Raw genomic sequence first — 51,774 nt, 5'->3', positions numbered from 1 at the left:
GCCGGCTCTGCCCGGTGGTGTCGTGTGAGGGAGTATCACCGTGACGCCCGGTCCCCCGCGGGGGACCGGGCCACTGCTCTTTGTGCGGCTCCCGAATGGTCTCGAGGGTGGTCAGCTTCCACCGGTGACGTACTGCTGCATGCCGGGCACCGTCAGCGTCCCGCCGAACTGCCCGGCCTGGGTGACCTTCACGTTCGTGAAGTAGATGAAGGGGATGTTCAGCGGCGGCGGGCTGTCCGGGCTGAAGGTGATCGGGATCAGACCGAGCAGATTGCCCGAAATGCTCTCGGTGTACATCACCGTCTTGCCGTCACGGATGGTGGACGTCGTGCCCTTGCCTGCCTGGACGTGGTACGTCTTGCCGTTGTCGCCGTCGACGAGCTGGTGCAGATCGCCGATGTCGGTGCCATCGGAGATCACGTACTTCAGGACCTTCTTCACGGTGCCGTTGGCGGTGCGCACCTTGACGACGCCCTGGTAGTCCGCGCCCCTGAGCGTGAGCGAGCTGGCCTGAAGGTGCCAGGGGGCGTCGGGCAGAGCCACGATCTTCTCCACGCCGCCCGCGTCGTCGGTGGCTGCGACGCAGTCGTCCGGCACGCTCGGGCTCGCGGAGACGCTCGGGACGGCGGACTCGACCGACTTCACGGCGTCACCGGCCGCCTTGGTGGCCTCGGAGACCGTCTTCGTCGCCGTGTCGGTGGTGTCCTTCACGGTCTTGTTGACCGTGTCGGTGAGCTGCTTGGTCGTGTCCTTGACGGTGGTGGACGCCGTGTCCTTCGCCGTCTCCTTCGTCGAGGACGCGGAGGGCGTGGGGGTGGCGCTCGTGGACGTACTCGAACCGCCCGTGAGGACACCTCCGATCGCGTCTCCGAGGGTCCCCAGCAGGCCGCCACCCTGGGACGCCGAGGGAGTCGGCGTCGGCGTGCCGCCGCCCGACGGTTTGCCGGACGTGCCCGTCGAGGAGGCGGACGGCTTCGGCGTGCCCTTGTCGTCGGAACCTGAATCCGACGAAGAGGTCTTGCCCGGCGAGCTGTCCGTCTTGCCCGGCGAGGCCGAGGGCGTCGGCTGAGCCGTGCCGGCCGACTCGGACGCACTCGCGGAGGCCGACGGCGACGGCGAGGAGTCCTTGGAGCCGTCCACCGCCTCCACGCACTTCTGGTACTCGTCGACCGACATGCTCTTGGCCGGGTGGTCGTCGGCACGGGCGAACGTGGCGTTGAGCCCGACTCCCATGAAGACGGCGGTCGGCATCGCGGCCATGGCTATCGCCTTGCCCGCCGGCATGTGGAACCTGGTGAACAGCGGCTTCTTGGGTGCCGCGTGGCGCGGCCCGGTTCTCACACGGGACGCGTCCACGTCCGTCCCGTGGGTCACCTCGTCAGCCGGCACTGTGCCTCCCGTTCGTCCCGTTGAGCGGGGTCGTTCCTGACAGGTCGTCCTGCGCGCTCACCCCGTCCGCAGCCTCGAACGGGCTGTCCTCCTCAGCCTTTCCGGCCTCCTGCACCTGCGGCTTCGGTACGCCCGGGGCCCACGACACGGCCATGGCACCGCCGATCAAGGCGAAGAGGAAGCCGACCAAAAAGCCACCGAAGTTGGAGACAGGGAGGGACACCAGGGCCAGCAGGATCGCCGCGACACCCGCGAAGACCCGTACGTGCTGCTGGAACCACAGGGTCAGGCCCAGGACGATGAGGAGCACGCCGATGATCAGGGACCCGGCTCCGGCAGTGGTCGCCATCGCCACCGTGAGCTGACCGATCTTGAGGTGCGCATACGGGAAGTACATGATCGGAAAGCCGCTGAGCAGGACGAAGAGTCCGGCCCAGAATGGGCGGTTGCCCCGCCAGTCGCGGAAGCGCCGCCGGTAGACGCGGAGATAGTGCTCGTTCTGCGCGGGCGACTCGGCGTTCATCGAATAGCTCCCTGGAGCGGTATTGCTGAGGTGAGGGGGTTGTGCGGCAGTGATGTGCAAGTAGTGAAGGTGGGGGTGGAGAGGGAACGGGCGGGGAAGGCCAGTGGCTCCCCCGCCCGTCAGCGAGTGCTTAGTAGCACTCGACGCCCTGGCCGCTGCCCCACTGCAGACCCATGTGCAGGTTCGCGAGCTTGAAGGTGCCGGCGGTGGTCGCCCACGCCGTCTGCTTCACGCCGGTCAGCGTGGCCGAGTCAGCCTGCTGAGCGAACCCGAAGGGGTTGGTCTTCTTCTGCTGGATCTCGTCGGCCTTGGGCTTCGGGCCCTTGGTGACGCTACCGGCCGCGACGCCGATGTCGATCCCCTTGAAGACCGCCTGGTCTGAGTCGAGGTTCGCGACGTCGATGAAGAGCTGGTCCGCCTCGACGTCCGTGCCCTTGTCACCCGCAGTCAGCTTGAGAGTGACCGACTTGCCCAGGAACGGGATCGGGGTGACCACGGACTGGCACATGTTGGTGATGCTGGCGTGGTCGAACGCCGAGACCGCCACCGGGTGCGCCTGGTCCGTGCTGCCGTCGAGGCTCTTGCCCGAGTCGACCGCGCCGTACTGCGTGAAGCCGGTGCCGACCAGCTGGCCGGCACTCACCTTGAACTCCTGCCCCGAAACGCTGAACGAGGCGGCGAGTGCGCCCTGCGCGAGGGCCACGCCTATCGCTGCTGTCGCGGCGACGCTGGGCACCATGACCACAGCGAACCGCTTCCATCTGGTCCCGCCACGCACTTGGGACTCCATGTTTCCTCCTTCTCGGACGTACATCTCCTGACCCCAGCTCGCTACCGGTCGGCGGCTCAGCCGGGCAGGGATGGGAGAAGTGCTACGTCCTCGGGAAGGAGAGCGCCCGCACTCGGAGGCGCGAACTGCGCCCGAATCACCGGCGATCACCCCCGAGCGACAACCACTGGTCGCGCCTGACACGCATCACGCACAACCTGCCGGACAGGCTCCGCAACAGCGGAGACCCCCCTGTCCAGGACCCGACGCCACTGCCGCCGGCCCCTGCCCGGTGGGGACCCACCGAAAACCCGTTGACCCGGCTGGCAGGCGGGTACGGCGATGGACCGAGCGTCGCCGATCGTGGTGCATTCTCGCCGCCCCCGCAAGGGGGTTCGTTACTGGCTAGTAACGGCCGGATAACCGCGCCGCGACGCGGTGGCATCAAACCGCAACTCTTCGTGGCCCAAAGGGAGATGACGAAACGGTTGAAGAAGGGACAGAAGCCGACAGAACCAGGGCCTCGACTTACTCCAAGTAACAGCGGCCGCGATTACCAAGATTTGGTAAAGCACGGCCGCTGTGTGCCTCCGTCGGCGAATCTTTCACTCGGGCATCACATGCCCGTCCGTTTAGCGACTGGTCAGAACAGCGCCCGCGCGAGCGCCCTGCGCGCCGCGGTCACACGCGGGTCCTCGGCGCCGACCACCTCGAAGAGTTCCAGCAGCCGCAGCCGTGCGGTGTCCCGGTCCTCCCCGGCCGTGCGCTGCACCGTCTCGACGAGCCGCCCGAACGCGTCCTCCACATGACCGCCCACCAGATCCAGGTCCGACGCGGCGATCTGTGCCGCCACGTCACCCGGCTTCTCCGCGGCGTTCTTGCGCACCTGCTGCGGGTCGAGGTCCTGCACCCGCTGCAGCAACTCGGCCTGCGCGAGGCCCAGCTTGGCCTCGGTGTTGCCCGGGTCGTCGCTCAGCACGTTCCTGTAGGCCTGGACCGCCCCGCCCAAGTCGCCCGCGTCCAAGGCCTGTACGGCCGCCTCGAGCAACGCGTCGTAGGGCCCTGCGGGGGCTTGAGCGGGCGCCTCGGCGCCGCCCGGCTCGGCATCGGGGTCGACCGTCAGGCCGGTCAGTCCGAAGCGCTCCTCGGCGACCTGGACGAGCTGGTCCAGGGTCGCGCGGATCTGCTGCTCGGGGGCGGCACCCTGGAAGAGGGGCAGCGCCTGCCCGGCGACTACGGCGAAGACGGCCGGGATCCCCTGGATGCCGAACTGCTGCATCAGCATCTGGTTGGCGTCGACATCGATCTTGGCGAGCACGAACCGGCCGCTGTACTCATGGGCCAGCCGCTCCAGGACCGGGCTCAGCTGCTTGCAGGGCTGACACCACTCGGCCCAGAAGTCGATGACGACCGGGACCTCGGTGGACCGTTGCAGGACGTCGCGCTCGAACCCCGCCTCATCGACGTCGATGACGAGGTCGGCCGGGGAGACCGCCCCTCCCCCGCCCTGCCGGGCCGCTTCGGCGCGCGCCTGCTCCGCCTTCGCCTTGGCATCCTGGGCTGCTTTCACCGCGGCGAGGTCGACGACTCCGCTCATGGACATGTTCCGTGGCTGCATGAGTACATCCTCCCCCCTTCGAAACGCCGCTGTGAAAAGCCCTGTGAAAAGCTGTGCCCGGCGGTGCCGGTCCGGTGTTGACGTCGGTCCTGTGATGCTCTGCGCCGGGTCCCCACTCGGCGCCGGTGGTCGTCGCTCGCGCGCACGCGTCACATCGGGACGCACACGCTTTCGCTACGAGCCGTAGCGTAACTGCCCCCGGGGGTTCCCGGGGTCACTCCACCGGTGATCTCCCTCACCACTTCACATGACGTCCGGAAATGGCGGTGGACCCGGCCGGATATGGTCACAGGCATGCAAAGCAGCACCTCCGCCGCCCGCACCGGACGCCCGCGCAACGCCGCCGCGGACGCCGCGATCCTCCGGGCGACCCGACAGGCGCTGGTCGAACTGGGCTGGTCGAAGCTGACTCTGGGGGACGTGGCGACCCGGGCGGGGGTCGCGAAGACGACCCTGTACCGCCGCTGGGCGGGCAAGAAGGAACTCGTGGTGGACGCGGTGGCGGAGCTCTTCGACGAGCTGGAACTCCCCGACCGCGGCAGTCTGCAGGCGGACGTGGAGGGGGTCGTCCTCCAGTTCGCCGCCCTCCTCGAGCAGCCGGCGACCAAGACCGCGCTGATGGCGGTCGTCGCCGAGGCCACCCACGACGAGGCGCTGCGGCAGCGGATCCGGGAGGCGATCGTCGACCGGCAGAAGCGGCTGGTGATCGAGGGCCGCCGACGGGCCCAGAGCCGTGGTGAGATCCCCGCCGACGACGGCGATCCCGCCCCGCAGGTCGACCTGATCTTCGACATGATCGCGGGCGCTGTCGTGCACCGCACGCTCGTCTCCTGCGAACCCATCGACGCCGACTGGGCGTCGCGCTTCACCTCGGTGCTGCTCGGCGGGCTGGCGACGGACGCCGATTGACGGCACGCCGCAGGATTACCGGCGGTAAGGCCTACGCCGAGGGAATTCTTCCGGCCTGCAACCCCGGATGTTCACCATCTTGCGGCGCCCACCTCTTGCCTGGCTGTCATGTCATCGTCATGCTTGTCCGCGGCGAATCTACCCGCATAGATCCGCTGTCACGGCTCCAACTGAACAGTGAGACACGGCTCCATCCGTCAGTGAGACATCGACCACTCTCCCCAGGAGGATCGATCCACGTGAGACCCAGTCTCCCCCGCCGACACGGCCTCGCTGCCATCGCTGCGTCCCTGGTCGCGCTCTGCGCCGGCCAGACCCTGAGCGCCCTGCCCGCGACGGCCGCCCCGAAGGCCCCCGCCCCCGCCTCCGTCGTCGTCGCGGCCGAGGACCACGCCGCACAGGCGATAGCCGGCTCGCTCACCGACTCCGCCTGGCGCGCCCGCGTCCGGAGCGCGGCGCTCACGTCCGACGAGGTGGCCGTCACCCCCCTCGCCGGCAAGGCAGCCGGCAGCCTCAGGTCCACCCTCGCCGCGGCCGACCGCCGCATCGCCGCCGCCAAGGGCCTGCACTCCGGAGTCGGTTCGCTGCTCCGGCTACGGCTCGGGGACAGCTCCATGCGCGCGGCGCTGGCCGCCGGGGTCACGCCCTGGGTGGCCGCCGCCACCGCGGACGACGACGCCGCCACCGTCACCGCCTACGACAGCCGGGGCCGGGCCCACACGATCGACGCCCGCAAGGCGCCCTCGCACCCGGTGTACGTCGTGGACATCGACGGCGCCAAGGCGCTGTCCGCCGGTCTGGGCGTCCTGAACGAGGAACTCGCCCGCTATGGCGTGGCCTCCGCCGCGTCCGCCCCGCAGCAGGCCCGCACGGCCGGTCCGCGGGCCCAGACGGCCACCGGGGGCTTCTGGACCACCCGCATCACCTCGGTCCGGCTCGCGGACGACGAGGAGCCCTGGTTCAAGGGCGACGCCGAGATCTACACCCTCGTCACCGGCTTCGGCCAGGACGGCACGGCCCGGGTCGACCCCGTCGACATGCCGTACCTGGACAACGACAACACCACGTACTACCCCAACCAGATCCTGGTGAACTGGTCGAACTACAAGTACAACCTCGCCGACGCCGTGATGATGGAGGACGACGGCAGCACCAACTACCGCGACCTCGCCAAGGCGATCGCCACGGCGCTACTCACCATCACCGATCAGGGCACCTACATCCCGCTGGTGAACGCGGTCCTGGACGCCATGCCGAACGACTGGTGGACGGACGACCCGGACTACGTCGACTCCTGGTACACCCTGGCCCAGAGCGACAACGGCACCCGCTACGGCGCCCGCGGCAACGGCTGGATGACGGTACAGCCGTACTTCGTGCAGGAGTTCTAAGAACGTCGGCGGTCGGCCACACAAACGGGCCGGCGGGAACCTGGTTCCCGCCGGCCCTTTCGCATCCGGCCCTCAGAACTGCACGGGCTCGGTGTACGTGCCCCACTCGTCCCGTAGCGCCCCGCAGATCTCCCCGAGCGTGGCCTCAGCCCGGATGGCGTCCAGCATCGGCTCGATCATGTTGGCCCCGGACCGCGCGGCGGCCAGCATGCCGTCGAGCGCGGTACGCACCGCGGTCTCGTCCCGCCCGGCCTTGCGCTCGCGCAGGACCCGGACCTGCTCGCGCTCCACCTCGTGGCTGACCCGCAGGATCTCCAGATCGCCGGTGACCGAGCCGGTGTGGACGTTCACGCCCACCACCCTCTTCTCGCCCTTCTCCAGCGACTGCTGGTAGCGGAACGCGGACTCCGCGATCTCGCCCGTGAACCAGCCGTCCTCGATGCCCCGCAGTATCCCGGAGGTCACCGGCCCGATGGGGTGCCGACCGTCGGGATGCGCCCGCAGACCCCGCTCCCTGATCTGGTCGAAGATCTTCTCTGCGTCCGCCTCGATCCGGTCCGTCAGCTGCTCGACGTACCAGGAACCGCCCAGCGGATCGGCGACGTTGGCGACGCCGGTCTCCTCCATCAGCACCTGCTGCGTGCGCAGCGCGATCTCCGCGGCCTGCTGGCTGGGCAGCGCCAGGGTCTCGTCCAGGGCGTTGGTGTGCAGCGAGTTCGTCCCGCCCAGCACGGCCGCGAGCGCCTCCACCGCCGTCCGCACCACGTTGTTGTACGGCTGCTGCGCGGTCAGCGAGACACCGGCGGTCTGCGTGTGGAAGCGCAGCCACTGGGCCTTCTCACTGGTCGCCCCGTACACGTCGCGCATCCACCGCGCCCAGATCCGGCGCGCCGCCCGGAACTTGGCGATCTCCTCGAAGAAGTCGACGTGCGCGTCGAAGAAGAAGGACAGGCCGGGGGCGAACACGTTCACGTCCAGGCCGCGGCTGAGTCCCAGTTCCACGTACCCAAAACCGTCCGCCAGCGTGTACGCGAGCTCCTGCGCGGCCGTCGCTCCGGCCTCCCGGATGTGGTACCCGGAGACGGACAGCGGCTTGTAGGCGGGGATGCCGGCGGCGCAGTGCTCCATCAGGTCGCCGATGAGGCGCAGATGCGGCTCGGGCTGGAAGAGCCACTCCTTCTGGGCGATGTACTCCTTGAAGATGTCGGTCTGCAGCGTGCCGTTGAGCACGGCGGGATCCACGCCCTGCCGCTCGGCGGCGACCAGGTACATGCAGAAGACCGGGACGGCCGGACCGCTGATCGTCATCGAGGTCGTGACGTCGCCGAGCGGAATGTCCTTGAACAGGACCTCCATGTCCGCCGCCGAGTCGATCGCCACCCCGCAGTGCCCGACCTCGCCCATGGAACGGGGGTCGTCGGAGTCGCGGCCCATGAGGGTCGGCATGTCGAAGGCCACGCTCAGGCCCCCGCCGCCGGCCTCAAGGATCATCTTGTAGCGCTCGTTCGTCTGCTCGGCGTTGCCGAAGCCGGCGAACTGCCGGATCGTCCACGTCCGTCCCCGGTAGCCGGTCGGGTACAGGCCGCGGGTGAACGGATACTCACCGGGCCAGCCGATCCGCTCGAAACCCTCGTACGTGTCCTGGGGCCGCGGACCGTACACCGGCTCGACGGGATCGCCGGAGAGCGTGGTGAAGTCCGCCTCGCGCTTGCGTGCGGCGTCGTAGCGGGCCTGCCAGCGTCGGCGGCCCTCGTCGATGGCGTCTGCGTCCATACCGTCGAATTTACTAGGACGTCCAAGTAAATGTCGACCGCTCAAGCGGGCGTGCTGATGAGAAGCCGATGAACGCGGACCGAAAACCGCCGCACGGAGCCGTCGTACGGCGGTGGCGGCGGCCGGGCCTCAGGCCTTGGCGACCGCCGGCGTCCCGTCCGCGAGCTTCGCCTCGAGCTCGTGGCTGACCTTGCGCTCGACGAAGAACGCGGCCGTCGGGATGGTTCCCGCCAGCAGGACCCACAGCTGCTTGCCGACCGGCCACTTCGCCTTGGAGCCCAGGTCGAAGGCGAAGACCAGGTACACCACGTACAGCCAGCCGTGCGCGATGCCGACGACGCGGGTGAAGTCCGCGGCGCCGTTCACGTCCAGCACGTACTTGGCGATCACACCGAGGGTCAGCAGGACCAGCAGCACGCCGGTGACGTAGGCCATCACGCGGTAGCGAGTCAGCACGCTCTTTTTCATGGGGACGAGGGTAACCGCCGGTTTGGGGCGATCTTCGGGCACCCCCGGGCCGGTACCCGAGCCTGTCAGTCGGCTTTGAAGTCGCCCGCGGCGACGCGCAGGGGGCGCAGCATCGCGAAGATCTCGCCGCACTCCTCCGCGTCGTACGCGCCGAGCCCGAAGTCCATCGCCATCAGGTCGCGGGTGGCCGCGTCGCACACCTCACGGCCCTTGTCGGTGATGGAGGCGAGGGTGCCGCGGCCGTCGTTGGGATTGGGCCGCTTGGCGACGAGACCGGACTTCACCAGGCGGTCGACGGTGTTGGTGACCGAGGTCGGGTGCACCATCAGGCGCTCGCCGATCTTCGACATGGGCAGTTCGCCCGCCTTGGAGAAGGTGAGCAGCACCAGCGCCTCGTACCGCGCGAAGGTCAGTCCGTACGGTTTGACGACCGCGTCGACCTCGGCCAGCAGGATCTGCTGCGCCCGCATGATCGAGGTGATCGCGGTCATGGACGGCACGTTCCCCCACCGCTGCTGCCAGTGCTCGTCGGCGCGGGCGATGGGATCGAAGGAGAGGCTGAGGGGCTTCGGCACGGCATCGACCTTACCCGCCGGTCATATGCTGGTCAGCCCTGTCTCGCTTTTCGGTCGGCCGGCCGCCCGGGCGCACACTGGAAGCGGAAGGCCAAGCGCCACGAGCGGGAACCTGGAGGTAGGCCATGAGCACCCTCGAAGAACACGTCGACGTCGGAGTCCCGATCGACAAGGCCTGGAACACCATCCACCGGGTGGAGAACTATCCGCGCTTCGTGGGCGGAGTGCGCGACGCCCGGTCGGAGGCGGGTGGCCGGGCGCATCTGGACGTCGAGGCGGGCGGCCGGTCCCGGGAGTTCGAGGCCGAGGTCTCCGACCGCGGCGGGGAACGCGTGATGGAGTGGCACACCACGGACGGTCCCGAACTGGCAGGCTCCTTCTCGTTGCAGCCGATCGAAGGGGACCGCACCCGGGTCCAGATACGGATCGAATACGACCCCGCCACCGTCCATGAGACGTTCGGCGGGCCCAAGGGCTTCGCCCAGGCCACTGCGATCGAGCGGCTCGTCCGCAGTGACCTGGAGCACTTCAAGGAGTACGTCGAAGCGGAGAAGTGAGCGGCAGGAGACCGCTTGGCACCATGGCCGCCGGTCCCCGGGCGCCCGCCGGGCCGGGCAGGATCCCGGTGGCGTCCGGCCGGCTCCGTCGCGCGCCGGGAGTGACCCGCGGAGCACCGCCGTTAGGGACGCGACGCCCGGCGCAATGCGTGCCGCACCGCTCGCTGCGCCACCGGGCCCAGGTCGTCGAGTGCCGCCACCAGGGACGCCAGCTGGTCCAGGGCGGCCAGTGCCGCGCCCGCCCCCGGGGCGTCCACTCCCTCGTAGAGTTCGATCCCGACGAAGGAAGCCGACACCGCGCGCGCGAGTCCGCCGGCGTCGGCGAACTCCCCGAGCGGCGTCGTGGCCAGCACCCGGGCCAGCACCCGTTCGATCTCGGTGATCCACAGTTCGAGCCCCGCCGCCGTGGCCGGGGCGAGCCGGGGGTGGGTCTGCGCGCCGGCCAGCAGCTGGCCGAGCACCGCGACATGCCCCGCCGCCTTCTCCTCCTCGTGCATCTCGCGCCCGAACGCGAGCAGTTCCCCGAGGGTGCCGATCGCGTCCAACCGGTCCCGGTAGCGGGCCACCCGCTGCTCCGTCCCGTACCGGCAGGCCGCCGCGAGCAACTCGTCCACCGAACCGAAGTGGTAGAAGACGAGTGCCTGATTGACCCCGGCGGTCGCCGCGATCGTCCGGGCCGACGTCTTGGCAATCCCCTGCTCGGTGAGGGTTCGCAGCGCCCCCTCCAGCAGCTTCACCCTGGTCGCCTCGCTCACGCCCGCACCTCCTCGCGCACCGGCCGCAGCCCGGGGCGCACCCCGTGCTCCCGCGCGTCCGCGTAGGTCGTGGTGAAGGACCCCTCGTAGCCGAACAGCGGCCCGAAGTACCGGTTCACCACGCGCACCCTGATCCGGAAGCGTCCCGCCGACTCGTCGAACGACTCCCGCACCTCCGCCTCGGCGCCGATGAGCTCCGGCACCCGCACATCCACCGGCCCCTCCCGGAAACGGTGTTCGCCGGAGCGGATGAGCAGCGACCCGTCCGGCTCCGCGCGGAAGTACAGATCGCTCGCCAGATGCTGGTGCGTGCCCAGGTAGTCCAGGACCCGGTCGCCCCGGGGGCTCAGGACCATCTGCGCGTCGAAGCGGCGAGCGCGCCCGGGAAGCCGGAAGGTGCGCACGAACGTCACCGTCTCGCGGCCGAAGGTGTCGGTGTAGGGCACGTTCTCGATGGTGAAGGGGACGTTCCGTCCCTGACGCGGGACGAGGATGTGACGGGTCGCGCCGAGAGCGAGGAACGGCTTGACGAACCCCCTGCCGTGCCAGACGCGGTCCATCACCCCGTGTCCGGTGCAGGCCTCGCCACTCGCGAGCCCCACGGAGAAGCGGCGCCGCAGCTCCGGGTGCAGCTGCTCGAAGTCCGCGCCCATCACCGTACGGAAGATCGAGGTCATGACGGGTGCTCCAGGGTGGCGAGCAGCCGCGGCGCGGTCACCCGCGTGGGCGGGGTGCGCAGACACCGGCGGGCGGCCGGGGTGCGGGACAGGGGCGACTTGAACAGGGCGACGCAGATGGCGCCGGCCAGCAGCAGCGGGTACAGATACGCCATCGTCGCGGCGAACGGGCCGAACAGGCGCAGGAACGGGTCCAGGCCGAGGCCGGTACAGGAGACGGTGAGGACCAGGGCGCGGACGGCCAGTTCCAGCAGCCAGTTCGCCAGGGCGCGCTCCGGGGTGATCCCCCGCTCCAGCCACAGGCGGAGGCGGTCGAAGGACCAGGCGGTCGCCCAGCCCATGAGCGGCCGCAGGACCAGCCGGTCGGCGAGGGAGCCGAAGGCGCCCCAGCGCGGCCGGTAGTCGTACCCGGTCAGGAAGCGCACGCCGTCGCCGTCGGGCACGTAGCGCCAGTAGCCGCTGCCCTCGGCGATCAGCGACAGCGGATGCGGTGAGGAGAACCGCAGCGCGGAGCTGCGTGTGCCGTCCGGTCGCGTCCTCTCCCCCGCCGACACGCCGGTCCCGGAGATCTTCAGGAAGGGCAGCACACGCATCGCGTACCGGAAGCGCTGCGGCTCGCCCTCCGCGCGCGGCAGACAGTCGATCTCGGTGAACCGCAGGTCCCACCGCTGGTGCAGGGCGGGGTCCTGCGTGCGGTCCCACAGCTCGTCGAGGCCGGCGCGTATGTGCGCCTCTGCGTAGAGCCCCATCCCGAATCCCCCAGGTCGATGCCCCCGTTTGAGCGACCGCTCAAACAACTGGCCTGACACTACAGCAGGTTTGAGCGAACGCTCAAACCCCGGGTACGGAAAAACCCCGGCCCTCGGGACCGGGGTTTTCCGTTCGCGGGCGGGGCGTTACTTGCCGGACAGATGCCGCTCCACCGTCTCCACCTTCGAGGTGAGGCCGTCGGTCACGCCCGGGCGGATGTCCGCCTTCAGCACCACGGAGACCCGTGGCGCCCGCTCCTTGACCGCGGCGACGGCGCGCTTCACCACGTCCATCACCTCGTCCCACTCGCCCTCGATCGACGTGAACATGGCGTCGGTACGGTTCGGCAGACCCGATTCCCGAACCACCCGGACGGCGTCGGCGACGTACTCCCCCACGTCCTCGCCGACGCCCAGGGGCGTCACGGAGAAGGCGACGATCACGCGTTCACGATCCCTTCCTTGCGTGCGCGGGCGGCGATGACGGCGTTCTCGGCCTCGCGGCGCAACTTGCGCTCGGCGAAGAAGCCGCCGGTCGGCAGCACGGAAAGGACGAAGTAGACGGCGGCGGTCCCGGCGGACCACCGGGCACGGTTCCAGGCGTCCGCCCAGAAGATCACGTACAGGATGAACAGGATCCCGTGGATCGCGCCCATGACGGGCACCGCATTGAAGTCGGTGGTGCGCTTCAGCACCGAGCAGACGAGCAGCAGCAGGAAGGAGACGGCCTCGGGGGCCGAGACCAGGCGGAGCCGGCGGAGTGCGGTGGCGGTCTTTATGTCCACGGGTCACCTTCGGTGGGAGATTCGCTGACGACGCAGTCGCTTTGTGAACGTGTGCACAAGCCCGCCCATTGTGACATCCGGGAACCGGTGGATCCGGAACCGGGGGTGCGGGGTGTCGGCGCCCGGCTGCCGCGGAGTGCCGTCGCCGGGCCCGACCTCTCAGGGACGCGTCAGGGTTCGGATCCACCGCGCGACTCTGTCCGCTCCACCCGCCCGACCGCTACCTTCGCCACGTGGCGATGTTCCGACTTCAAGGCAGCAAGGTGCTGGCCGTCGACATGACCGGGGACGCCGTGAAGGCCAAGAACGGCTCCATGGTGGCGTACGACGGGCAGATGGCCTTCAAGAAGCTCACCGGCGGCGGTGAGGGGCTCCGGGGAATGGTGACCCGCAGACTCACCGGCGAGCAGATGACCGTGATGGAGGTGAAGGGGCATGGGACGTGCTGGTTCGCGGACCAGGCCACCGAGATCAACCTCGTGACCCTCCAGGGGGACAAGCTGTACGTCGAGTCGAGCAACCTGCTCGCGACGGACGCCGGTCTGCGCACCGGCACGACGTTCACCGGCCTGCGCGGCGCCTCCCAGGGCAACGGCCTGTTCACCACGACCGTCGAGGGCCACGGCCAGGCGGCGATCATGTCGGACGGTCCGGCGGTGGTGCTGCGGGTGAGCGCCCAGTACCCGCTGACCGTCGACCCCGGCGCCTATGTGGCGCACCAGGGGAACCTGCGCCAGTCGTTCCAGTCGGGCGTGACGTTCCGCACATTCTTCGGCGAGGGCGGCGGCGAGGCCTTCCAGATCCGCTTCGAGGGGGACGGACTGGTGTACGTCCAGCCCAGCGAGCGCAAAACGATCGCGGGGGACGTCTGACATGGCCTTCCACGAACTGAACTCGAAGGTCGTCGAGGCGACGGTCGCGCCGGGGCAGCGGCTCTTCAGCCAGCGCGGCGCGATGCTCGCCTACAAGGGCGACGTCTCCTTCACCCCGAACATCCAGGGCGGCCAGGGCGGGGTCATGTCGATGATCGGCCGCCGCATCGCGAACGAGGCGACGCCGCTGATGACGGTCGAGGGCAGCGGCACGGTGCTGTTCGGGCACGGCGGCCACCACATCCAGGTGATCCAGCTCACGGGCGACACCCTGTATGTCGAGGCGGACCGCCTGCTCGCCTTCGAGGGCACCCTCCAGCAGGGCACGATGTTCATGGGCTCCCAGGGCGGCGTCATGGGCCTGGTGCGCGGCCAGGTCACGGGCCAGGGCCTGTTCACCACCACGCTCAAGGGGCACGGCGCGGTCGCCGTGATGGCGCACGGCGGCGTCTTCGAGGTGCCGATCACCCCGCAGCGCCCGGTCCACGTCGACCCCCAGGCGTACGTGGCCCACCACGGCGACGTACGCAACAAGCTCTCCACCGCGCTCGGCTGGCGCGACATGGTGGGGCGCGGCTCCGGCGAGGCGTTCCAGCTGGAGCTGAGCGGCAGCGGTGTGGTCTACGTCCAGGCGTCGGAGGAGAAGCTGTGACCACCTACCCGGGCGCCGGCCCCGTCGTCCACGACCCGATGACCCTGCCGGCCGACGACAACGTCAACAAGTACACCTTCTGCGTGGAACTCAAGGGGAGCCAGTGGTTCCTGCAGAAGGGCAAGATGATCGCCTACTACGGCTCCATCGAGTTCAACGGGATCGGGCACGGACGACTCGACCGTATTGTCCGTACGTCCTTTCATTCGCCACTGCACGCGAGCGACTGGGTGGTGGCGGAGGGCTCGGGCAAGATGCTCCTCGCTGACCGGGCCTTCGACGTGAATTCGTATGACTTGGACGACGGCAATCTGACCATTCGCTCGGGCAACCTGCTCGCTTTTCAGCCAACTCTGTCCCTCAAGCAGTCGATCATCCCGGGCTTCCTGACGCTGATCGGAACCGGAAAGTTCGTGGCCGCGTCCAACGGTCCGGTGGTGTTCATGGAACCCCCGATCCGGGTGGACCCGCAGGCCCTGGTCGGCTGGGCCGACTGCCCGTCGCCGTGCCATCACTACGACCACGGGTATCTGACGGGCGTATGGGGCGGTCTACGTGCGATGACAGGGCTGGGCGGGGCCTCCGGAGAGGAGCACCAGTTCGAGTTCGTCGGGGCGGGCACAGTCCTGCTCCAGTCCTCGGAGACACTGATGGCCGAGCAGGCGACAGGAGCGGTCCCGCACGAGCCCGGGGTGCCGGGTGGCGGCGGGGTACCCGGTCACCAGGGGGCACCGGGGGCACCGCGCCTTCCCGGACAGCTGGGGGACGTCCAGCGTCGCTTCGGGCTGTGAGCGGTAGTCTGCGGAGTGTGACGTCGAACGCGTGCGCACAGTCACACCACCCTCACTAGTTCGCCTTTCAACCTTTTAGGTAGACTTCACTCATGGAGACCGAGACGGCCACGCGCTGGCTGACCGATGCGGAGCAGTGCGCTTGGCGCACCCACCTGGAGGTCAACAGGCTGTTGACGTACCAGCTCGAAAGGGACCTCCAGCCGTTCGGCCTGACGATGAACGACTACGAGATTCTGGTGAATCTCTCGGAGTCGGAGGACATGCGGATGCGAATGAGCGACCTCGCCGCCGCCACCCTCCAGTCCAAGAGCCGCCTCTCGCACCAGATCACTCGTATGGAGAACGCGGACCTGGTACGCCGCGAGAACTGTGAGTCCGACCGCAGGGGGCTGTTCGCCGTCCTCACGGACCACGGCCTGGAGACGATGAAGAAGGTCGCGCCCCACCACGTGGCGTCGGTGCGGCGGCACTTCATGGATCTGCTGCCCCCCGACGACCTGGAACACCTGCACAAGTCCCTGGGCCCGATCGCCGAGCATCTGCGGGGCCAGCGGGGCAAGCCGTAGCGCCACGGCGGGGCGGGGTGCCACCGGGCGCCCCGCCCCGCCCGGGCGAGAGTCCCTCGCCCCGGGCACGCCCGCGGAGACCCACGACGGTCGCCGCGAACCGTGCCCGCCGTGCCACCGGGCGCCCCGGAGACCCCGGAGCGCGCCCTGAGGGGCAGATGCCTGGCCGGCGGCCCACCGGCGTGGACCGGCCGAACCATCGGCGCCGACCTCCGTGTCGACCGGGGCGCCGGCCCTGGAGGCGCAGGCCCGGCGGGGTCGACCGGTCCTGCGATCAGAGATGGGGCGAGCCGAGGGCCAGAGCGATGAACAGGCCCGCCAGGGCCTCGCGGGCCTGTCAGGACCGCGAGGCCAAGGACGGGCCGCCAAGAGCCGCGGCCGGGCACTATCCGTCAACTGGCCGTCAGGCCCCGCGCAGGCCGCACGGCCCACGTCAGGACGGCGGGGCCAGGGCGGGCTGCACACGGCCCGTGTCACGGCAACGACCGACACCGGACACGATCCGTCAACCAGCGGTCAGAGCCCCCGCCACCGGCTCCCAGGCACGGCGCGGCGGCTGGTTGCCAGCCCGACCACCAGCGCCCCGGCACAACTCGACAGCCGGCCGGTCAACCCACGACCGGGCATCCCGACGCGCCCGTCAGCCGTTCGTCAGGCCCGCTACCAGTTCGTCGGCTGCCCGGTAGGGGTCGAGGTCGCCGGCCACGATCCGCTCCGCCAGGGCGCCCAGGCGGCGGTCGCCGTGCAGGTCGCCGATGCGCTCCCGCAGGGCCGTCACCGCGATCGTCTCGACCTCGCGGGAGGCGCGGGCCAGCCGGCGTTCCGTCAGCACCCCGTGCTCCTCCATCCACGCCCGGTGCTTCTCCAGCGCCTCCACGACCTCGTCTACGCCCTCGCTGCGGGCGGCGACGGTCTTCACGATCGGCGGGCGCCAGTCGCCAGGGGCTCTCGACTCGCCGAGCCCGAGCATGTGGTTCAGCTCGCGGGCGGTGGCGTCCGCGCCGTCGCGGTCCGCCTTGTTGACGACGTACACGTCGCCGATCTCCAGGATTCCCGCCTTCGCGGCCTGGATGCCGTCACCCATCCCGGGTGCCAGCAGCACGACCGAGGTGTCGGCCTGGGAGGCGATCTCGACCTCCGACTGACCGACCCCGACGGTCTCCACCAGGATCACCTCGCAGCCCGCCGCGTCCAGCACCCGGATGGCCTGCGGGGCGGCCCAGGCGAGGCCGCCCAGATGGCCGCGGGTGGCCATCGAGCGGATGTACACACCGGGGTCCGACGCGTGCTCCGACATCCGCACGCGGTCGCCCAGCAGCGCGCCGCCGGAGAAGGGCGAGGAGGGGTCGACGGCCAGGACGCCGACCCGCTTGCCCTGCTTGCGGTACGCCGTCACCAGCGCCGAGGTGGTCGTCGACTTGCCGACCCCCGGCGAACCGGTCAGGCCCACCACGTACGCCCCGCCGGTCAGCGGGGCCAGGGCGGCCATGACCTCCCTGAGCTGCGGGGACGCCCCCTCGACCAGGGAGATCAGCCGGGCCACGGCCCGCGGCCTGCCTTCCCTGGCCTGGGCGACCAGCGAGGGGACGTCCTGCATCACAGCTCCGTTCAGGTTCAAGATGACGTACGGCGTACGGGGTGCTCAGGCCTTGGGTACCCGCACGATGAGCGCGTCACCCTGGCCGCCGCCACCGCACAGCGCAGCCGCGCCGACACCGCCGCCGCGCCGCTTCAGCTCCAGGGCCAGGTGGAGTACGAGCCGGGCACCGGACATGCCGATCGGGTGCCCCAGGGCAATGGCGCCACCATTGACGTTCACCTTTTCAGTGGAAACCCCAAGGTCCTTCATTGACTGCACCGCGACGGCGGCGAACGCCTCGTTGATCTCGATCAGGTCCAGGTCCGAGACCTCCAGACCCTCCTTCTTCAAGGCGTGCATGATCGCGTTCGAGGGCTGCGACTGGAGGGAGTTGTCCGGACCGGCCACGTTCCCGTGCGCACCGATCTCCGCGATCCACTCCAGGCCCAGCTCCTGAGCCTTGGCCTTGCTCATGACGACCACGGCCGCCGCACCGTCCGAGATCTGCGAGGAGGAGCCGGCCGTGATGGTGCCGTCCTTGCTGAACGCCGGGCGCAGCTTCGCGAGCGACTCCACCGTCGTCTCGCCGCGGATCCCTTCGTCCTTGCTGAAGACCACCGGCTCGCCCTTGCGCTGCGGCACCTCGACCGGGGTGATCTCCGCCTCGTAGACGCCGTTCTTCTGGGCGGCGGCGGCGCGCTGGTGGGACAGGGCCGCGATCGCGTCCTGCTCCTCGCGGCCGATGCCGAGGCGCGTGTTGTGCTTCTCGGTGGACTCGCCCATGGCGACGCCCTCGAAGGAGTCGGTCAGGCCGTCGTAGGCCATCGCGTCGAGCATCTGGACGGAGCCGTACTTGAAGCCCTCGCGGGACTTCGGCAGCAGGTGGGGAGCGTTGGTCATGGACTCCTGGCCGCCCGCGACGATCACGTCGAATTCACCCGCACGGATCAGCTGGTCGGCGAGCGCGATCGCGTCGAGGCCCGACAGGCACACCTTGTTGATCGTCAAGGCCGGGACGCTCATCGGGATGCCGGCCTTGACCGCGGCCTGACGTGCCGGGATCTGCCCGGCCCCGGCCTGCAGCACCTGGCCCATGATCACGTATTGCACCTGGTCGCCACCGATCCCCGCACGGTCGAGGGCGGCCTTGATCGCGAAGCCACCGAGGTCGGCTCCGGAGAAGGACTTCAGCGAGCCGAGCAGCCGTCCCATCGGGGTGCGGGCACCCGCGACGATGACGGAGGTCGTGCTGTTCGTTCCAGACATGAGCTGCGATCCCCTTCCGGCCGGAGCCGAGGAGTGAACGAGGGTTTACTTCGAATGTACTGAGCGGTAGTCCGCCCCGTCATCAAGCCGTCAGTGTGATCGCGCGCACGTTGCGTAACCACTCCGGGAGCGCTGCACTAACAACATGCTGACGCGAATCGACCACATCGGGATCGCCTGTTTCGACCTCGAGAAGACCGTCGAGTTCTACACCTCGACCTACGGCTTCTCCGTGTTCCACACCGAGGTCAACGAGGAACAGGGTGTACGTGAGGCCATGTTGAAGATCAACAACACCGACGACGGCGGCGCCTCCTACCTCCAGCTGCTCGAACCCATCCGCGAGGACTCCACCGTCGCGAAGTGGCTGGCGAAGAACGGCGAGGGCGTACATCACATTGCCTTCGGAACGGCGGATGTCGACGCGGACGCCGCCGACATCAAGGACAAGGGCGTACGCGTGCTGTATGAGCAGCCACGGCGCGGTTCCATGGGGTCGCGGATCACCTTCCTGCACCCCAAGGATTGCCACGGTGTACTGACAGAACTGGTCACTTCCGCGGCTGTTGAGTCGGCTGAGCACTGACTCCCGTACATATGGGCCGGTAGGGTTGGGGCGGTCGCCGCTCCACCAGGGCGACCGGGTCCCGCCTGAGCGGCGGGACACGAGTCCGGGGTCCGGGTTTCGGGGGACGAGCGACGGGGCAGCAGCCCATGCTCCGCCGTTGATCTGACACCATTCCCCGGGGGCCCCGTTCGGCGGATGGACGGAGCTCGATCGGAGAAGCTTGCGACCAGGGGACGGATGGGACCGCGCAGTGCGGGGCTACGAACGCCAGGAGCGAGAGCCGGCGGCTGACGTCGACCACCTCTCTCGGTTCGAGGCCGAGATGGAGCGGCTGAAGACCGAGCGGGAAAAGGCGATCCAGCACGCCGAGGACCTCGGCTACCAGGTCGAGGTGCTGCGCGCCAAGCTGCACGAGGCGCGCCGCACCCTCATGACCCGTCCCGCCTATGACGGGGCCGACATCGGCTACCAGGCCGAGCAGATGCTCCGCACTGCCCAGATGCAGGCGGACCAGCTGCGGGCGGACGCCGAGCGCGAGCTGAGCCAGGCCCGCGCGCAGACGCAGCGCATCCTCCAGGAGCACGCCGAGCAGGCCGCCCGCCTCCAGGCCGAGCTGCACGCCGAGGCCGTCGCCCGCCGCCAGCAGCTCGACCAGGAGCTGGCCGAGCGCCGGCAGAACGTCGAGTCGCACGTCAACGAGAACGTGGCGTGGGCCGAGCAGCTGCGCGCCCGCTCCGAGTCCCAGGCCCGCCGGCTGGTCGAGGAGTCGCGCGCCGAGGCCGAGCAGGCGCTCGCTGCCGCCCGCGCCGAGGCCGAGCGGGTCACCGCGGAGGCCCGGCACCGGCTGCAGAGCGACGCGGAGGCCGCCCGCGCCGAGGCCGACCAGATCCTGCGCCGGGCCCGGACGGACGCCGAGCGGCTGCTGAACGCCGCGTCCACCCAGGCCCAGGAGGCCACCGACCACGCCGAGCAGCTGCGTACCTCCTCCGCGAACGAGTCGGACACGGCCCGCCGGCATTCCGCCGAGCTGAGCCGCGCCGCCGAGCAGCGGATGGCGGAGGCGGAGGCGGCGCTGCGCGAGGCGCGCGCCGAGGCCGACAAGGTCGTCGCCGAGGCGAAGGACGCCGCCGCCAAGGCCCTCGCCAGCGCCGAGTCGACCAACGAGCAGCGCACCCGCACGGCCAAGGAGCAGGTCGCCCGGCTGGTCAGCGAGGCCACCACGGACGCGGAGGCCACCAAGGCCGAGGCCGAGCAGGTGGTCGCGGACGCCAAGGCCGAGGCCGAGAAGATCCTCGCGGAGGCCTCGGACAAGGCCCGCAGTGTCACGGCCGAGGAGACCGCCTCCCAGCTCGCCAAGACGGCCCGTACGGCCGAGGACGTCCTCAACAAGGCGGCGGACGACGCCAAGGCGACCACCAAGGCCGCCGCCGAGGAGGCCGAGCGGATCCGCCGGGAGGCCGAGGCCGAGGCGGACCGGCTGCGCGCCGAGGCGCACGACATCTCCGAGCAGCTCAAGGGCGCGGCGAAGGACGACACCAAGGAGTACCGCGCCAAGACGGTCGAGCTGCAGGAGGAGGCGCGCCGGCTGCGCGGCGAGGCCGAGCAGCTGCGCGCCGAGGCGATCGCCGAGGGCGAGAAGATCCGCTCCGAGGCCCGCCGCGAGGCCGTCCAGCAGATCGAGGAGGCGGCCAAGACCGCCGAGGAACTGCTCGCCAAGGCGAAGGCCGACGCGGACGACCTGCGCCAGAGCGCCGCCACCGACAGCGAGAAGGTGCGCACCGAGGCCATCGAGCGAGCCTCGATGCTGCGCCGCCAGGCCGAGGAAACCCTTGAGCGCACCCGCAACGAGGCCGAGACGCAGCGCGCCGAGGCCGTCGAGCTCGCGGACGCGATCAAGGAAGAGGCCGAGCGGGCCGCGCGCGACCTGCGCGAGGAGACCGAGCGGGCGGTCGAGGCACGCCGAGCGGACGCCGCCGAGGACCTGACCCGCCTCCAGACCGAGACCGAGCAGCGGCTGGTCTCCGCCGAGCAGGCGCTCACCGACGCCCGAGCGGAGGCCGAGCGGATCCGCCGCGAGGCCGCCGAGGAGACCGAGCGGCTGCGTTCCGAGGCCGCCGAGCGCATCCGTACGCTCCAGGCGCAGGCCGACGCCGAGGCGGACCGGCTGCGCACCGAGGCCGCTGCCGACGCCTCCGCCTCCCGGGCGGAGGGCGAGGCCGTCGCCGTACGTCTGCGCACGGAGGCGGCGACGGAGGCCGAGCGGCTCAGGACCGAGGCTCAGGACACCGCCGACCGGGTGCGGTCCGAGGCGCAGGCCGCCGCCGAGCGACTGGGCACCGAGGCCACCGAGACGCTCGCCGCTGCGCAGGAGGAGGCATCGCGGCGCCGTCGTGAGGCCGAGGAGTTCCTCGGCGCCGCGCGTCAGGACGCCGACCAGGAGCGCGAGCGGGCCCGCGAGCAGAGCGAGGAGCTGCTCGCCGTGGCGCGGGCCCGGGTCGAGGAGGCCCAGACCGAGGCCGTACGGCTGGTGGAGGAGGCCGACCGGCGGGCCACCGAGATGGTCTCGGCCGCCGAGCAGCACGCCCAGCAGGTACGGGACTCCGTCATCGGACTGCACGAGCAGGCGCAGGAGGAGATCACCGGCCTGCGCTCGGCCGCCGAGCACGCGGCGGAGCGCACCCGCACCGAGGCGGAGGAGGAGGCGGACCGGGTCCGCGCCGACGCCTACGCGGAGCGCGAGCGCGCCGGCGACGACGCGGGGCGCATCCGGCGAGAGGCCGCCGAGGAGTCGGAGGCCGCCAAGGCCCTCGCCGAGCGGACGGTTTCGGAAGCGATCGCCGAGGCCGAGCAGCTCCGTTCGGACGCCGCCGCGCACGCCCAGCGCGTGCGGACCGAGGCTTCGGACTCCCTCGCCACCGCCGAGCAGGACGCGGCGCGCACCCGCGCGGAGGCCCGCGAGGATGCCAACCGGATCCGGTCGGACGCGGCCGCGCAGGTGGACACCCTCATCACCGAGGCGGGGTCGGAAGCGGAGCGGCTGCGCGCCGAGGCCGCCGAGACGATCGGGACCGCGCGGCAGCACGCCGAGCGGATGCGCGCCGAGGCGGAGCGGATCAGGGCCGAGGCGCGGGCGGAGGCCGAGCGGGTGACCGCGGCCGCCCGCAAGGAGGCCGAGCACACCCTGGACGAGGCCCGCAAGGACGCCAACAAGCGGCGCTCCGAAGCGGCCGAGCAGGTCGACACGCTCATCACCGAGACCGCCGCCGAGGCCGACAAGCTCCTCGCGGAAGCTCAGCAGAGCGCGCACAAGACGACCGCGGACGCCGAGTCGCAGGCCGACACCATGGTGGGCGCCGCCCGCGCGGAGGCCGAACGCCTGGTCTCGGAAGCGACGGTGGAGGGCAACTCGCTGGTGGAGCGGTCCCGGGCGGACGCGGACGAGCTGCTCGTCGGCGCGCGTCAGGACGCGACCGCGATCCGGGAGCGGGCGGAGGAGCTGCGCGAGCGCATCACGGCGGAGGTCGAGGAGCTGCACGAGCGGGCGCGGCGCGAGTCGGCCGAGGCGATGAAGTCGGCGGGCGAGCGGTGCGACGCGCTCATCAAGGCTGCCGAGGAGCAGCTGGCGAAGGCCAAGACGCAGGCGAAGGACACCGTCTCGGAGGCCAACTCCGAGGCGGGCAAGGTCCGTATCGCCGCGGTCAAGAAGGCCGAGGGGCTGCTCAAGGAGGCCGAGCTGAAGAAGGCCACGCTGGTCGCCGAGGCGGAGAAGATCAAGGCCGAGGCGATCCGCGAGGCCCGGGAGGCCGTCGAGGAAGGCAAGCGCGAGCTGGAGATCCTGGTGCGCCGCCGCGAGGACATCAACGCGGAGATCTCCCGTGTCCAGGACGTCCTGGAGGCGTTGGAGTCCTTCGAGACCCCGTCGGGAGGCAAGGACGGCGGCGTCAAGGCGGGCGCCACCGTGGGTGCTCCACGTTCGGGTGGCAAGGCGTCGGAGGGGTAGCCGAACGGCCGATTCTGTGCTTGCGCCACGGGCGTTCCAGACAGGTCCTGGCAAGCCCCCAGGCGGTCAGCCACCCAAAAGGAGTGTCATTCTCCAGACCAAACACCCATCCGCTCGATGACACGCCGCTTCGAGCCCTAGGATTCCCTCTATCACCTCACCGGTCTCATTCGACAGGAACCCCATGAGCGACACTTCCCCCTACGGCTTCGAGCTTGTGCGGCGTGGGTACGACCGCGCTCAGGTGGACGAACGAATCTCCAAGCTCGTCTCCGACCGTGACAGCGCTCTCACCCGCATCACCGCCCTGGAAAAGCGCATCGAGGAGCTCCACCTCGAGACGCAGAACGCCCAGGCACAGGTAAACGACGCGGAGCCGTCGTACGCGGGTCTCGGCGCGCGCGTCGAGAAGATCCTCCGCCTCGCCGAGGAAGAGGCCAAGGACCTGCGCGAGGAGGCCCGCCGCGCCGCCGAGCAGCACCGCGAGCTCGCCGAGTCGGCCGCCCAGCAGGTGCGCAACGACGCCGAGTCGTTCGCTTCCGAGCGCAAGGCCAAGGCCGAGGACGAGGGCGTCCGGATCGTCGAGAAGGCCAAGAGCGACGCCTCCCAGCTGCGTGCCGACGCGCAGAAGGACGCGCAGTCCAAGCGGGAGGAGGCGGACGCCCTCTTCGAGGAGACCCGCGCCAAGGCCGCGCAGGCCGCCGCCGACTTCGAGACGAACCTCGCCAAGCGGCGCGAGCAGTCCGAGCGCGACCTGGCCTCGCGTCAGGCGAAGGCCGAGAAGCGCCTCGCCGAGATCGAGCACCGCGCCGAGCAGCTCCGCCTCGAGGCCGAGAAGCTGCGCACGGACGCCGAGCGCCGCGCCCGCCAGACGGTGGAGACGGCCCAGCGCCAGGCCGAGGACATCGTGGCCGACGCGAACGCCAAGGCCGACCGCATCCGCTCGGAATCCGAGCGCGAGCTGGCCGCGCTGACGAACCGTCGCGACTCCATCAACGCCCAGCTCACGAACGTCCGCGAGATGCTCGCGACGCTCACCGGCGCCGCTGTCGCCGCCGCGGGCTCGCCGGCCGAGGACGAGCCGATCTCCCGCGGGGTCCCCGCGCAGCAGTCCCGATAACACGGGGCGTACGGCATCCGAACATCCGCGAAGCCCTCTGTCACTGCGGTGGCGGAGGGCTTCGCGCGCATCTAACGTGGCCGCATGATCGAGCTGGAGGGGCTGACCAAGCGGTACGACGAGAAGCTGGCGGTCAACGACCTCACCTTCACCGTGAGACCGGGTGTCGTCACGGGCTTCCTCGGTCCGAACGGCGCCGGGAAGTCCACCACGATGCGCATGGTCCTCGGGCTCGACCACCCCACCGCGGGCAGCGTCCGTATCGACGGCAAGCGCTACGACCAGCTCAAGGACCCGCTGAAGCACATCGGCGCCCTGCTCGACGCCAAGTCCGTGCACGGCGGCCGCAGCGCCTTCAACCACCTGCTGTGCCTCGCGCAGAGCAACGGCATCCCGGCCTCCCGCGTCCACGAGGTCCTCGACACGGTCGGTCTGACCCCCGTCGCGCGGAAGAAGGCCAAGGGCTTCTCGCTCGGTATGGGCCAGCGTCTCGGTATCGCGGGCGCGCTCCTCGGCGATCCGCGGATCCTGATGTTCGACGAACCGGTCAACGGGCTGGACCCCGAGGGCATCCACTGGATCCGCACGCTGATGAAATCCCTCGCGGCGCAGGGCCGTACCGTGTTCGTCTCCAGCCATCTGATGAGCGAGATGGCGCTCACCGCCGAGCATCTCGTGGTCATCGGCCAGGGCCGGCTGCTGGCCGACACCTCGATGGCCGACTTCATCGCGCGCAACTCCCGGTCGTACGTGCGCATCCGCTCCCCACAGCGCGAGCGGCTGCTCGACGTGCTGCACGAGGCGGGCATCACGGTCGTCGAGTCCGGCAGCGGGGCACTGGAGGTGGACGGGGGCAAGGCCGAACTGATCGGTGAACTGGCCGCCCGGCACCAGATCGTGCTGCACGAGCTCAGTACGCAACAGGCCTCGCTCGAGGAGGCGTTCATGCGGCTGACCGCACAGTCGGTGGAGTACCACGCGCACACCGACGTCCCCGGCGACGCCTGGGCCCGTCCCGCCCGGCGCCTCGAGTGGGGTGCCGACTGGAAGAAGGGAGCCTGAGCCATGGCGGCGACCCAGGTCATCAGGTCGGAGTGGACCAAGATCCGGTCGGTGGCGTCCACGGTCTGGACGCTCTCCGTCGCGCTCGTGGTCACCGTCGCGCTCGGCATGCTGATCTCCGCCTTGACCAGGCGGGAGTTCGACGGCATGAGCACGCGGGAGCGGGTCACGCTCGACCCGACCTTCATCAGCTTCGCCGGGATGAGCCTCGGGCAGCTGGCGATGATCGTGTTCGGGGTGCTCGTCGTGTCGAACGAGTACAGCACCGGCATGATCCGCACCTCGCTCGCCGCGGTCCCCCGGCGCGGGTCCCTCCTGTTCGGGAAGATCACGGTCGCCACCGCGCTCGCCCTCGCGGTGGGCATGGTCACCAGCTTCGTCGCCTTCTTCCTCGGCCAGGCGATGCTGGGCCCGCACCGGGCGTCCCTCGGCGACCCCGGTGTGCTGCGCGCGGTCGTCGGCGGCGGGCTCTACATGACGCTCATCGCGGTGTTCTCCATGGGGGTCGCCGCGATGCTGCGCTCGCCGATGCTGTCCCTCGGCGTCCTGATGCCGTTCTTCTTCCTGATCTCCAACATCCTGGGGAACGTCTCCGCCACCAAGAAGATCGGCCGCTTCCTCCCCGACCAGGCCGGGAGCAGGATCATGCAGGTCGTGGCACCGGCCGGGGACGACACCCCGTACGGTCCGTGGGGCGGCCTGGGCATCATGGTGCTGTGGGTGATCGCGGCCCTGATCGGCGGATACGTCCTGGTGAAGCGGCGGGACGCCTGAACCCCGCTGGTCAGGCGGCCCCTACGGCCCGCCCGGGTGATCACTGTCACGCCGGTGACCTGCGGGCCTTTGCTTTCTCCTGAGTGGAACCGTCAGCGGCCGGATATCCTCCTAACCCTCACGGGGGCAGTGTCGGCCCCGACGTCCTGAACCTTTCGATGGGTGCGGAGCATGATCGAGGCAGTCGGCCTGACGAAGCGCTACGGCGACAAGACGGCCGTGTACAACCTTTCCTTCCAGGTGAGGCCGGGTACCGTCACCGGCTTTCTCGGGCCCAACGGCTCGGGCAAGTCGACGACCATGCGGATGATCCTCGGCCTTGACAACCCCACCTCGGGGCAGGTGACGATCGGCGGCTACCCGTACCGCAAGCTGCCCAACGCCCCCCGCCAGGTCGGTGCCCTGCTCGACGCCAAGGCCGTGCACGGCGGCCGGTCCGCCCGCAGCCACCTGCTGTGCCTCGCCCAGCTCTCCGGCATCCCGGCCCGCCGCGTCGACGAGGTGCTCGGTGTGGTGGGCCTCCAGGAGGTGGCGAAGAAGCGGTCCAAGGGGTTCTCGCTCGGTATGGGCCAGCGGCTCGGCATCGCCGCGGCCCTCCTCGGCGACCCCCAGGTGCTGCTGTTCGACGAACCGGTCAACGGTCTCGACCCCGAGGGCATCCTCTGGGTGCGCAATCTGATGAAGTCCCTCGCGGCGGAGGGCCGCACGGTCTTCGTCTCCTCCCACCTCATGAGCGAGATGGCGCTCACCGCCGATCACTTGATCGTGATCGGACGCGGTCAGCTGCTGGCCGACATGAGCGTGAAGGACTTCATCTCCGCCAACTCGGCGGACTTCGCGCGCGTCCGCACCCCCGACCCCGAGACCCAGCAGCGGGAGAAGCTCGTCTCCGCGCTCACCGAGGCGGGCGGCCATGTGCTGCCCGAGCAGGACGGCGCGCTGCGCATCACCGGACTGCCGCTGCCCCGCATCAGCGACATCGCCCACGACGCCGATGTGCGCCTCTGGGAGCTGTCGCCGCACCAGGCCTCGCTCGAGGAGGCGTACATGCGGATGACGCAGGGCGCGGTCGACTACCGCTCCACCATCGACCAGAAGGCGGGGCTGATGCAACCGCTGCCGCCGGGCATGCAGCCGCCGGTCGCGATCCCGGTGCCGGGTCAAGGCCAGCCGGGCTGGTACGCCCCGCCGCCGCCCCAGCACGGTGGGCAGCCCTTCGCGCTGCCGGGACAGCCGCCCGCAGGCCCGTACGGCGCTCCTGCCGCGCCTACCGTCCCCGGCACGGGCCCGAACCCGTACGCGCAGCCGGCGGCCCAGCAGCCGCCCGCTCAGCCCGTCCCCTCCCCCGCACCCGACCTGACCAAGTCCGAGGACGCCCGATGAGCACGCCCCAGCACCCGATGCCGCAGGCCGCGCCCGCCTGGCAGGCGGCGCCCGGTTCCGCGTACCCCACGTACACCTCGCCGATCCCGGTGGTACGGACCCACCTCGGGCATGCCATCGCCTCCGAGTGGACGAAGATCAGGTCGGTGCGTTCCACGATGTGGACGCTCGGGGTGTTCGTCCTGCTGGTGATCGGCATCGGCGTGGCCGCCGGTGCGGTGGTCGCCAACTCGTCCTCGGAGCTCGGGGGCGAGAACCCGCTCGGCCTCGGCTTCTTCGGGCTGCTCCTCGGCAGCATGTGCATCATCACGCTCGGAGTCCTGACCACCGCGTCGGAGTACGGCACCGGCATGATCCGCACCACGATGACCGCCTGCCCCAGCCGCAGCCGGGTGCTGGCCGCGAAGGCTATCGTCTTCTTCCTCGTCGCCTTCGCGGTGTCGCTGGTCGCCTCGTCCTTCGTCGCCTTCGCGCAGGTGGCCATGCTGGACGGCCACGGTGCGAGGACCCCGTCCGGCGGCGAGTGGTTCAAGGCGACGGTCGGCATCTCGCTCTACCTCGCGTTGCTCGGGCTGCTCGCACTCATCGTCGGCTCGATCGTGCGGCACTCGGCGGGCGCCATCACCATCATGATCGGGGCGTTGCTCGCCCCGCTGGTCATCGCGCTGTTCATGTTCGCGGAGTCCCTCGCCAAGGTGCGCACGGGGCTGCTGGAGTACTCGATCCCGAACCAGCTCAGCGTCTTCTACTCCAACTCCCTGACCACTTCAGGCCCCTCGGGGTGGGACCCGCTGTGGATCATCCTGGGTGTGACCGCCGCCGCGTTCGCCGGCGCCTGGCTGCTGCTGGAGAAGCGGGACGTGTAGCCCGGTTCAGTACTTCGGCGCGTTACGGGACCGCTGCACCCGCGTGGTGCGGCGGTCCTTCGCGTTCCAGCAGGCCTTGTGCCAGTGCCGGCGGTCGTCCACGCCCGCGTGCTCGGGCCAGGCCACCAGGTGCGGGACACCGGAGGGGATCGCCTGGTCGCACCCGGGGCAGCGGTAGGTCTTGCCCTCCGCGCCGGCGCCCGCGACATGGCGCACGCTCCACTCCTCGCCCTGCCAGCTCTCGGTGGACTGCCAGCCGCCGTAGCGCGACCTGTCGTCGTCCGCGCTCGGGCCGGACCAGCCGGAGCCCTTCGGTCGGTTGCGACGCGGGGACACAGAACACCTCACGGGGCTATACAGGGAGCACGGGCCTTTTCCAGCCTACGCGGCGCACGCAGGGGTACACGGTCGTCACCAACTTCGGCAGAAACCCTTACTTCCGGCCCTGTTCTGCAGACAATCCGCAAATCTCTCCGTCAAGCCGTGACTTCGGCACATGTCAGGGAGTTATGCCGGGTGGGGGAGCTCCGCGTCGGAGCCAGGAAAGCAGGAAGAGCGATGCGCGTAGGAAGTTTTGTACTGGCGGCCCAGTTTCCGGGACAGGGCCAGGGCGAGGCCCTGCACCGCGCGGTGCGGTCGGCCGAGGCCGCCGAAGAGGCGGGTCTGGACACGGTGTGGCTGGCAGAGCACCACTTCGTGCCGTACGGGACGTGCCCGTCGGCGATCACGCTGGCCTCCCATCTGCTGGGCCGCATCCGCCGGATCCGGGTCGGCACGGCGGTGAGCGTCCTGCCCACCGTCCACCCGGTGGCACTCGGCGAGCAGGCCGCCCTGCTGCACCTGATCTCGGGCGGGCGCTTCTCGCTCGGGGTGGGGCGCGGCGGGCCCTGGGTGGATCTGGAGGTCTTCGGCGCGGGCCTGGAGGCCTACGAGACCGGGTTCCCCGATTCACTCGATCTGCTGATGCGCTGGCTGCGCGAACCGTCCGTCGCAGCCACGGGGGAACGATTCAGCTTCCGTGAAGTCCCGGTCGTGCCACGGCCCTCCGAGTCGCTCACCGACGTCGAGGGGCCCGAGGTCGTCGTCGCCTGCACCTCGTCCGCGAGCGTGCGGCTGGCGGCAGAGCGCGGACTCCCCATGCTTCTCGGCATGCACGTGGGGGACGAGGAGAAGGCGGAGATGATCGCGCTGTGGCGCCAGTACGCACGCGCGGCCGGGGTCGACGGCGATGTGATCGCCGGCGCCCGTCATGTCTCGGCCGGCGTCTGCCAGATCGCCGACCGGCGCACCGACGCAGTGGAGACACTCACGAAGGCGATGCCGGGCTGGCTGAAACAAGGCCTCGACGCGCATGTCACGGTCGACGGCCGAGCCCGCGCGATGCGGGACCCGCTGGCGTACACCGAGCTGCTCTGCGCGCTGCATCCGGTGGGCACACCGCGGTTGTGCGTCGACCGGCTCGCGGCGACGGCGGAGCGGACCGGCGTCAGCCGCTTCGCCCTGCTCGTCGAAGGCTCCGGCGACCTCGCGGCGACGGAGGAGAACGTACGGAGGCTGGGTGCCGAGGTACTCCCCCACCTCCGCTGACTCCGCCGGTGCCGTCCACCGGCGGGAGCTTGCCGCTCCGGTACTGATGCACCTCCCGCGTACGGAGCGGCAAGCCATGGTCGTCGCGTGGCTCAGCAGTCGCGCAGTTCCGGCGACTGGTTGAGCAGTTGACTGCGGACCGAGGTGAAGCGCGCCAGTGTGTCGTCCACCGAGGAGTCCAGCGGGAACACCGCCACCCGGTGGCAGTTCTGGAAGGCCAGGCGCACTCCGAAGTGCCGCTGCAGGGCTCCGCGTATCGCGTCACTCGCGAGCGCACGCAGCAGCTGTCCACGTGCCTGCTCGTCCGGCGGGGGCGTCTGGTTGTCGGCGAAGTCTCCGCCGTCCACCTTCAACTGGGCCACCAGGGAGCTGATCATCTCCCACGCATAGGGCAGGGAGGTCCGGACGCAGTCGACGAAATCCGCTTCGTCGACCTCGCCTCGCTCGGCCTGTTCGAGTAGGGCCGGTGAGACGTCGAGCGACATGGGTACTCCTCTCGCACCCCAAGACAACAGGGGTTGACGGACAGGGAAGGGAGTTCGCACTGTCGAACACTCTCAGTACACACTGCGCGACCTCCCGTTTACTACGTTAAGCAACGGCGGGGGGCCGCACCAGGAGAATGCGCACACAGCGACGCCCCATTAGGCACACAACAAGCCATTGACGAACGGGGGCATCCCGGGTGAAAGCGCGGATCACGGATTCCGCCGGAAAGGGCCCCGGGAGGCACGGCGTGAGTGCCCGGCCGAGTCCGTGCGGGAGGAGCCGCAGAGGCTTGGGGAAGCGCTGGAAGCGCGGGCGGCCGGTCTGCGCTCGGGGACGCGAAGAACGGCCGCCGTGGGCGCACGGACGCCCGAGGAACGGCGGTCGGCGAGGGCGCGCGGGAACGGCCGATTGATCACGGGGAAAACCGGTGGCACGACCGGGGCAGCCGGCTCGGCTGACGAGGGCGAATCGCGCCCGGGCCGCGGGGTCGAGTAGCGTTGCCGACCATGCGTCTCGTCATCGCCCGGTGCTCCGTCGACTACGCGGGCCGTCTCACCGCTCATCTCCCCTCCGCGCCCCGTCTGATCCTGGTGAAGGCGGACGGCAGCGTCTCGATCCACGCGGACGACCGGGCCTACAAGCCCCTCAACTGGATGTCGCCGCCCTGCACGCTGAAGGAGGGCGCGGGCGACGAGGCCGGCGTATGGACGGTCGTCAACAAAACGGGCGAGAAGCTGATCATCACGATGGAGGAGGTCCTCCACGACTCCACGCACGAACTCGGCGTGGACCCGGGCCTGATCAAGGACGGCGTGGAGGCGCACCTTCAAGAATTGCTCGCGGACCGCATCGAGACGCTCGGCGAGGGCTACACGCTCATCCGGCGTGAGTACATGACGGCGATCGGCCCGGTGGACATCCTGTGCCGGGACGCCGAGGGCGGGACCGTGGCCGTGGAGATCAAGCGGCGGGGCGAGATCGACGGTGTGGAACAGCTCACGCGCTACCTGGAACTCCTGAACCGCGACCCGCTCCTCGCCCCGGTCCGCGGCGTCTTCGCGGCACAGGAGATCAAGCCGCAGGCCCGCGTTCTAGCCACGGACCGCGGCATCGGCTGCACGGTCCTGGACTACGACGCGCTGCGCGGCATCGAGGACGACAAACTGCGGCTGTTCTGACGGGCGTCACCACGACGGCGAGGGCCGGGTCCGGAGAGCGGACCCGGCCTTCTGTGTTGCCGGGCAGCGACGGGGACTTCAGATCACCGGGCCCGAACCGCTCGGCATTCCCGAGCCGGTGCTGCCCGACGGTGCGCCTGCCGAGCTGATCGAGGTGGCCGGGGCGCTGGAGGACGCCGGGCCGCCGGCCGAGTCGGTGGTGCCCGGACTCGTGGATTCCGTCGGCGAGGGGGACTGCGTCTGCGGGGGCGACGAGGTGGCCGACTGCGACGCAGGCGGCGGGGTCACCGGCGTCGACGGCTTCGACGTGGGCAACTTGGTCGGGGACTTCGACGGGGACTTCGACGGAGTCGGGCCCTTCGTACCCGTCGGGGCGTCCGACGGGTACCCGCCGGTGCTCCGCGGCGTGGGGTCGTCGGACGTGCCGTAGGTGCCGTCGGGTCCCGGGTCCGTCGACGTCGGCGACGGGCTGTGGGAAGCGCCCTTAGCACCTCCGCTGCCGTCGCTGTTCGGCTGGTCCGCACCGACGCCGCCGTCGTCCGCGCCCTGGCTCGCCGGGGGATCCACGCGGACGTTCCCGGACGGGGTGTTGGTGTCGTTGTTCGAGGCCATGCCGAGCCCCACGACCGTGCCGAGCACGGCGACCAGCACCGCACCGGCGCCCGCGGCCACCAGATTGCGCCGGGTGCCCTTCACCGCGCCGCGCACGCCCCCGCGCGCGGGCGGGGGCGTGGCCGCGGCCCGGTGTGTGATCAGGGTGGCCGTGTCTGCGGCCGGGGCGGACAGGGTGAAGCGGGCGGGTACGCCGCCGGGCGGCGTCGCCGGCTCCTGGTGCCGCACCTCCGGCATCTCCTCGTCCGCCGTGGGCCCGCCGGGCGACGTCGTGCCGGAGCGGTCGGCGACCAGGGCGAGGGCGCGCCGCCCGGAGACCGTGCCGCGCTTGTCGGCGAGGGCGCCGCGCAGCCCGTTGGAGGCCTCCAGTTCGGCGCGGGCCCGGTCGAGCTGTCCGCCGCAGAGCGCGAGGATGCCCAACTCGTGGTGGAAGTAGGCCTGTTCGCCGACCTCGCCGGAGAGCCGGGACGCCTCGGCGCCGGACCGCAGGGTCCGCTCCCAGGCGCCCCAGTGCAGCCCCCCGGCGAACGCGGGCGCGGCCTGCCGGGCCAGTCGTATGGCGAGGTTCTCCTGATCCTCGGACGCCGGGGACTCCGTCTGCCCGGGGGAGTCGCCCTCGTCGGGGCCGACCGGGAGCCCGGCTGAGCTGAGGGGCACCAGAACGGCCAGCGCGGCCAGTACGGCGTCGGCCTCCGCCGAGACACGTTCCGCCGTGACCGAGGGGTGCCCGGCCCACCAGGCGTAGTGCTGGGCGGCCTTCAGCGCGTACTCCTCCGCGCCGGTCCCGTACCCGGCCGCCTCCAGCTGGGCGAGCACCCCGGCCGCCAGCCGGTAGTGGGCGCCGACCGGGGAGACCAGCGCGCAGCCGAGGAGTTCGGCGAGCGCCGCGTCCGCGTGGGTGTCGTCGACCAGGGCCGGCAGATGCGTCTGGTGGGGCACCTCGCCGCCGAGCGCGACCGCGAACTTGAGGGTCTCGCGCGCCGACACGCTCAGCCGGGAGGCGAGCAGCGGGGCGGGCGCGGCGGCCTCCGCGAGCGAGGGCAGCGGGACCTCATGGCCGTCCCCGGCGTCGACGGACGCCTCCACAGGGGCGTTCTCGAAGACGCCGAACTCGTCGACGGCGCTCTCGTCGGCCGCCCGCCGGTCGCGCTGCCGCAGCAGCGCACCCGCCTGGACGAAGCGCAGGGGCAGACCCTCGGACTCGAACCACAGGTCGCCGGCCCAGGTGACCTCGTCCTCGGTGAGGTCGCGGTCGACGGCGCTCTCCAGCAGCTCCAGGCCGCCCGCGCGGTCGAGCCCGCGGAGGAGGACCTCTTCGACCTGCGCGTCGGCGGAGGGCGCGGGTACGTCGGGCGTGGCGGAGAGCAGGAAGGCGCACTCGGGTGTGGCGTCGAGCAGCTCGTCGAGCGCGCTGCCGCCGATCTCCAGGTCGTCGAGGACGACGACGGCACCGATCTCGCGGACGTGCCGGAGGAGCTCCTCGTGCTCCGGGCGGTACAGCGGAGCTTTGTAAACGGTGGCGAAGAGGACGTACAGGAGGTCGCTCGCGGTGCGGCGGTAGCCGGAGAGGCGGACGACGCCGTCGGGCGCGAGGTCGGAGCAGTCCTCGGCGACGACGTCCAGGAGCGCGCTGCGACCCGAGCCGGCCGGGCCGGTGAGCCGGACGGTGCGGCCACGGGCGAGGAGCCGCACCAGCTGCTCGCGCTCCTCCTGGCGCTCCAGCAGCGGCATCCGCGGCGGTGTGGGACCAGCCGGGACGGGCGGCCGAGCGGTGGGGGCGCGCTCGGCCCGCTCGTCGGCGGTGTACTTCACCGGCGGGGCGGGACGTTCGCCGGGCGGGCAGAGCTCGATCTCGCTGCCGTCGACGGGGTTCACGGTGAGCAGGTAGTCACCGGACACGATCTCGACGGTGCGGACGGGCGACGACGCCGGCTGTACGAAGTCCTGGGCGATGGGGTCCCGCGGCGCGCGCTGACGCGGCAGGTCGCCGGGGCCGTCGTGGCCGTACTCCTCGGGTCCCGTGTTGTTCGGGTCCATAGGTCCCAGCCCCCCAAAAAAGCGTCGCGTGCCTGAGCCCCTCCCGGCCTTGCTGCACACTGCCGCGTCGCTTCTGGTCCGGTGCCCGCTTCTAGGGTCATAGGGCGGCGGGCAGCCGAACCCTAAACCTTCGCATACTGTCCTTGGCAAGCCGGGGTACCGCGCCGCCCGAGACGTCACGGTCTCGTGAGGATTGCGCCTGACGTGCCTTTGGCGGTCGTTCACTCCCGCGACGCGCCCCACACCCCCCGATCACACCCGGGGCAGCGACTCCACTCCGATGCCGCCCTCGATGGCCAGGATCCGGTGCAGCCGGGTGGCCACCAGCAGGCGCTGCATCTGCGTCGGCACACCACGCAGCACCAGCCGCCGGCCGCACCGCCCCGCCCGGCGGTGGGCTCCCATGATCACCCCGAGTCCGGTGGCGTCCCAGGAGTCCAGCTCGGACAGGTCGAGTACGAGGTCGCCGACGCCGTCGTCGACGGCCGCATGCAGGACCGTACGGGCGTCCGCCGCGCTGCGCACGTCGAGACGGCCCCCGACGACCAGCCCGGCGTGGTCGCCCCTGATGTGCATATCCGCTCCCCGAGAGTGCGTCGTCGTACTCCGCGATGTGGTTGTGCAACCTGTGACTGACCTGGCGACAGTCTGGTTGCCGTCTGTAAGCGAACCGATACCGAATTCACCCAATGGGGTGATCCCCCATGGGTACGTGCGGTTTCAGTACGTGTAGAAGCCCTGCCCGCTCTTGCGGCCGAAGTCACCGGCGTCAACCATCCGGCGCATCAGCTCCGGCGGAGCGAACTTCTCGTCCTGCGACTCGGTGTAGATGTTGCTGGTGGCGTGCAGCAGGATGTCGACGCCGGTGAGGTCGGCGGTGGCCAGTGGCCCCATGGCGTGGCCGAAGCCCAGCTTGCAGGCCAGGTCGATGTCCTCGGCGGTGGCCACACCCGACTCGTACAGCTTGGTCGCCTCGACGACTAGTGCCGAGATCAGACGGGTCGTCACAAAGCCGGCGACGTCGCGGTTGACGACGATGCAGGTCTTGCCGACCGACTCGGCGAACTCGCGGGCGGTGGCGAGTGCCTCGTCGCTCGTCTTGTACCCCCGGACGAGTTCGACGAGTTGCATCATCGGCACGGGCGAGAAGAAGTGCACGCCGACGACCCGCTCCGGCCGCTCGGTCGCTGCCGCGATCTTGGTGATCGGGATGGCGGAGGTGTTGGACGCGAGCACCGCGTCCTCGCGGACGAGCTTGTCGAGCGCACGGAAGATCTCGTGCTTGACCTCGAGCTTCTCGAAGACCGCCTCGACGACGACGTCCGCGTCGGCGACGGCGTCGAGGTCGGTGGTGGAGGTGATACGGGCGAGCGCCGCGTCGGCGTCGTGGGCCTCGAGCTTCCCCTTGCTCACGAACTTGTCGTACGAGGCCTTGATGGCGTCGGTGCCACGCGTCAGCGCCTCCTCGGTGACATCCCGAAGGACGACGTCCCAGCCGGCCTGAGCGGATACCTGGGCAATACCGGAACCCATCAGTCCGGCTCCGATGACGGCAAGCTTCCGTGCCACTGTGCGACTCCCCTGACGCGCTTCGTAATGCCTCTCGGCCGGACCATAGCGCTCGTGGGGGGCTGTGTGACCGGTAAGTAATGCGCGTCACGTCTCAAATGACGGACATCACACCGGCCCGTGTCATTCCGGCGTCCCGACGGCGCAGTTGGGCCCCTTCTCACCCAACAGGTGCCGCATGTCCCCGAGGAGTGACAGCGCCTTCGGTGACGCTTCGCACGGATTGCGCCCCATGGCGTTCGCACGGCCGGCGACCGCCGTGAAGCGCCGCGATCCGACCCGTCTGACCAAGGCTCAGATGCGGCAGAAGGCCGCCGTGCGTCGCGCCGCCGGACTCGCTCGTACTCGCCGTCCATGCCCTCGGCGCTTCCCCGGACCCGATGCCATAAGGACGCTCGCCCGGAACGGCCGGATACGCTCTCCGCCCCACCCGGACGGGGCCCGGCTGCGCCGCGCCGGGCCCGTGACGGTGGGCACTCGGGTGTTCCGCCCAGCCTTGACGTAACTACGCTGGTCACATGGTCAATCTGACGCGCATCTACACGCGGACCGGCGACAAGGGCACGACGCACCTCGGGGACATGAGCCGGGTGCCGAAAACCGACCTGCGGATCGCCGCCTACGCGGACGCCAACGAGGCGAACGCGGTGATCGGCACGGCGATCGCGCTGGGCGGTCTCGACGAGGAGGTCGTCAAGGTCCTCACCCGCGTCCAGAACGACCTGTTCGACGTGGGTGCGGACCTGTCGACGCCGGTGGTGGAGAACCCGGAGTTCCCGCCGCTGCGGGTCGAGCAGTTCTACGTCGACAAGCTGGAGGCGGACTGCGACCGCTTCCTGGCCGAGCTGGAGAAGCTGCGCTCGTTCATCCTGCCCGGCGGTACGCCCGGCGCGGCCCTGCTGCACCAGGCGTGCACGGTCGTACGGCGGGCCGAGCGCTCCACCTGGGCCGCGCTGGAGGTCCACGGCGAGGTCATGAACCCCCTCACCGCGACCTACCTCAACCGCCTGTCCGACCTCCTGTTCATCCTGGCCCGCTACGCCAACAAGGAGACCGGTGACGTGCTGTGGGTGCCGGGCGGGGAGCGCTGAGCCGCGCTCCCCGGCCGGTTCAGCGGTCGCTGTCGTCCTGCGCGGCGTCCCGGTCCGCCTGCGTGAGCGCGGACTCGGCGGCGGACAGCGCCTTCTGCACGTCGGCGATACCGGGGGGTTGCGCCGAGGGGGCCACGGACGAGGGGGGCGTGGCCGCCGCGCCGTCGTTCCGCGCGCAGCCCGCGGTGAGCCCCACCAGGAGGACCACCGCGGGCGCCGCCCAGCGCACGGCTCGCCGAGCCCGCATCAGCTCGCCGCCTTGCCGTTGTCGTGCGCGGCGCACCACGTCTTGACGCCCGCCAGGTCCTTCTGCCGCTGCTGAAGCGTCGGCACCAGGGACTTGCGGAAGGTGAGCCGGTCCTGGAGGTAGGTCGCGATCTCGGTGTGGCCCGCGTTCTTCGCGTTCTCCACACGCCGCTCCAGCCGCGCCACCGAGCCGCGCGTGCCCACGCCGGCGTCCAGCCGCCTCAAGGCCCGGGCGATCCGCCGGTCGAGCTTCGGCACCCGCTTGCACAGCGCGTGCGCGCCGTCACCGGTCGGCGCGGGCGCCGGGGTGCTGTCGGCCGCGGCCGCCCCCGTCCCGGTCGCCAGCAGCGCCGCCGCGGCCAGCCCGGCGAGCAGGGTGCGCCGTCGTCGTCGTGCGTTCATCTTCGCCTCCGTTCCCCGGACGGCCCCGACGTCCGTCCGATGCCTCCGGAGGCTAGGAGCCCTCTTTGTGGGAACCTTGTGACCGGTTTGACCTGGCTGTCCCGATCAACCAGTCCCGGCGGTCGGGCAGGGCCCCGCCGGCCCGGGGCAGCCGCACCTCGAAGCGTGTGCCGACACCGCCCGCGCCGTCCGCCACCATGACGCTCCCCCGGTGCAGGGCCGCCTGCTGGGCGACCAGGGTCAGGCCGAGACCCGAGCCCGTGCTGTGCGGCCCCCGCCGGTACCGCTCGAAGATCCGTCCGCGTGCCTCGGCCGGGATGCCTGGACCGCGGTCGTCCACCGTGATCACGACGTCGGCGCCGGTCCCCCGCACACCGACGGCCACATCCGCCTGCCCCGCCGCGTCCCGCCCGTGGGCCAGCGCGTTGGCGATCAGGTTGTCGAGCAGCAGCCGCAGCCCCGGTTCCCAGCAGTGCGCGGTCAGTCCCGGCTGTGCGCTCAGGGCGATCTGTGCGTCCGGAGCGCGGCGCCGGGCCTCGGCGACGGCGGCGTCCGCGGTCTCCGCCACGTCCACCGTGCGGAACGCCTCCGCCTCCACCAGATCCCCGCGCCCCAGCTCGCGCAGCATCACCAGCAGGCCGAGCAGCCGGGCGTGCTCGTGGCGAAGGTCCTCCAGGACCTCGGTGCGGTCCGGATCGGGCAGGTCGGGGTGCTGGGCGAGGATGTCGAGGTTGGTGCCCATGCTCATCATGGGGGTGCGCAGTTCGTGCGCGGCCGCCGCCGAGAAGGAACGTGCGGTGTCCAGGGCCTGGGCGGTGCGGGCGGCCTGCTCGTCGTAGCGGGCGAGCACCGTGCGTACGGTGGCGGCCAGTTCGTCGACCTCCGTGATCCCGGTCGCCTCGTGGGGCGGCCGGACGCTGCTGGTACGCGGGTCCAGTCCGGCGGTGCGGCGGGTGAGGCGACGCAGAGGGGCGGCGGCGCCCGCGGCTATGCCCCAGGCCATCAGGCCCGACAGGGGGGCCGCCAGCACAGTGGTCACCAGGACGCGGCGCCGGACGAGCCGGAGCTGGGTGCGGTCGGCGGTGTCCGGCGCGAAGACCCAGAGGGTGCCCGATGCCCGGGCCGTGCGGACCGGCCGGGACAGCGTCCGCCAGCCGGTGCCACCGGCGCGGACGGTGACCGGCCCGGCGGCGCGGGCGGGCAGCCGTACCGCGGAGGCGGGCTGCGGGCCGGCCTGGAAGGTCGCGTCCGGTGCGACGAGGCGTATGCCGACGTCGAGCGCCGCGCCGTAGAGCGCGCGCTCCCGGGTGTCGGCCGCCTTGGGCCGACCGGCCGCGGCGGCACGCAGCAGGGCGCGGGCGTCCGGGGCCACAGCGGCGGCCCGCTCCCGCAGATGGTCGTCCTCGGCGCTGTGCAGATCGTGGGCGACCAGGTTCAGCAGCAGCCAGCCGGAGGCCAGCACGAGAAGCGGGACGGTGCAGCCCACCGCGAGCCCGATGCGTGTCGACAGTCTCACGGCTCGTCCCGCAGCACGAAGCCCACGCCGCGCACGGTGTGGACGAGCCGTCGGGCGCCGCCCGCTTCCAGCTTGCGCCGCAGATAGCTGACGAAGGTGTCGACGGCGTCGGTGCGCACGTCGAAGTCGTAGCCCCAGACCCGGTCCAGGAGCTGGTCGCGGGTGAGGACGAGCCCGGCGTTGCGGGCCAGCACCTCAAGGAGTTCGAACTCTCGCCGGGTCAGCTCCAGGCGCCTGCCGGCGCGGTGGACCGTGCGGGCCGCCGGGTCGATCACCAGGTCCGCCACCCGCAGCTCCTGCCGGTCGTCCGGCGGCCTGCGGCGCAGCAGGGCACGCAGCCGCAGCACCAGTTCCTGCAGCGCGAACGGTTTGACCAGGTAGTCGTCGCCGCCCGCCTGGAGCCCGGCTATGCGGTCGGCGGTCTCGTCGAGTGCGGACAGCATGAGGACGGGCAGGTCCTGTCCCTCGTCCCGGAGCCGCGCGCAGACCTCGATGCCGCTCATGCCGGGCATCGAGACATCGAGGACGAGCACGTCGGGCGGGGCGTCCCGGATCACGCTCAGCGCCTCGGGCCCGCTGTCCGCGGTGCGGACGGCGAAGCCGCTGAGCCTCAGCCCCCGCTCCAGGGAGCGCCGGATGGCCGCGTCGTCGTCGACGACGAGCACCGCGCCGGGGCGCGTGGTGCCGCTCGTCCGCCCTCCAGGGTCCACTGTCACGCCGGGCAGCGTACGTCCCTCCGGTGGACGCGTGACAGCCGGGCGAGGGTGCGGGAGTTGGGGTGACCGGTTCACCAACTGCGCTGTGGTCCAGACCTATTGACCGATGGTCCAGACCTTTCTATTCTCGCGGCACTGTGGGCGTGAAGGCTCAGTCATGCCCCTGACACCCCGGCTCATTTCGACAAGAGGAGGCGCTGCATGCGCTTCAGACACCGAGCCGCGGCAGGTCTAGCGACCCTGCTGCTCCCACTCGCCGGCCTGGTCGGCCTCGCCGGTCCCGCACAGGCAGCGACATCGGCCACCGCCACCTACGCCAAGACCCAGGACTGGGGCACCGGCTTCGAGGGCAAGTGGACCGTCAAGAACACCGGCACCACGTCCCTCGGTTCCTGGACGATCGAGTGGGACTTCCCCTCCGGCACCTCCGTCACCTCGGCGTGGGACGCGGACGTGACGAACTCCGGCACCCACTGGACCGCCAAGAACAAGTCCTACAACGGCACCCTCGCCCCCGGGGCCTCCGTCTCCTTCGGCTTCAACGGCGCCGGCCCGGGCGCACCGAGCAACTGCTCGCTCAACGGCGGCAGTTGTGACGGCGGCACCACCGTCCCCGGCGACAACCCGCCCTCCGCTCCGGGCACCCCCACGGCGTCCGGCATCACGGACACCTCGGTGCAGCTGTCCTGGAGCGCGGCGAGCGACGACAAGGGCGTCAAGAACTACGACGTCCTGCGGGACGGCGCCAAGGTCGCCACGGTGACGTCGACGTCCTACACGGACTCCGGTCTGAACGCCGGATCCGACTACTCGTACACCGTCCAGGCCCGTGACACCGCCGACCAGACCGGTCCCGTCAGCGGCGCGGTCAAGGTCCACACCACCGGCGGCACCACGAACCCGCCGCCCCCCGGATCCGCCGTCAGGCTCGGGTACTTCACCGAGTGGGGCATCTACGGCCGCAACTACAACGTCAAGAACCTGGTGACGTCCGGCTCCGCGGCGAAGATCACGCACATCAACTACGCCTTCGGCAACGTGACCGGCGGCAAGTGCGCGATCGGCGACTCCTACGCCGACTACGACAAGGCGTTCACCGCCGACCAGTCCGTCAGCGGCGTCGCCGACACCTGGGACCAGCCGCTGCGCGGCAACTTCAACCAGCTGCGCGAGCTCAAGGCCAAGTACCCGAACATCAAGGTGCTGTGGTCCTTCGGCGGCTGGACCTGGTCCGGCGGATTCGGCGAGGCCGCGAAGAACCCGGCCGCCTTCGCCCAGTCCTGCTACGACCTGGTCGAGGATCCGCGCTGGGCGGACGTGTTCGACGGCATCGACATGGACTGGGAGTACCCGAACGCCTGCGGTCTGTCCTGCGACAGCAGCGGGCCGGCGGCCTTCAAGAACCTGATGTCCGCACTGCGCGCCAAGTTCGGTGCGAACTACCTGGTCACCGCCGCCACCACGGCCGACGGCTCCTCCGGTGGCAAGATCGACGCCACCGACTACGCGGGTGCCTCGCAGTACGTCAACTGGTACAACGTGATGACGTACGACTTCTTCGGCGCCTTCGCCCCGCAGGGCCCCACGGCCCCGCACTCCCCCCTCACCTCGTACAGCGGCATCCCGACCGCCGGATTCACCACGGCGGACGCGATCGCCAAGTACAAGGCGCAGGGAGTGCCCGCGAACAAGCTGCTGATCGGCATCGGCTTGTACGGGCGAGGCTGGACGGGTGTCACCCAGGACGCCCCAGGCGGCACGGCCACCGGACCCGCCCCGGGCACCTACGAACAGGGCATCGAGGACTACAAGGTGCTCAAGACGTCCTGCCCGGTCACCGGCACCATCGCGGGCACGGCGTATGCGCACTGCGGCAGCAACTGGTGGTCGTACGACACCCCGGCCACCATCGGCACGAAGATGGCGTGGGCCAAGAGCCAGGGTCTGGGCGGCGCCTTCTTCTGGGAGTTCAGCGGTGACACCAGCAACGGCGAGCTGGTGAGCGCGATCAACAGCGGTCTGTCATAGGGCGGTGTCCGGCCCGAGACCACATCGACTCCCCTCGGTCCGCCGGGGGAGTCGGTGTGTCTACGCCACATTGACCCGCTGTCCGGGCGGAGCCGCCTCCAGCCACGCGAGAAAACCGGTCAGCGCGTCCTCGCTCATCGCGAGCTCCAGACGGGTACCCCGGTGCTGACAGGCGAGGATCAGCGCGTCGGAGAGCAGGGCCAGCTCCTCCTCGCCCTCGGGGCTGCGCCGGCCGGCCACCTCGATCGCCGAGCGCTCCAGGACACGGCGGGGGCGCGGGGCGTAGGAGAAGACGCGGTACCACTCGACCCGGTCGCCGTTGTAGCGGGCGACTCCGTAGCTCCAGCCCTTGCCGCTGGTGTCGGTCTTCTCCGGCACGTCCCAGCGCAGGCTGCAGTCGAAGGTGCCGCCCGAGCGCTGGATGAGCCGGCGCCGCAGGCCGAAGACGAACAGCCCCACCACCACGAGGGCGACGACAATTCCGCACACAGTCAGAGCGAGGACCATCGGCACCGACCTCCTCGTCTCCTAGGTAACGGAACGGAAAAAACATCCGCATTTGCCTCAGCCGCGGCTGGTTCCGGATTGCTCCGGTCCAGCCGCGGCTGAGTGTCACGTCATTGCATACGCGCTGTGGTCAGCTCGCCGCCGCCGCACGCAGCCGGACGTCCGCACGGCGCTCCGCGGAGGCGTCAGCCTCCGACTTCGCGCGCTCGAGCGCCCGCTCCGCGCGCTGGACGTCGATCTCGTCCGACAGTTCGGCGATCTCGGCCAGCAGCGACAGCTTGTTGTCCGCGAACGAGATGAAACCGCCGTGCACCGCGGCGACGACCGTTCCACCATCACTCATACGGATGGTCACCGGGCCCGACTCCAGCACACCGAGCAGCGGCTGGTGACCGGGCATGACGCCGATGTCGCCGGACGTGGTGCGCGCGACGACCAGGGTGGCCTCGCCGGACCAGACCTGGCGGTCGGCGGCGACCAGCTCGACGTGCAGCTCAGCAGCCAAGGGTGGCTCCTCGGATCACCACCCGGCGGGTCTGCCGGGTGTTGGGATGAATTCTAGTAGGCGTACAGAGAGGGACGGGACGCGGGCCATGGCAGGGCGCGGTCTCGTCCCTCTCCGTCACGAGCACAGCGTCAGGAGACGCCCAGCTCCTTCGCGTTCTTCTTCAGGTCCTCGATACCACCGCACATGAAGAACGCCTGCTCCGGGAAGTGGTCGTACTCGCCGTCGATGATCGCGTTGAAGGCCGCGATCGACTCCTCCAGCGGGACGTCCGACCCGTCGACGCCGGTGAACTGCTTGGCGACGTGGGTGTTCTGGGACAGGAAGCGCTCCACACGGCGGGCCCGGTGGACGACGAGCTTGTCCTCCTCGCCGAGCTCGTCGATACCGAGGATCGCGATGATGTCCTGGAGGTCCTTGTACTTCTGCAGGATCGTCTTGACGCGCATGGCGGCGTCGTAGTGGTCCTGCGCGATGTACCGCGGGTCCAGGATCCGGGACGTGGAGTCCAGCGGGTCCACGGCCGGGTAGATGCCCTTCTCGGAGATCGGACGGGACAGAACCGTCGTCGCGTCGAGGTGGGCGAACGTGGTGGCCGGGGCCGGGTCGGTCAGGTCGTCGGCGGGGACGTAGATCGCCTGCATCGAGGTGATCGAGTGACCGCGGGTCGAGGTGATGCGCTCCTGGAGGAGGCCCATCTCGTCGGCCAGGTTCGGCTGGTAACCCACCGCGGACGGCATACGGCCGAGCAGCGTGGAGACCTCGGAACCGGCCTGCGTGAAGCGGAAGATGTTGTCGATGAAGAACAGCACGTCCTGCTTCTGGACGTCGCGGAAGTACTCGGCCATGGTGAGGCCGGCCAGCGCGACGCGCAAACGGGTGCCCGGGGGCTCGTCCATCTGGCCGAAGACCAAAGCGGTCTTGTCGATGACGCCCGAGTCGCTCATTTCCTCGATGAGGTCGTTGCCCTCACGAGTGCGCTCACCGACACCGGCGAACACGGAGACACCGTCGTGGTTGTTGGCCACACGGTAGATCATCTCCTGGATGAGCACCGTCTTGCCGACGCCGGCGCCGCCGAACAGACCGATCTTGCCGCCCTTGACGTACGGGGTCAGCAGGTCGATGACCTTGACGCCGGTCTCGAACATCTCGGTCTTCGACTCGAGCTCGTCGAAGTTCGGGGCCTTGCGGTGGATGGACCAGCGCTCGCCGTCGTACGTCTCGTCGGCGTTCAGTACCTCACCGAGGGTGTTGAACACCTTGCCCTTGGTGAAGTCGCCGACCGGGACGGTGATGCCGTCGCCGGTGTCGACCACCGGGGCCTGGCGGACCAGACCGTCGGTGGGCTGCATGGAGATGGTGCGTACCACGCCGTCACCCAGGTGCTGGGCGACCTCCAGGGTCAGCGTCCGCTTCTCCCCCTCCTTCGCCGGGTCCAGGACCTCGACGTGGAGGGCGTTGTACATGTCCGGGATCGCGTCGACGGGGAACTCCACGTCGACGACCGGGCCGATGACCCGCGCGACGCGGCCCGTCGCCGTGGCCGTCTCAACAGTGGTGGTCATTAGTAGTCACTCCCCGCGGTCGCGTCGGCCAGGGCGCTCGCGCCACCGACGATCTCGCTGATTTCCTGGGTGATTTCGGCCTGGCGGGCCGCGTTGGCAAGCCGGGTGAGAGTCTCGATGAGCTCTCCGGCGTTGTCGGTGGCCGACTTCATCGCGCGCCGCGTGGCGGCGTGCTTCGAAGCGGCCGACTGGAGCAGCGCGTTGTAGATACGGCTCTCCACGTAGCGCGGCAGCAGGGCGTCGAGGACGTCCTCCGCCGAGGGCTCGAAGTCGTACAGCGGAAGGATCTCGTCCTTGCTGGGCGACTCTTCGGCCACTTCCTCGAGGCTGAGCGGCAGCAACCGGTCGCCGAGCGCCGTCTGCGTCATCATCGAGACGAACTCGGTGTAGACGATGTGGAGTTCGTCCACGCCGCCGTCCGCCGTCTCCTTCTCGATGGCCTCGATGAGCGGAGCCGCGACCTGCTTGGCGTCCGCGTACGTCGGGTCGTCGGTGAAGCCCGTCCACGAATCCGTGATCTTGCGCTCACGGAAGTTGTAGTGGGCGACACCGCGACGGCCGACGATGTACGTGTCGACCTGCTGGCCCTCGCGCTCCAGCCGCTCGGTCAGCTGCTCCGCCGCCTTGATCGCGTTGGAGTTGAAGGCGCCGGCCAGACCGCGGTCGCTCGTCAGGAGCAGCACCGCGGACCGCGTCACCGTCTCGGCCTGGGTGGTCAGCGGGTGCTTGGTGTTCGAGCCGGTGCCGACCGCCGTGACCGCGCGAGTCAGCTCGGTCGCGTACGGCGTGGAGGCCACCACCTTGCGCTGCGCCTTGACGACGCGCGAGGCGGCGATCATCTCCATCGCCTTCGTGATCTTCTTGGTCGCGCTGACGGATCGGATGCGACGCTTGTAGACCCGGAGCTGGGCTCCCATGAGTCAGGTCCCTTCCTTACGTCACTTGGCGGCAGCGGCAGGAACGTCCTCGCCGAGCAGCTTGCCGTCCGAGGTCTCGAACTGCTTCTTGAACTCCGCGACGGCGTCGTCGATCGCCTGGATCGTGTCGTCCGACATCTTGCCGCCCTCCTTGATGGAGGTCATGAGGCCCTGGTGCTTGCGGTGCAGGAAGTCCAGGAGCTCGCGCTCGAAGCGGCGGATGTCGGTGACCGGAACCTCGTCCATACGGCCGTTGGTGCCGGCCCAGATCGAGACGACCTGGTCCTCGGTGGCCATCGGCTCGTACTGGTTCTGCTTCAGCAGCTCGACCATGCGCTGACCACGCTCCAGCTGGGCCTTCGACGCGGCGTCCAGGTCGGAACCGAAGGCGGCGAACGCCTCCAGCTCACGGAACTGGGCGAGGTCGACGCGCAGCCGGCCGGAGACTTGCTTCATGGCCTTGTGCTGGGCGGAGCCACCGACGCGGGAGACCGAGATACCGACGTTCAGGGCCGGGCGCTGGCCGGCGTTGAACAGGTCGGACTCCAGGAAGCACTGGCCGTCGGTGATGGAGATGACGTTGGTCGGGATGAACGCCGAGACGTCGTTGGCCTTGGTCTCGACGATCGGCAGACCGGTCATCGAACCGGCACCCATGTCGTCGGAGAGCTTGGCGCAGCGCTCCAGCAGGCGGGAGTGCAGGTAGAAGACGTCACCCGGGTACGCCTCGCGGCCCGGCGGGCGGCGCAGCAGCAGCGACACGGCGCGGTAGGCGTCGGCCTGCTTCGAGAGGTCGTCGAAGATGATCAGGACGTGCTTGCCCTGGTACATCCAGTGCTGACCGATGGCCGAACCGGTGTACGGCGCCAGGTACTTGAAGCCGGCCGGGTCGGACGCCGGGGCGGCGACGATGGTCGTGTACTCCAGCGCGCCGTTCTCCTCCAGCGCGCGGCGTACCGACGCGATGGTGGAGCCCTTCTGGCCGACGGCGACGTAGATGCAGCGGACCTGCTTCTTCGGGTCGCCGGTGCGCCAGTTGTCGCGCTGGTTGATGATCGTGTCGACGGCAAGGGCGGTCTTGCCGGTCTGCCGGTCACCGATGATCAGCTGGCGCTGACCGCGGCCGACCGGGGTCATCGCGTCGACGGCCTTGTAGCCGGTCTCCATCGGCTCGTGCACTGACTTGCGCTGCATGACCGTCGGGGCCTGCAGCTCGAGGGCGCGACGACCATCGGTCTCGATCTCGCCGAGGCCGTCGATCGGGTTGCCGAGCGGGTCGACGACACGGCCGAGGTAGCCCTCGCCGACCGCGACCGAGAGCACCTCACCAGTGCGCTGCACCGGCTGGCCCTCCTCGATGCCGCTGAACTCACCGAGGGCGATGGCACCGATCTCGCGCTCCTCGAGGTTGAGGGCGAGGCCGAGGGTGCCGTCCTCGAACTTCAGCAGTTCGTTGGCCATGGCCGAGGGCAGACCCTCGACCTTCGCGATGCCGTCGCCGGCAAGGGTGACCGTACCGACCTCCTCGCGCGAGGCCGCGTCCGGCTTGTACGACTGGACAAAGTTCTCCAGCGCGTCCCGGATCTCCTCCGGCCGGATCGTGAGCTCCGCCATCTGGGTTCCCTGCTCTCCTTGTTGGGCCCGAAGTTTCTGTGGGGGTCTGGGGGCGACCCCCAGGAATCCTCTGCACGGCCCAACTCGGGCCGTAGTACTGCGTATGGAGTTGCTGCTAGCCCGCCATGCGGCGGCGCGCGTCCTCGAGCCGGTCCGCGATCGAACCGTTGATGATCTCGTCACCGACCTTCACCTGGATCCCGCCGAGGACCTCAGGGTCCACGTCGAGGTTCAGGTGCATCTGGCGGCCGTAGACCTTGGCCAGCGCGGCACCGAGGCGCCGCTTCTGGGCGTCGCTCAGCGGCACCGCCGAGGTGACGACGGCGACCATGCGGTCACGGCGCGCGGCCGCGAGCTTGGACAGGGACTCGAGTCCCGCTTCCAGGCTACGTCCCCGCGGCGCGGTCACAAGGCGCGTCACCAGACGCTCGGTCGTCACGTTGGCGCGGCCGCCGAGCAGCCGGTGCAGCAGCTCGATCTTGGCCGAGGCACCAACGGCCCGGTCGGTCAGCGCGGCACGCAGCTCGGTGTTGGAGGAGACGATCCGGCTGAACCGGAACAGCTCGTCCTCGACGTCGTCGAGCGCGTCCGCCTTCTCGGCGGCGGTGAGGTCGGCGACATTCGCCAGCTCCTCGAGCGCGTCCACCAGGTCGCGCGGCTGCGACCAGCGCGAGCGCACCGTGCCGGACACCAGGTCCAGGGTCGGCCCGGTGACCTGGGCGCCGAGCAGGCGCCGGACCAGTTCGGCCTTGGCCTCGCCGGGCTGCGCCGGGTCGGTCAGGACCCGACGCAGCGACGCCTCGCGGTCGAGCAGCGCGGTGACGGCCGCCAGCTCGTCGGCGAGCTGTGCCGCGTCCACGGACGTCGAGTCCGTCAGCGCGTCCAGACGCTCCCGTGCGGCTGCCAGGGCCTCGCGGCTCGCTCCGTTCATCGCGCGGCCTCGGCCTTCTCCTCGAGCTCGTCGAGGAACCGGTCGATGACGCGGCTCTGGCGGGCGTAGTCGTCGAGGGACTCACCGATCAGCTTGCCGGCCAGCTCGGTGGCGAGCCTGCCGACGTCCTGACGCAGTGCCTGAGCGGCGGCCTTGCGGTCGGCCTCGATCTGCGTGTGACCAGCGGTGACGATCTCTTCACGCTGCCGCTGGCCTTCCGCGCGCATCTCGGCGATGAGAGTGGCGCCCTGCTCCTGCGCCTCCTGGCGCAGACGCGCGGCCTCGTGCCGGGCCTCGGCGAGCTGAGCCTTGTACTGCTCGAGCACGCTCTGGGCCTCGACCTTCATGGCCTCGGCCTCTTCGATGCCGCCTTCGATCGCCGCGCGGCGCTCCTCGAGAACCTTGTTGATGTTCGGAAGCGCCTTCTTCCAGAAGAAGAAGAACACGATGGCGAAGGCGATGGTGCCGACGAGCAGCTCAGGACCCGGCGGGACGAGGGGATTCTGCTTCTCCTCAGCCGCCAACTGAACCAGGGTGGCGATCACATCAGTGCCTTTCGTCGATACGTGTCGGTGAGTATGTGATTACTGACCGAACACGAACGGCATAACGATGCCGATGAGGGCGAGCGCCTCACAGAAGGCGAAGCCGAGGATCTGGTTGGCGCGGATCAGACCGGCCGCCTCGGGCTGACGGGCCAGGGCCTGGGTGCCGTTACCGAAGATGATGCCGATACCGATACCGGGGCCGATGGCGGCGAGGCCGTAACCGATGGAGCCGAGGGAACCGGAGACGCCGGCGGCGAGGTCGATGGCAGCGGACATGCCGTTTCTTCCTTCTCTTTTACGGACCGGTGGGGGTTGGCCACCGGACGACTGGGGTGGTGTGGAGCGGGTGGCGGTCAGTGGTGCTCGGCGAGAGCGCCCTGAACGTAGGAGCAGGCCAGCAGCACGAACACATACGCCTGGACGGCCTGGATGAAGAGTTCGAACATGATCATCACGACGGTCATCGCGAAGGAGACGCCCGCACCGGGGATCATGTAGCTGTTCAGCAGGTACCAGCTGGCGACGGTGAACATCGCGAGCAGCAGGTGGCCGGCGAACATGTTGGCGAACAGTCGCACCGCGTGTGTGAACGGCCGGACGAGGACGTTCGAGAAGAACTCGATGACCACGACGAGCGGCAGCACCGGGCCGAGCGACTTGTCGTAGCCGGTGAGGTTCTTGAATCCGCCGGAGAAGCCGTGGCGCTTGAACGTCATCGTCATCCACGTCACGTAGACCACGGCGGCGAGCACCGCCGGGTACGCGATGATCGACGACACCGGGAACTGGGCGAGCGGGATCACGGACCAGATGTTCATGATCCAGATGAAGAAGAACAGCGAGACCATCAGCGGGACGTACTTCTCGCCCTCGCGCTTGCCGAGCGTCTCGTAGACGATGCCGCGGCGCACGAATTCGTAGCCGGCCTCGCCCACCATCTGCAGCTTGCCCGGGACCACCTTGGCCTTGCCGAAGGCCGCCCAGAAGAAGCTGACGACGACGGCGGTGGTGATGAGGGCGAGCAGCATCACCTTGTTGAACTCGAAGCCGCCGACCGTGGCGAGCGGCTTGAAGAGGAACGAGTGCAGGCCCGGAGCCGGAAAGCCGCACCCGTTGTCGGACAGGATCCGACAACTCCAGTCAAAGGCGAGCTGGGTCTGGTCAGCACTCACCGCGGGCTCCTTCGGCGTGACGCATGGGTACGGCAACCTCGTTGTGTCGGCGCGGCGCGCAGCCGCGGATCGGCACCGGACTGGTGTTACGGATGTGGGGGCGGCTGGGGGGCATAGAGCCTCGCGAATAAGCAGGCGTCAGCTCGGATGCCCGCGCCCGCGATGCCGCAGTTGGCACCGGACGATAGCAGGATCTCTCACACGTCTTTATCCCGGCCCTACCCCTCACGACGGAGAGCCCGCGTTCTGGGACTTCTCGCTGTTCTGGGCGTCCGGTTCGACGTAGAACATCTTGGTCTTCAGGTGCGCACGAGCCTGCGCGGCCATCCACACCACGGTCGCGACGACGAGCGACAGAGCGAACGTCTTCGGGTCGAAGAGAGACGTGTGCTTGAACAGGCCGACGAAGATCAGCAGCAGCAGGAGCTGAGCGACGTAGAGCATCAGCCCCATGGCCTGAAACAGGTGCGGGAGCGTTTTTGCCGTCCACTGCAGGACGTACAGGCCGAGTCCCATGAACAGGATGGCGAGCGCCGTACCGACGGCCGCGCCGAGCGCTCCGTCGCCCCCCGCGACCACGCCGCTCACGGCGACACTGATCACGCCGACGGCCGCGGTGGGCACGGCGATCCGCAGAAGGTTCCGGGCGTCATTGGACGGCATGGCGGCAACTCCGCTTACTCAGGGGGCAGGGGTGTCGTCATGGACGAGCGTAGTCCCGGGCCGAGTGGGGTCCACACACCGAGGGGGCCCTTGCTTGGGTCCTTCGGCTCTATCCCGGGTTCTCGTGAACGGTATCACAAACTATTTGATGTGGTCTTTACCTAGGTGCTGTGCAGGCGGTCACACATGAGAGTGAACCTGCGCGTCTGTGCGAGCGCCGGGGTGCCTTGCCTGGTATTGGGGGTCTTTGGACCCCCACGTTTTGGCAACGCGTTAGTCAGATTCTTACCTTGGACGCGGTCAACGCGAAGGCTCGGCCTCGTGCCGTTCCAGCCGGGTCCGGGTACTGAGGGCGGTGGCGCCGTTGAGCCCGGAGACACTCGCGGCGACCGGGGTGCGGTGCTCCTGCTGGGGCTCCGTCCGCTCCTCCGCCCCGAACGCTTCGGCGTCCAGGGGATTCAGGACGGCGGGGGCCCGGCGGCGGTAGCGCGGCGGAACGAATGCCTCCGCCCAGCGGGGCGCGCGCGGCGTGAACCGTGGCAGCAGAAGCAGGACCAGGCCGACCGCGCTCAGCGCCACGATCCCGAGCACGATCCACAGCGACGCCGAGTTCACGGAGTACCCCAGGGCGCCGAAGGCGATCAGCGCCGACCAGAAGTACATGATCAGCACGGCCCGGCTGTGCGAGTGGCCGATCTCCAGGAGCCGGTGGTGCAGATGCCCGCGATCGGCCGTGAACGGCGACTGGCCCCGCCAGGTACGGCGCACGATCGCGAGGACGAGGTCGGCGGCCGGGACGGCGATGATCGTCAGCGGGAGCAGCAGCGGGATGTAGACCGGGACGGTCTGGTGGACCGTCGCCCGCTCGGAACCGGAGAAGAGGTTCATCGCGTCCGGGTCCACCTGGCCGGTGATCGAGATGGCCCCGGCAGCGAGCACCAGGCCGATCAGCATCGAGCCCGAGTCGCCCATGAAGATCCGCGCCGGGTGCATGTTGTGCGGCAGGAAGCCCAGGCACATGCCCATCAGGACAGCCGCGAACAGGGTCGCCGGGGCGGCAGCCTCCAGACCGTAGCCGTACCAGATGCGGTACGCGTACATGAAGAACGCGGCGGCCGCGATACACACCATGCCGGCGGCGAGGCCGTCGAGGCCGTCGACGAAGTTGACCGCGTTGATCGTGATGACGACCAGCGCCACCGTCAGCAGGGTGCCCTGCCACTGCGTGAGCGCGACCAGGCCGACGCCCGGTACGGGCAGCCACAGGATCGTCAGACCCTGCATGACCATCACGCCCGCGGCGATCATCTGGCCGCCCAGCTTGATCAGGGCGTCGATCTCGAACTTGTCGTCCAGAACACCGATGAGCCAGATGAGCGCGGCGCCCGACAGCAGCGCCCGCGGCTCGTTCGACTTCGCGAAGACCTCGTTGAGGCTC

General features: G+C 70.1%; 52 protein-coding genes (1 of these 52 cut by a window edge). 18 read left to right on the top strand and 34 right to left on the bottom strand.

The features are described 5' to 3' along the window. Positions 1 to 111: 111 nt before the first annotated feature. The 4 genes from ACWDA7_RS12735 to ACWDA7_RS12720 form a co-directional block, all read right to left on the bottom strand. The gene (locus tag ACWDA7_RS12735) at positions 112 to 1,389 is read right to left on the bottom strand and encodes a hypothetical protein (RefSeq protein WP_450604115.1); all 1,278 of its coding nucleotides are present in this window, start codon (positions 1,387 to 1,389) and stop codon (positions 112 to 114) included. Continuing rightward, positions 1,379 to 1,912, bottom strand: coding sequence for a DUF6114 domain-containing protein (locus ACWDA7_RS12730; protein ID WP_450604114.1), 534 nt, complete (start codon positions 1,910 to 1,912; stop codon positions 1,379 to 1,381). Before ACWDA7_RS12730 ends, ACWDA7_RS12735 begins: the two co-directional genes overlap by 11 nt. Before the next feature lie 130 nt (positions 1,913 to 2,042). Continuing rightward, positions 2,043 to 2,702: a DUF6230 family protein gene (locus tag ACWDA7_RS12725; RefSeq protein WP_450604113.1), complete on the bottom strand. Its 660-nt coding sequence runs from the start codon at positions 2,700 to 2,702 to the stop codon at positions 2,043 to 2,045. 622 nt (positions 2,703 to 3,324) lie between these two features. After that, entirely contained in the window at positions 3,325 to 4,299 is a 975-nt protein-coding gene (locus tag ACWDA7_RS12720; RefSeq protein WP_450604112.1) for a tetratricopeptide repeat protein, read from the bottom strand. A 294-nt stretch (positions 4,300 to 4,593) separates the two neighbouring features. On the opposite strand from ACWDA7_RS12720, the gene ACWDA7_RS12715 reads away from it, so the two are divergent. Together ACWDA7_RS12715 and ACWDA7_RS12710 are read left to right on the top strand one after the other, a co-directional pair. Then, on the top strand, positions 4,594 to 5,208 hold the full coding sequence (locus ACWDA7_RS12715; protein WP_432932724.1) for a TetR/AcrR family transcriptional regulator C-terminal ligand-binding domain-containing protein: 615 nt from the start codon (positions 4,594 to 4,596) through the stop codon (positions 5,206 to 5,208). A gap of 239 nt (positions 5,209 to 5,447) precedes the next feature. Then, positions 5,448 to 6,599, top strand: coding sequence for a DUF3103 family protein (locus tag ACWDA7_RS12710; RefSeq protein WP_450604111.1), 1,152 nt, complete (start codon positions 5,448 to 5,450; stop codon positions 6,597 to 6,599). A gap of 72 nt (positions 6,600 to 6,671) precedes the next feature. Here ACWDA7_RS12710 and ACWDA7_RS12705 read toward each other — a convergent pair whose 3' ends face one another. From ACWDA7_RS12705 to ACWDA7_RS12695, 3 genes are all read right to left on the bottom strand, one after another. Beyond that, positions 6,672 to 8,372: an acyl-CoA mutase large subunit family protein gene (locus ACWDA7_RS12705; RefSeq protein ID WP_450604110.1), complete on the bottom strand. Its 1,701-nt coding sequence runs from the start codon at positions 8,370 to 8,372 to the stop codon at positions 6,672 to 6,674. 129 nt (positions 8,373 to 8,501) lie between these two features. Continuing rightward, the gene (locus ACWDA7_RS12700) at positions 8,502 to 8,840 is read right to left on the bottom strand and encodes a DUF3817 domain-containing protein (RefSeq protein WP_432932720.1); all 339 of its coding nucleotides are present in this window, start codon (positions 8,838 to 8,840) and stop codon (positions 8,502 to 8,504) included. 65 nt (positions 8,841 to 8,905) lie between these two features. Beyond that, positions 8,906 to 9,415, bottom strand: a complete 510-nt coding sequence (locus tag ACWDA7_RS12695; protein WP_359395360.1) for a MarR family winged helix-turn-helix transcriptional regulator — start codon at positions 9,413 to 9,415, stop codon at positions 8,906 to 8,908. Between the two features lie 125 nt (positions 9,416 to 9,540). Here ACWDA7_RS12695 and ACWDA7_RS12690 point away from each other — a divergent pair, with 125 nt between their 5' ends. Next, positions 9,541 to 9,972: an SRPBCC family protein gene (locus ACWDA7_RS12690; RefSeq protein ID WP_450604108.1), complete on the top strand. Its 432-nt coding sequence runs from the start codon at positions 9,541 to 9,543 to the stop codon at positions 9,970 to 9,972. 122 nt (positions 9,973 to 10,094) lie between these two features. On the opposite strand, the gene ACWDA7_RS12685 is transcribed toward ACWDA7_RS12690, so the two are convergent. The 5 genes from ACWDA7_RS12685 to ACWDA7_RS12665 form a co-directional block, all read right to left on the bottom strand. Then, positions 10,095 to 10,727: a TetR/AcrR family transcriptional regulator gene (locus ACWDA7_RS12685; protein ID WP_359395365.1), complete on the bottom strand. Its 633-nt coding sequence runs from the start codon at positions 10,725 to 10,727 to the stop codon at positions 10,095 to 10,097. Further along, entirely contained in the window at positions 10,724 to 11,404 is a 681-nt protein-coding gene (locus ACWDA7_RS12680) for a DUF4166 domain-containing protein (RefSeq protein ID WP_450604107.1), read from the bottom strand. Before ACWDA7_RS12680 ends, ACWDA7_RS12685 begins: the two co-directional genes overlap by 4 nt. Continuing rightward, positions 11,401 to 12,153, bottom strand: coding sequence for a hypothetical protein (locus tag ACWDA7_RS12675; protein ID WP_450604106.1), 753 nt, complete (start codon positions 12,151 to 12,153; stop codon positions 11,401 to 11,403). The genes ACWDA7_RS12680 and ACWDA7_RS12675 overlap by 4 nt, the downstream gene beginning before the upstream one ends. Before the next feature lie 147 nt (positions 12,154 to 12,300). Beyond that, positions 12,301 to 12,597 carry an MTH1187 family thiamine-binding protein gene (locus tag ACWDA7_RS12670; protein ID WP_450604105.1) on the bottom strand — a complete coding sequence of 99 codons (297 nt, stop codon included), beginning with the start codon at positions 12,595 to 12,597 and terminating at the stop codon, positions 12,301 to 12,303. After that, positions 12,594 to 12,938, bottom strand: a complete 345-nt coding sequence (locus tag ACWDA7_RS12665) for a DUF3817 domain-containing protein (RefSeq protein ID WP_432932711.1) — start codon at positions 12,936 to 12,938, stop codon at positions 12,594 to 12,596. Before ACWDA7_RS12665 ends, ACWDA7_RS12670 begins: the two co-directional genes overlap by 4 nt. A gap of 239 nt (positions 12,939 to 13,177) precedes the next feature. Between ACWDA7_RS12665 and ACWDA7_RS12660 the strand changes: the two genes are divergently transcribed. The 4 genes from ACWDA7_RS12660 (at position 13,178) to ACWDA7_RS12645 (ending at position 15,822) form a co-directional block, all read left to right on the top strand. Further along, positions 13,178 to 13,810 carry an AIM24 family protein gene (locus ACWDA7_RS12660; RefSeq protein WP_450604120.1) on the top strand — a complete coding sequence of 211 codons (633 nt, stop codon included), beginning with the start codon at positions 13,178 to 13,180 and terminating at the stop codon, positions 13,808 to 13,810. Between the two features lies 1 nt (position 13,811). Then, entirely contained in the window at positions 13,812 to 14,462 is a 651-nt protein-coding gene (locus tag ACWDA7_RS12655) for an AIM24 family protein (protein WP_450604104.1), read from the top strand. A gap of 38 nt (positions 14,463 to 14,500) precedes the next feature. After that, positions 14,501 to 15,253: an AIM24 family protein gene (locus ACWDA7_RS12650; RefSeq protein ID WP_450604119.1), complete on the top strand. Its 753-nt coding sequence runs from the start codon at positions 14,501 to 14,503 to the stop codon at positions 15,251 to 15,253. Between the two features lie 92 nt (positions 15,254 to 15,345). Beyond that, the gene (locus ACWDA7_RS12645; RefSeq protein WP_450604103.1) at positions 15,346 to 15,822 is read left to right on the top strand and encodes a MarR family winged helix-turn-helix transcriptional regulator; all 477 of its coding nucleotides are present in this window, start codon (positions 15,346 to 15,348) and stop codon (positions 15,820 to 15,822) included. Between the two features lie 640 nt (positions 15,823 to 16,462). On the opposite strand, the gene meaB is transcribed toward ACWDA7_RS12645, so the two are convergent. Both meaB and ACWDA7_RS12635 read right to left on the bottom strand, forming a co-directional pair. Continuing rightward, positions 16,463 to 17,419 (bottom strand): methylmalonyl Co-A mutase-associated GTPase MeaB, encoded by a 957-nt coding sequence (gene meaB / locus ACWDA7_RS12640; protein ID WP_450604102.1) that lies wholly within the window; start codon positions 17,417 to 17,419, stop codon positions 16,463 to 16,465. A 45-nt stretch (positions 17,420 to 17,464) separates the two neighbouring features. Continuing rightward, the gene (locus ACWDA7_RS12635; protein ID WP_359395388.1) at positions 17,465 to 18,667 is read right to left on the bottom strand and encodes an acetyl-CoA C-acetyltransferase; all 1,203 of its coding nucleotides are present in this window, start codon (positions 18,665 to 18,667) and stop codon (positions 17,465 to 17,467) included. Positions 18,668 to 18,812: 145 nt separating this feature from the next. Here ACWDA7_RS12635 and mce point away from each other — a divergent pair, with 145 nt between their 5' ends. The 7 genes from mce (at position 18,813) to ACWDA7_RS12600 (ending at position 28,440) form a co-directional block, all read left to right on the top strand. Continuing rightward, positions 18,813 to 19,253 carry a methylmalonyl-CoA epimerase gene (gene mce, locus ACWDA7_RS12630; protein ID WP_432932702.1) on the top strand — a complete coding sequence of 147 codons (441 nt, stop codon included), beginning with the start codon at positions 18,813 to 18,815 and terminating at the stop codon, positions 19,251 to 19,253. 232 nt (positions 19,254 to 19,485) lie between these two features. After that, positions 19,486 to 23,235 carry a polarized growth protein Scy gene (gene scy, locus ACWDA7_RS12625; protein ID WP_450604101.1) on the top strand — a complete coding sequence of 1,250 codons (3,750 nt, stop codon included), beginning with the start codon at positions 19,486 to 19,488 and terminating at the stop codon, positions 23,233 to 23,235. Positions 23,236 to 23,419: 184 nt separating this feature from the next. Then, the gene (locus ACWDA7_RS12620) at positions 23,420 to 24,355 is read left to right on the top strand and encodes a cellulose-binding protein (protein WP_450604100.1); all 936 of its coding nucleotides are present in this window, start codon (positions 23,420 to 23,422) and stop codon (positions 24,353 to 24,355) included. Positions 24,356 to 24,439: 84 nt separating this feature from the next. Then, positions 24,440 to 25,417: an ABC transporter ATP-binding protein gene (locus ACWDA7_RS12615; RefSeq protein WP_450604099.1), complete on the top strand. Its 978-nt coding sequence runs from the start codon at positions 24,440 to 24,442 to the stop codon at positions 25,415 to 25,417. A gap of 3 nt (positions 25,418 to 25,420) precedes the next feature. Further along, positions 25,421 to 26,191: an ABC transporter permease gene (locus tag ACWDA7_RS12610; RefSeq protein WP_450604098.1), complete on the top strand. Its 771-nt coding sequence runs from the start codon at positions 25,421 to 25,423 to the stop codon at positions 26,189 to 26,191. A gap of 171 nt (positions 26,192 to 26,362) precedes the next feature. Then, positions 26,363 to 27,574 carry an ABC transporter ATP-binding protein gene (locus ACWDA7_RS12605; RefSeq protein WP_450604097.1) on the top strand — a complete coding sequence of 404 codons (1,212 nt, stop codon included), beginning with the start codon at positions 26,363 to 26,365 and terminating at the stop codon, positions 27,572 to 27,574. Continuing rightward, positions 27,571 to 28,440 (top strand): ABC transporter permease, encoded by an 870-nt coding sequence (locus ACWDA7_RS12600; RefSeq protein WP_450604096.1) that lies wholly within the window; start codon positions 27,571 to 27,573, stop codon positions 28,438 to 28,440. Before ACWDA7_RS12605 ends, ACWDA7_RS12600 begins: the two co-directional genes overlap by 4 nt. Positions 28,441 to 28,446: 6 nt before the next feature. Here ACWDA7_RS12600 and ACWDA7_RS12595 read toward each other — a convergent pair whose 3' ends face one another. Beyond that, positions 28,447 to 28,776 carry an ATP/GTP-binding protein gene (locus ACWDA7_RS12595; protein WP_450604095.1) on the bottom strand — a complete coding sequence of 110 codons (330 nt, stop codon included), beginning with the start codon at positions 28,774 to 28,776 and terminating at the stop codon, positions 28,447 to 28,449. 222 nt (positions 28,777 to 28,998) lie between these two features. Between ACWDA7_RS12595 and ACWDA7_RS12590 the strand changes: the two genes are divergently transcribed. Next, positions 28,999 to 30,027, top strand: a complete 1,029-nt coding sequence (locus ACWDA7_RS12590; RefSeq protein WP_450604094.1) for an LLM class flavin-dependent oxidoreductase — start codon at positions 28,999 to 29,001, stop codon at positions 30,025 to 30,027. Between the two features lie 92 nt (positions 30,028 to 30,119). Here ACWDA7_RS12590 and ACWDA7_RS12585 read toward each other — a convergent pair whose 3' ends face one another. Beyond that, positions 30,120 to 30,512, bottom strand: a complete 393-nt coding sequence (locus ACWDA7_RS12585; RefSeq protein ID WP_263232122.1) for an SCO5389 family protein — start codon at positions 30,510 to 30,512, stop codon at positions 30,120 to 30,122. A 510-nt stretch (positions 30,513 to 31,022) separates the two neighbouring features. Here ACWDA7_RS12585 and nucS point away from each other — a divergent pair. Next, positions 31,023 to 31,694, top strand: a complete 672-nt coding sequence (gene nucS / locus ACWDA7_RS12580; protein WP_450604093.1) for an endonuclease NucS — start codon at positions 31,023 to 31,025, stop codon at positions 31,692 to 31,694. A gap of 78 nt (positions 31,695 to 31,772) precedes the next feature. Here nucS and ACWDA7_RS12575 read toward each other — a convergent pair whose 3' ends face one another. The 3 genes from ACWDA7_RS12575 to ACWDA7_RS12565 all read right to left on the bottom strand — a co-directional run bounded on the left by ACWDA7_RS12575 (position 31,773) and on the right by ACWDA7_RS12565 (position 35,912). After that, on the bottom strand, positions 31,773 to 34,343 hold the full coding sequence (locus tag ACWDA7_RS12575) for an ATP-binding protein (RefSeq protein ID WP_450604092.1): 2,571 nt from the start codon (positions 34,341 to 34,343) through the stop codon (positions 31,773 to 31,775). A gap of 252 nt (positions 34,344 to 34,595) precedes the next feature. Continuing rightward, positions 34,596 to 34,919, bottom strand: a complete 324-nt coding sequence (locus ACWDA7_RS12570) for an STAS domain-containing protein (protein WP_450604091.1) — start codon at positions 34,917 to 34,919, stop codon at positions 34,596 to 34,598. Between the two features lie 144 nt (positions 34,920 to 35,063). Further along, positions 35,064 to 35,912 (bottom strand): 3-hydroxyacyl-CoA dehydrogenase family protein, encoded by an 849-nt coding sequence (locus ACWDA7_RS12565; RefSeq protein ID WP_359395421.1) that lies wholly within the window; start codon positions 35,910 to 35,912, stop codon positions 35,064 to 35,066. Positions 35,913 to 36,430: 518 nt separating this feature from the next. Between ACWDA7_RS12565 and ACWDA7_RS12560 the strand changes: the two genes are divergently transcribed. Next, positions 36,431 to 37,003, top strand: a complete 573-nt coding sequence (locus tag ACWDA7_RS12560) for a cob(I)yrinic acid a,c-diamide adenosyltransferase (protein WP_359395423.1) — start codon at positions 36,431 to 36,433, stop codon at positions 37,001 to 37,003. A gap of 19 nt (positions 37,004 to 37,022) precedes the next feature. Here the strand turns inward: ACWDA7_RS12560 and ACWDA7_RS12555 are convergent, their stop codons facing one another. Genes ACWDA7_RS12555 through ACWDA7_RS12540 form a run of 4 tightly spaced genes read right to left on the bottom strand, consistent with a single transcriptional unit; the run spans position 37,023 to position 39,883 of the window. Beyond that, positions 37,023 to 37,250 carry a hypothetical protein gene (locus ACWDA7_RS12555; protein WP_450604090.1) on the bottom strand — a complete coding sequence of 76 codons (228 nt, stop codon included), beginning with the start codon at positions 37,248 to 37,250 and terminating at the stop codon, positions 37,023 to 37,025. Further along, complete coding sequence (locus tag ACWDA7_RS12550) at positions 37,250 to 37,651, bottom strand: hypothetical protein (RefSeq protein ID WP_450604089.1); 402 nt, start codon at positions 37,649 to 37,651, stop codon at positions 37,250 to 37,252. Before ACWDA7_RS12550 ends, ACWDA7_RS12555 begins: the two co-directional genes overlap by 1 nt. A 52-nt stretch (positions 37,652 to 37,703) precedes the next feature. Continuing rightward, positions 37,704 to 39,167 carry a sensor histidine kinase gene (locus tag ACWDA7_RS12545; RefSeq protein WP_450604088.1) on the bottom strand — a complete coding sequence of 488 codons (1,464 nt, stop codon included), beginning with the start codon at positions 39,165 to 39,167 and terminating at the stop codon, positions 37,704 to 37,706. Then, a complete protein-coding gene (locus tag ACWDA7_RS12540) occupies positions 39,164 to 39,883 on the bottom strand; it encodes a response regulator transcription factor (RefSeq protein WP_450604087.1) in 720 nt (239 codons plus the stop codon). The genes ACWDA7_RS12545 and ACWDA7_RS12540 overlap by 4 nt, the downstream gene beginning before the upstream one ends. A 201-nt stretch (positions 39,884 to 40,084) precedes the next feature. Here ACWDA7_RS12540 and ACWDA7_RS12535 point away from each other — a divergent pair, with 201 nt between their 5' ends. Then, positions 40,085 to 41,911 carry a glycosyl hydrolase family 18 protein gene (locus ACWDA7_RS12535; protein ID WP_450604086.1) on the top strand — a complete coding sequence of 609 codons (1,827 nt, stop codon included), beginning with the start codon at positions 40,085 to 40,087 and terminating at the stop codon, positions 41,909 to 41,911. A 60-nt stretch (positions 41,912 to 41,971) separates the two neighbouring features. Here ACWDA7_RS12535 and ACWDA7_RS12530 read toward each other — a convergent pair whose 3' ends face one another. The 11 genes from ACWDA7_RS12530 to ACWDA7_RS12480 all read right to left on the bottom strand — a co-directional run. Continuing rightward, entirely contained in the window at positions 41,972 to 42,418 is a 447-nt protein-coding gene (locus ACWDA7_RS12530; protein ID WP_359395436.1) for a DUF2550 domain-containing protein, read from the bottom strand. A 130-nt stretch (positions 42,419 to 42,548) separates the two neighbouring features. After that, positions 42,549 to 42,923, bottom strand: coding sequence for a F0F1 ATP synthase subunit epsilon (locus tag ACWDA7_RS12525; RefSeq protein ID WP_359395438.1), 375 nt, complete (start codon positions 42,921 to 42,923; stop codon positions 42,549 to 42,551). 131 nt (positions 42,924 to 43,054) lie between these two features. After that, positions 43,055 to 44,491: a F0F1 ATP synthase subunit beta gene (gene atpD / locus ACWDA7_RS12520; RefSeq protein ID WP_450604085.1), complete on the bottom strand. Its 1,437-nt coding sequence runs from the start codon at positions 44,489 to 44,491 to the stop codon at positions 43,055 to 43,057. Then, positions 44,491 to 45,408 (bottom strand): F0F1 ATP synthase subunit gamma, encoded by a 918-nt coding sequence (locus tag ACWDA7_RS12515; protein WP_450604084.1) that lies wholly within the window; start codon positions 45,406 to 45,408, stop codon positions 44,491 to 44,493. Before ACWDA7_RS12515 ends, atpD begins: the two co-directional genes overlap by 1 nt. Before the next feature lie 21 nt (positions 45,409 to 45,429). Continuing rightward, positions 45,430 to 47,022 carry a F0F1 ATP synthase subunit alpha gene (gene atpA, locus ACWDA7_RS12510; protein ID WP_450604083.1) on the bottom strand — a complete coding sequence of 531 codons (1,593 nt, stop codon included), beginning with the start codon at positions 47,020 to 47,022 and terminating at the stop codon, positions 45,430 to 45,432. Positions 47,023 to 47,137: 115 nt separating this feature from the next. Continuing rightward, positions 47,138 to 47,953, bottom strand: coding sequence for a F0F1 ATP synthase subunit delta (locus ACWDA7_RS12505; RefSeq protein ID WP_450604082.1), 816 nt, complete (start codon positions 47,951 to 47,953; stop codon positions 47,138 to 47,140). Continuing rightward, complete coding sequence (locus ACWDA7_RS12500; protein ID WP_450604081.1) at positions 47,950 to 48,498, bottom strand: F0F1 ATP synthase subunit B; 549 nt, start codon at positions 48,496 to 48,498, stop codon at positions 47,950 to 47,952. Before ACWDA7_RS12500 ends, ACWDA7_RS12505 begins: the two co-directional genes overlap by 4 nt. A gap of 39 nt (positions 48,499 to 48,537) precedes the next feature. After that, complete coding sequence (atpE, locus tag ACWDA7_RS12495; protein WP_046591560.1) at positions 48,538 to 48,777, bottom strand: ATP synthase F0 subunit C; 240 nt, start codon at positions 48,775 to 48,777, stop codon at positions 48,538 to 48,540. Between the two features lie 77 nt (positions 48,778 to 48,854). Beyond that, positions 48,855 to 49,625: a F0F1 ATP synthase subunit A gene (gene atpB / locus ACWDA7_RS12490; protein ID WP_450604118.1), complete on the bottom strand. Its 771-nt coding sequence runs from the start codon at positions 49,623 to 49,625 to the stop codon at positions 48,855 to 48,857. 273 nt (positions 49,626 to 49,898) lie between these two features. Further along, positions 49,899 to 50,336 (bottom strand): hypothetical protein, encoded by a 438-nt coding sequence (locus ACWDA7_RS12485; RefSeq protein WP_450604080.1) that lies wholly within the window; start codon positions 50,334 to 50,336, stop codon positions 49,899 to 49,901. A gap of 300 nt (positions 50,337 to 50,636) precedes the next feature. Beyond that, positions 50,637 to 51,774, bottom strand: partial view of an MraY family glycosyltransferase gene (locus ACWDA7_RS12480; protein ID WP_450604079.1) — the 3' portion only. The gene runs 203 nt beyond the window's last position; only the last 1,138 of its 1,341 coding nucleotides appear in the window; its start codon lies off the right edge, out of view; it ends in the stop codon at positions 50,637 to 50,639.

The organism is Streptomyces sp. NPDC001156 (assembly GCF_053598275.1).
Note: the sequence above shows the minus strand (reverse complement) of the source record. Positions and strands in the feature narration are given on the sequence as shown.

Bases quoted from the DNA above. Each gene is read 5' to 3' on its own strand.
- ACWDA7_RS12730 (WP_450604114.1), bottom strand. From the start codon at position 1,912: ATGAACGCCGAGTCGCCCGCGCAGAACGAGCACTATCTCCGCGTCTAC.
- ACWDA7_RS12725 (WP_450604113.1), bottom strand. From the start codon at position 2,702: ATGGAGTCCCAAGTGCGTGGCGGGACCAGATGGAAGCGGTTCGCTGTG.
- ACWDA7_RS12720 (WP_450604112.1), bottom strand. From the start codon at position 4,299: ATGCAGCCACGGAACATGTCCATGAGCGGAGTCGTCGACCTCGCCGCG.
- ACWDA7_RS12715 (WP_432932724.1), top strand. From the start codon at position 4,594: ATGCAAAGCAGCACCTCCGCCGCCCGCACCGGACGCCCGCGCAACGCC.
- ACWDA7_RS12705 (WP_450604110.1), bottom strand. From the start codon at position 8,372: ATGGACGCAGACGCCATCGACGAGGGCCGCCGACGCTGGCAGGCCCGC.
- ACWDA7_RS12700 (WP_432932720.1), bottom strand. From the start codon at position 8,840: ATGAAAAAGAGCGTGCTGACTCGCTACCGCGTGATGGCCTACGTCACC.
- ACWDA7_RS12690 (WP_450604108.1), top strand. From the start codon at position 9,541: ATGAGCACCCTCGAAGAACACGTCGACGTCGGAGTCCCGATCGACAAG.
- ACWDA7_RS12680 (WP_450604107.1), bottom strand. From the start codon at position 11,404: ATGACCTCGATCTTCCGTACGGTGATGGGCGCGGACTTCGAGCAGCTG.
- ACWDA7_RS12675 (WP_450604106.1), bottom strand. From the start codon at position 12,153: ATGGGGCTCTACGCAGAGGCGCACATACGCGCCGGCCTCGACGAGCTG.
- ACWDA7_RS12660 (WP_450604120.1), top strand. From the start codon at position 13,178: ATGTTCCGACTTCAAGGCAGCAAGGTGCTGGCCGTCGACATGACCGGG.
- ACWDA7_RS12655 (WP_450604104.1), top strand. From the start codon at position 13,812: ATGGCCTTCCACGAACTGAACTCGAAGGTCGTCGAGGCGACGGTCGCG.
- ACWDA7_RS12650 (WP_450604119.1), top strand. From the start codon at position 14,501: ATGACCCTGCCGGCCGACGACAACGTCAACAAGTACACCTTCTGCGTG.
- ACWDA7_RS12645 (WP_450604103.1), top strand. From the start codon at position 15,346: ATGGAGACCGAGACGGCCACGCGCTGGCTGACCGATGCGGAGCAGTGC.
- meaB (WP_450604102.1), bottom strand. From the start codon at position 17,419: ATGCAGGACGTCCCCTCGCTGGTCGCCCAGGCCAGGGAAGGCAGGCCG.
- ACWDA7_RS12635 (WP_359395388.1), bottom strand. From the start codon at position 18,667: ATGTCTGGAACGAACAGCACGACCTCCGTCATCGTCGCGGGTGCCCGC.
- mce (WP_432932702.1), top strand. From the start codon at position 18,813: ATGCTGACGCGAATCGACCACATCGGGATCGCCTGTTTCGACCTCGAG.
- ACWDA7_RS12620 (WP_450604100.1), top strand. From the start codon at position 23,420: ATGAGCGACACTTCCCCCTACGGCTTCGAGCTTGTGCGGCGTGGGTAC.
- ACWDA7_RS12615 (WP_450604099.1), top strand. From the start codon at position 24,440: ATGATCGAGCTGGAGGGGCTGACCAAGCGGTACGACGAGAAGCTGGCG.
- ACWDA7_RS12610 (WP_450604098.1), top strand. From the start codon at position 25,421: ATGGCGGCGACCCAGGTCATCAGGTCGGAGTGGACCAAGATCCGGTCG.
- ACWDA7_RS12605 (WP_450604097.1), top strand. From the start codon at position 26,363: ATGATCGAGGCAGTCGGCCTGACGAAGCGCTACGGCGACAAGACGGCC.
- ACWDA7_RS12600 (WP_450604096.1), top strand. From the start codon at position 27,571: ATGAGCACGCCCCAGCACCCGATGCCGCAGGCCGCGCCCGCCTGGCAG.
- ACWDA7_RS12590 (WP_450604094.1), top strand. From the start codon at position 28,999: ATGCGCGTAGGAAGTTTTGTACTGGCGGCCCAGTTTCCGGGACAGGGC.
- ACWDA7_RS12585 (WP_263232122.1), bottom strand. From the start codon at position 30,512: ATGTCGCTCGACGTCTCACCGGCCCTACTCGAACAGGCCGAGCGAGGC.
- nucS (WP_450604093.1), top strand. From the start codon at position 31,023: ATGCGTCTCGTCATCGCCCGGTGCTCCGTCGACTACGCGGGCCGTCTC.
- ACWDA7_RS12575 (WP_450604092.1), bottom strand. From the start codon at position 34,343: ATGGACCCGAACAACACGGGACCCGAGGAGTACGGCCACGACGGCCCC.
- ACWDA7_RS12570 (WP_450604091.1), bottom strand. From the start codon at position 34,919: ATGCACATCAGGGGCGACCACGCCGGGCTGGTCGTCGGGGGCCGTCTC.
- ACWDA7_RS12560 (WP_359395423.1), top strand. From the start codon at position 36,431: ATGGTCAATCTGACGCGCATCTACACGCGGACCGGCGACAAGGGCACG.
- ACWDA7_RS12555 (WP_450604090.1), bottom strand. From the start codon at position 37,250: ATGCGGGCTCGGCGAGCCGTGCGCTGGGCGGCGCCCGCGGTGGTCCTC.
- ACWDA7_RS12550 (WP_450604089.1), bottom strand. From the start codon at position 37,651: ATGAACGCACGACGACGACGGCGCACCCTGCTCGCCGGGCTGGCCGCG.
- ACWDA7_RS12535 (WP_450604086.1), top strand. From the start codon at position 40,085: ATGCGCTTCAGACACCGAGCCGCGGCAGGTCTAGCGACCCTGCTGCTC.
- ACWDA7_RS12530 (WP_359395436.1), bottom strand. From the start codon at position 42,418: ATGGTCCTCGCTCTGACTGTGTGCGGAATTGTCGTCGCCCTCGTGGTG.
- atpD (WP_450604085.1), bottom strand. From the start codon at position 44,491: ATGACCACCACTGTTGAGACGGCCACGGCGACGGGCCGCGTCGCGCGG.
- ACWDA7_RS12515 (WP_450604084.1), bottom strand. From the start codon at position 45,408: ATGGGAGCCCAGCTCCGGGTCTACAAGCGTCGCATCCGATCCGTCAGC.
- atpA (WP_450604083.1), bottom strand. From the start codon at position 47,022: ATGGCGGAGCTCACGATCCGGCCGGAGGAGATCCGGGACGCGCTGGAG.
- ACWDA7_RS12505 (WP_450604082.1), bottom strand. From the start codon at position 47,953: ATGAACGGAGCGAGCCGCGAGGCCCTGGCAGCCGCACGGGAGCGTCTG.
- atpE (WP_046591560.1), bottom strand. From the start codon at position 48,777: ATGTCCGCTGCCATCGACCTCGCCGCCGGCGTCTCCGGTTCCCTCGGC.
- ACWDA7_RS12485 (WP_450604080.1), bottom strand. From the start codon at position 50,336: ATGCCGTCCAATGACGCCCGGAACCTTCTGCGGATCGCCGTGCCCACC.